Raw genomic sequence first — 57,671 nt, 5'->3', positions numbered from 1 at the left:
GATTTAAAATGGCCATTCTCTGTCCTGAATCAGCGCATATGCAGAACTGCTCGACTTCTGGGGCTATTAAGAAAAACTAAAAAGTGCAATCTCTTTAACATTTTTAAAATAAAGGTTGAAACATGCATAAACTTTTTCATAAAATGGACGGGCCCTAGAAAAATAAATACAAGGAACATTTCATGACTAAGAAATATGCAAAATTTTTACCGTGTACGGAAGAATTTAATTTAGAAAACTTTCCCTATTATTGGGTTACTCAGGTTCATGCTCAATATGTACTTAATGTCGATCACGCACTTAAAAAATATGGTGTCGACAATTCGCGCCGCCGTATCCTTCTTGCCTTAAAATCCAAACCGCGTGCGAGTGTATCCGACTTATCAGAGATGGTCGTATCTAAAATGTCGACCACCACTAAAATTGTTTATCGCTTAAAAGATGAGGGTCTGGTTGAGACTTATTCATGTGAAGATGATGCACGAATTACCCGGGTATTTTTGACCGAAAAAGGCATGAAAATGACACATAAGATCAATGATCTGACCAATATAGTACTAGAGCAGTCATTTGAAGGCTTGACGCCTTTGCAAATTGAAAAAACCATGGAAAGTTTACGTCATATTTTTAAAAACCTGGCTCGTTAAAAGCCCTACTTTTTATTTTTAAATAGACGCTGGCGAATTGGCATACTTTCAATAATAAATAATTCACCGGAGCTTTCTAAGAATCAAAAAAGTTCAGTTGTGGGCTGGCTTTTTTGATTTTTTCTTTGGGGACATGTGAACATTCAAACTCTTCTTCCGGAAAGCCGTGTACAAAACTCCGAATATCCGGATGACTCAGTGTCAGCCATTCTTGTAGTCGCTCATGTGGAATTACGATCACCGAACGTTTGATATTTCCAGGCTCATGAAATTCTTTCATCATCGGATGGTCAATGGCATCCATCGTAATCATGCTGGCAGATCGTACAATTTCCCCTTGTACTCGTGTAATCTCATATACTGCCGCAATAAAAGTCGCCTGACCATCTTGACGTCTTATACCCCAACGCTGTGGTTTATTGTCAAAATATTTGGACTCATAAAACTCGGCAACAGGAATGACCCCAAAATGACATTTGGCAGTGGCTTCAGCAAAGGTTGGCTTTTGCAATAAAGTTTCATTTCTGGCGTTATAGGTCTTGGTAGCTATACTTTTATCTTCTGCCCATTTTGGAATCAGGCCAAAATTTACCGACCGCCATTCCAGTCCTTGAGCTGAATGAAATAACAGCGGTGTAGCATAATTGGGATAGACCTCTTCCGGATATTCAAAGGGAATTTCGGGCAACCCCAGATTATGCAATTGTTCTAAGCTTAAAGGTTTAAAGTTGGCACACATGGCGGATTAATGTAAATCATTCGACCACTCGATTATAACCTGATGTCTGAGCCAAACCTGTAATATTGATATAGATTTGAGTATCATGAATTCGGTATGGTCAACCAGTGTGTCCGGGTAAACTCCTCAAAAATCCAGCGACCATTAAAACGTCCGAGTCCTGAGTTTTTCTCGCCGCCAAAGGGTGCATTAGACTGATCTGCAACACTGATCCCGTTAATATGGGTCATGCCAATATCCAGTTGTGCCGCAAAAGCGCTGCCGCGTTCGATATTTGATGTACAGACTGCACTGGACAAACCGAACTCTGTTGCATTGGCCAGATTTAAAGCATGGGCCTCATCACGTGCTTTTAAGATCGGTAAAATCGGACCGAAGCTTTCTTGTTGTGCTAAATCAGAATCGGCTGCGACGTTAATGAAAATATGCGGATAGACCAGATTTCCTTCAATTCCGCCCTCATATACCAGCTGTGCGCCCTGCTCGCTGCCTGTCTGAATGATCTGTTGATGCTTTTTGACCTGACTCCGATTAATGATCGGCCCGATGATGGTATCTTCCAGATTCGGATCGCCCACTGGAATCATTTTGACCCGATCCAGAAGCTTATCCACATAAGCATCATGAATAGATGCATCGATAACAACCCGATTGGTGCTCATGCAAATTTGTCCCTGATGCATAAAACGCCCCATCAAGGTCAGTTCAACCGCCAGATCAAGGTCGGCATCATCCAGAATCACCAAGGGTGCATTGCCGCCCAGTTCCAGTGCCAAACGTTTGATTCTGGAACTGGCCAGAGCTTTACTGCCGACACTTTTCCCCACTTCAGTCGAGCCGGTAAATGAAATCATTTTTGGTACTGAATGCTCGACAAAATAATCCCCGATTTCACTGCCAGCACCAGCAACAATATTCAATGCACCTGGAGGCAAACCGGCTTCTTCAAATAATTTCCCGATTAATGTACCGCCAGTCACCGGCGTATCACTGGCTGGTTTCAAGACAACCGTATTACCACAGGCAATCGCTGTCGCCACTGAACGCAAGGACAGATGAAATGGAAAGTTCCATGGACTGATGACTGCAATCACGCCTAAAGGTTTACGCAAGACCAAACTTTTCCGTACTGGATCTTTGCTTTCGAGCTGTTCAGTTTTCAGCTGATCTGGAAATGCCAGACTTTCCTGAATAATCCCCAAGGCAGCATCCATTTCAAGGCCGGCTTTAATGCGCGTACTGCCTGATTCAATAATCAGCCAGTCAATGATTTCTGCACGGCGCTGCTGAATAATATTAATTAAATTTTGCAATACTGTTTTACGGACTCCAATGGAATTCAAAACACCCTGTTGAAAAGCCTGTTCTGCTGCCGTATACGCACTGTCTACATCGACAGAGCTGGCAGCTGCAAGACTCATAATTTCGGTTTGGGTAAAAGGATTGATATTTTTTATGATTTTGGTTGAAGTTCCATGTTGCCACTGACCATGAATAAACTGCTGGTCTAAGTCCTGATATACCGTCATCATTTTATTGTTCCTCGCAAGCTTTGCTCCACTTTAAGAGTTCAGCTGAAAAATTTCTAGTCAGAAAGACAGCCGCTTACCATTAGACAATAAAAAAGCCTCCGAAGAGGCTTTTTTAAGTTAGACGGGATTAGTCACCTGTATAACCTTTTAACTTTAAACGTGCTGCATGTAAAAGTGGCTCGGTATAACCTGATGGCTGTTCACCACCTTTAAAGATCAGGTCAGACGCTGCCTGGAATGCAATATTGTTGGCAAAGTCTGCAGACATTGGCGTATACAACGGATCATTGGCATTTTGCTGATCTACAATTTTCGCCATACGCTGCATCACTTCTTCTACTTGCTCATGGCTTACCACACCATGACGCAACCAGTTCGCCACGTGCTGCGAAGAGATACGTAAAGTCGCACGGTCTTCCATTAAACCGACATCGTTGATGTCGAGTACTTTAGAACAACCTACACCTAAGTCTACCCAGCGAACTACATAGCCCAAGATCCCCTGACAGTTATTTTCAAGTTCTTTGGTTTTCTCTTCTTCAGACCAGTTAGTGTCTGTTGCTAATGGTGGCGTTAACAAGTCATCTAGAGATAAAGGCTGAGTCGACAATAGTTCTTGCTGACGGTCTGCAACATTAATTTGATGATAGTGAATCGCGTGAATCACCGCACCTGTAGGTGATGGAACCCATGCACAGCTCGCACCTGCTTCAGGATGTTCAGTTTTGGTTTTGTACATGTCAAGCAGCATGTCTGGCTTTGGCCACATGCCTTTACCGATTTGTGCTTTGCCACGTAAACCTGCTTGCAGACCGATCATCACGTTACGGTTTTCATAAGCCGGGAACCAGATTTGGCCTTTTACTTCGCCTTTACGAACGAATGGACCAGCTTCCATAAAGGTATGGATTTCATCACCGGTACGGTCCATGAAACCTGTATTGATGAAGATGGTACGATCTTTGGCTTGTGCAATACAGTTCTTCAAGTTCACAGAAGTACGGCGTTCTTCATCCATAATCCCGATTTTTAAAGTTTTTGCAGGTAAGCCTAGTGCCTGTTCTGCACGTTCAAACAATTCAACGGCAAATGCCACTTCTTCAGGACCGTGCATTTTCGGCTTAACGATATACATTGAACCTTGACGCGAGTTCTTGATGGTGTTTTCACCTTTGATGTCGGCAAAAGACAACAATGGAGTGATCAATGCATCCATGATGCCTTCATAGATTTCTGCGCCATCTACCAGAATCGCAGGGTTCGTCATTAAATGACCAACATTACGTAGCAACATCAATGAACGGCCGTGAACTTTAGTTTCACCACCTTCTACATTTTTGAAAGTACGGTCTTCATTCAGTTTACGGGTAACAGTTTTACCGTTTTTCTCAATAGACTCCTCTAAAGTACCTTTCATTAGGCCTAACCAGTTACGGTAGCCTTCTACTTTCTCTTCAGCGTCAACAGCTGCAATCGAGTCTTCCAAGTCCTGAATGGTCGTAACCGCAGCTTCAAGAACTACATCTTTTACACCAGCGGCATCAGTTTGGCCAATCGGGCTGCTGGCATCAATTTGCACAATAGCGTGCAGGCCATTATTTTTAAATACGATTTCAGTTGGTGCTGAAGCTTCGCCATTGTAACCAACGAATTTAGCCGCATCTGCCACAGTTGTTTTTGAACCATCTTTTAGGGTAACAACCAGTGCATTAGCTTCAACTGCGTATTGAGTTGCGTCTGCATGCGAACCTTGTGCGAGTGGGAAAGTTTCGTCGAGGAAATTCTTGGCAAATGCGACAACTTTTTCACCACGTTTCGGGTTATAGCCTTTGCCTTTTTCCGCGCCATCTTCTTCAGAGATGACATCGAAACCATAAAGTGCATCATACAAAGAACCCCAACGTGCGTTTGCAGCGTTCAGGCAGTAACGTGCATTACGTACCGGTACCACCAACTGTGGACCTGCCAGTACTGCAATTTCTTCGTCTACATTTTCAGTGCTGATTTGAAAATCTTCTACTTCTGGTAACAAGTAGCCAATTTCAGTCAAGAAAGCTTTGTAAGCTTGTAATTCAAATGTGTTATTGCGGTGCCATTCATCGATTTTCGCTTGAATGTCATCACGCTTAGCCAAAAGTGCTTTATTTTTAGGGCTAAGATCAACAACGACTTGTTCAAAGTTTTTCCAGTATGTTTCGCTGTCTAAACCAGAACCTGGTAGTGCTTCATTTTCGATAAAATCGTAAAGTTCTTTAGCAATCGCTAACTTGCCTTTTTGAATACGTGCAGTCATTGTCTTTCCTGATATTGCTACTTTTTATACAAGAGATTCTAGTATACCGATTAAAATCTAGCTGAATAGTATTATCAAATTGCTAAATACTGAGCATTTTTCATAATATGAGTACCCTCATAAACATATCAGACGTCGCTCAGCCGCATTGAGATATCATTCTGCTAAATACCCTAATGACAGTGTATAAAGTTTTCGAAATGTAGAAATTAGACTTAAGTTCAGATTTTCGAGTAAAAATTATGCATTCTAGTTATACACGATCATATTTAGATCAAGATTAAGCCATGTTTGGCCCTAGTTGTCGATCAATTACCTGCTTATTTTTATAAAAAAGCGCCAGTCAATGACCAGCGCTTTTATTCTGCTTCCTACTCACTCGAGATAGTTTTCTGAATCTGACGATGTTCAGAATTCAGATATTCATCCGACTGCATTTCCAGTAAACGTGAACGCGTCCGTTCAATTTCAAAGACCAGTTTTTCACCTTGGTAAATATCAATAATATTATCTTCCGAGGTCAATAACAGTTTGACACCACGGTCATAGAACTCATCGACCAGATAAATAAAACGGCGCGTCCCATCATTGAGGAAATCGGTCAGGTGCGGCACATTACTGACTAAAACCGTATTATAAATATTGGCAATTTCAATAAAGTCAGCCGGGCTACGTGGTTTTAGACACAGCTCAGAAAACTCGCACCACAATACATCTTCGGTATGTGACACAGTTTCCACAATACGGTTATTGATGATAATCGGCTCTTCAGAGCAGGTTTGCGTCTGAGTCAAAGCGCTGAAACGTTGCGCAATCCAGTTTTTATGATCATGGGTTAATGGGAATTTGAATAACTGCGCCTGTTTTAATACGCGTAAACGGTAATCGACGCCGGCATCGACGTTTAACACCACACAGTTTTTCTTGACCAGTTCAATCGTCGGCAGGAAACGGTCACGATGAATCCCGTTTTTATACAAACCATCTGGGGCAATGTTCGAAGTTGCAACCAAAGTAATCCCGCGTTCAAATAGTTTCTGGAACAGATCACTCAGAATCATGGCATCGGTGACATTGGATACAAAGAACTCATCGAAACAGATAATCACCGCGTCTTTATAAATCTGATCCGCGACCAGATCCAGCGGATTACGCTGCCCAGAGAGCTTATTTAATTCACGATGCACATGCTGCATAAAGTGGTGAAAATGCATCCGGGTTTTACGGCGAAATGGAATCGAATCATAAAACTGATCCATTAACCAGGTTTTGCCACGACCCACACCACCCCACATATACACGCCATTGGGAGAAGTCTGACGGCGAAAACGGCGAAAGGCTTTTTTCGAGGCCTTAAAACGCTGAATCAATTCCAGCCAGACACGATTCAGTTCATGTACTGCCATTGCCTGTGCATCATCAGGCATAAACTGTCCCGAAGATATTGCTTGTGCATAACGTTCTGCAGGAGAAATCGGACTAAAGGCGGTGCTGTGCTGTGAATTAAAATCGGACATAGAGTTTCGTACTATTTGGGATCAATTTAATTATAGCGGAGTTTAATCAACACACTATAACACTTTGGCATAAACAAGCTTAGGCTATTTCACATATTGCCGAGGGCTTTGCCCAAACCAGCGTTTAAAGGCATGGTTAAAAGCAGCCGGCTCGGAATAGCCCAACAACTCTGCAATCATTTCAATTGAATACTGTTTATATTCAATCAATCGCAAAGCCTTATCTTTAATAATGTCTTCGCGAATCTGTTTATAACTGGTATCGCACTGCTGTAACTGATGCCGCAAGGTTCGCTCCGGAATATTTAGCGCCTGCGCAGTTTCGGCCATGCTCGGCATCAAACCACTTTGTATTTCCAGATAATCCTGAACGCGCTGCACCACTGTCGGTGTCTGCTCATCCTGTTGCAAACGTTGCAATTCAGCAAAACACTTGGCTTCATACAGCGCAAAGGTCACCGTATCCGCAGACGGAATTTTAATATCCAGAACTGCTTCATCAAACCAGAATGCCGCACTTGGTGCATCGAACTGAACCTGTGTCCCATAATAATCATGATAGACTTTTAAGGTATTCGGCTCTTGCGGATGGGCAAATGGTAACTCGATCCGTAAATCAGGTTTGGACAGGCCCATCATTTTGTAGATATCACGGATAAACTTGAAAGTTCCCGAAATCTCCGCCTGTGCCAGCAACACACCCAAACCATCTTCCAGATTTTTCGGTCGATAACACAGCGCGCTATGATGCTCGCTTTGTTGCAAACCCAATTGTCCTGTCAAATGCGTCAACTGTTGAAAGCGGATCACCTGATGCAGCGCATCACGTACCGTCGGACTGGTAACCAGTAACATCAACAACGGACCATAACCTGCCAATGCATAATGCTGGCCAATCAATAATCCCTGCTCAGCTTCGATTTCCTGCCCTACCACCTTAAGTACATCATGTTCCAAACTCGGATGAATAATCGAGCCAGGATCAAAGGCATCGACACGCAGTCCAATGTTTTGCAGCTTCTGATCGACGTCTATGCCCGCCTTGCGCATCCCTTGAATCAAATACATTAGACTGAGAACAGAACGTTTCATAACCATACAAATACAATGTGATAGTCTTAGTTGTACTATAAAAATAAGTGTACTGCTATTGCCGTTTAGATCAATTTTAGGTCTAATCTTTTATCAGTGAATGATGATAATAATCTCTTATTAAAATAAGCAAGGAATGCAATGATGCTGGAAAATACAAGCGCCACCCGCTCGCCACCCTTTACCAAAGTCGCCATTATTGGCGCCGGTTTTGGCGGTATTGCCATGGCAATACGTTTACAGCAGCAAGGCATCCATGATTTTATTCTGCTGGAAAAAGGCAATGAATTTGGTGGAACCTGGCGAGACAACCAGTACCCTGGCGCAGCCTGTGATGTGCAGTCACATTTATATTCCCTGTCATTTGCGCCGAAAAGCAACTGGTCAAAACGCTATGCCGAAGCACCCGAGATATTTTCCTATATTCAGGATCTGGTAAACGATTATAAGCTGCGTGCTTTCTGCCGCTTAAATACCGAGGTACTGGCTGCGCATTACCAGGCAGAGCGCTGTCTGTGGCAATTGCAGTTACAAGATCAAAGTATCCTGGAGGCCCAATTTGTCATATTTGCTTCAGGGCCTTTGCACATTCCCCAGATTCCACCTATCCCCGGTATTGAGAAGTTTCAAGGGAAAGTCTTTCATTCTGCACAATGGGATCATACTTATGATTTAAATGGAAAAAATGTCGCATCGATTGGCACAGGTGGCAGCGCCATTCAATATGTTCCGGAAATTGCCCCACAATGCAAACAACTCTATGTCATGCAACGTACTGCAGCCTGGATCATTCCTCGCGATGAACGTGTCTATCACCATCTCGAAAAGACACTATTTGAAAAATATGACTGGTTCCGAAAACTGCACCGTGCCCGCTTATATTGGTCAAATGAATCGCGGGTCATCCCCATCGTTAAACCCGGCATCATGAAATACACCCAGAAACTGGCAGAACTGTTCATCAAATACCAGATTAAAGATCCTGAGTTAGCTCAAAAACTCACTCCGGATTACATCATGGGTTGTAAACGTATTCTGGTTTCCAATAGCTATTTCCCGACTTTTAACCGCAGGAATGTAGAACTGGTGACTGAAAAGATTCAGGAACTTACTGAAAATAGCATCATTACCCAAGATGGTCAGGAGCGGCCAATTGACTGTCTGATTTATGGCACCGGGTTCATTACCGATCCACGCATCTATATGAAGAATTTTCAATGTACTGGGCTGGATAATCTACAGCTCAATGAGGTCTGGAAACAGGGGGGTGAAAGTTATTATGGAATTTGCATGAAAGGTTTCCCAAACCTGTTTCAATTACTGGGCCCAAATACCCTATTGGCACACAACTCTGTGATTTTTATGATTGAGGCACAAGTTGACTATATCTTGCAGCTCATGCAGCGGGTCGATCAATCACATAGCGATGCCATTATGGTCAAAGAGCAGGCGCAAGATACATTTAATCAGCAGGTGCAACATATGTTTGAACAGACCGTATGGCAATCTGGCTGTGTCAGCTGGTATCAGCAGGAAGGTGGCAAGAATTTTGCCTTATGGCCGACTTATACCTGGAAATACTGGCTGAAAACCAAGAAACCCAATACCGCAGATTATCGATTATTCAATAAAGTTAGCTAAAAGCTTTTCACCATCTAGCATCAAGCGATGGCATAATTTAAAGATAATTTTTTCAATCTATTAAACTTATGCAATCGCTTTGGCTCATCTTTCAGCTTCTTCTCTGTTTGGCACTCGGTTTTGCTTTGGCGAAACGGATTCCAGTATCGCTGATTAAAATCTGTTTCAAGCTCTTACCTTATTTCAGCTATGTGTTACTGATTGCGATTGCCTTTGAATTCTCACAGCTTGTGGATGAATTACAGCATCCCCTACAGATTCTGAGTACATCCATCAGCATTGCCTTTCTGACATCACTCGGTGCTTTTGCTATTTGCTATTTGCTGTTCAAGTGGGCTGGTTTTCTTCCCAGTTCAGGCAGAATATCCCTTGATCTGGTAATTAAATCCTTACTGAATATGAGTTATGCTTTTTTGGCACTCGCAGGCGGATACTTTTTACATGCTGGCTTGAGTCTGTTTGATCTGTCCTTACACATTAGCACCTGGCATTTGTTACTGGTATTTATGTTTTTCATTGGTTTAGATCTGGCTTATTCGCCACTGGATCGTTCTTGGTTAAATATCAAAATTCTTCTGGTTCCGATCGGTTGTATCTTCGGTTCATTATTCGCAGTTATGCTGTATTCATTCTGGAACACACAGATTGGCCTGAAAGATTTGATCATGCTGTCACAAGGCTATGGATTTTACTCAATGTCAGGCGTTGTCGTGACCGAGCTTCGAAATGCAGAACTCGGCAGCATTGCACTAATGAATGACCTGTTTAGAGAAATTTTTGCCATCTTACTGATGTATTGTATGGGCTGGAGATACCCGAGATCTGCCATTTCCGCAGCAGGTGCAACTGCAATGGATGTGACTTTACCGATGGTTAAGCAGGCTTGCGGTCACGATTTTATTCCGCATGCTATGGTCAGTGGATTTATTTTGTCACTGTTAGCACCAGTCATGGTGAGTGTACTGGCAGCGATTTAATTGCTTTATTGCTTTCTCAATCTCCCTAAATCTCTCTTTTCTAAAGAGGAACTCTCCTTCCTGACTAAGTTCTAAAGCAGGATTTTAAAACGAAGCACAAGCAAGAAGGGCTGACTAAAAACTTAAATCAATATCACTTAAGGCATCGCCTACTGTTTCAATAACATCCGAAGCAAGGCTGATGGCATCAGATGCCAAACTGACCACATCGATCCCTGCTGTCCAATCTGCTGAGCTTGCCTGCTGTTGTTGCTGTTCTTGTTGCTTAAGCTGTTCCGCCTGTTGAACATTTTGAATCACGTCATTCTGTTCTTTTTCTAATTGTGGTTCAGATGAAGTCATCATTTTTCCTTTTTATTTTATAACCATTTTTTTCAATATATAAAAAAAGCCTTTCGACTGAAAGGCTTTTTGTCATTCAAATCATATTAAAGCGTTGCCAAAATATCTTTTAAAGTCTGACGCATATTCTTAGACTGGGTAATAGGACGGCCAATCACCAGATGAGTCGAGCCATCCAGCATCGCCTGTTTCGGTGTCACAATACGCTTCTGATCATCGGCATTTGAGCCTTCAGGACGAATACCGGGTGTTACCAAAGCAAAGTCTTGGCCTAATGTTTCACGTAACATTTTTGCTTCTTGAGCTGAACACACCACCCCATCCAGACCACTGTCTTTAGTCAGTTGAGCCAGACGCTTTACATGCTCATCCGGATCAATATCCAGACCAATATCCTGCAGGTCTTCACGCCCCATGGAAGTCAGCACTGTCACAGCGATAAGCTGGGTTTTATAGTTACCGGCCTGTAGACGTTCCACACAGGTTTCCATCATTTTCCGGCCACCAGATGCATGAACATTGACCATCCATACACCCAAATCAGCTGCCGCACAGACAGCCTGTGCCGTCGTATTTGGAATATCATGAAATTTCAGATCCAGAAAAACATCAAAACCTTTATCTTGAAGTGCTCTGACAATGATTGGACCTTCATGGGTAAATAACTCTTTACCAACTTTTAGTCGACACAAGGCAGGATCTAGCTGTTCTGCAATGGCTAAGGCATCAAATTGGCTTTTGGCATCTAGTGCAACAATGATACTCAAGAGATTATCCCTTCAAATAGGCAAAAAATAAGCCCATTATAATGGGCTTTGATTTTCATTGGTAATATCTAATACAGTTTTTTCATGCCGGGTATGGGCTGCTGCTTCAGCGGCCATCAACTTGGCGGTATTTAACTGTTCTTTACGCAGATGTTCAATGTCTTTACGTAGTCGTTTAATTTCCCAATTGTTCTGGAAAACACGGAAGATTTGAACGCCCAATAGCAGACCTAAAACCACACCTAGACATAGGGTGAGGAGAAGCAATAATCCCAGACGCATTGCAGGAACTTGAGTAAATAACAAGTCCACGGACAATTCGGTACCATTTTGCAAAACCAAAGCCAATGAATAGCCAAACAGCACCAATAAAAGAACGACCAGAACGTAACGCATGAACACCCCGTAAATATTTACAATTATTTATTTGCAGATTCGTTTACAGCATCACGAAGGGCCTTACCTGGCTTAAAGTGCGGAACTGCTTTTGCAGCCACTTCTACAGATTTACCAGTTTTAGGGTTACGACCCACGCGTGGCTCACGATGATGCAATGCAAAACTACCAAATCCGCGAATCTCGATACGATTGTCAGATGATAAAGCTTCTATCATTTGATCAATCATAATTTTAACCGCTTCTTCCACTAAAGGCTCGGCCAAATGCGGATTTTTTAATGCAATGCGCTCTATTAAGTCAGACTTATTAAGTGCTTCAGTAGTCATCTGCGACCTCTTTAATTATCAAGCTACTTGGGATCTATTTCCCGATAATAACCTGTTTAAATACAAAACGGTAGCGCAATAATTAAATACTACGCTACCGTTTACAGTATTTGTATAAAAAGTATTAGTTAACTTACATTAACAATACAATTCAAACGTCTACTTAGTTGCCCATTTGAGCTTTGATCAGGTCACCAATCGTCTTAGGACCATTGTCTTGACCAGCAGCTGGCGCTGTTTTCAAGTTAGCAACTGCTTCTTTCTCTTCAGCTTCGTCTTTCGCTTTGATAGACAAGTTGATTGCGCGAGATTTACGATCAACGTTGATAATCTTCGCTTCTACTTCTTGACCAACTTCAAGGAACTTAGTTGCATCTTCAACGCGATCGCGGTTGATTTCAGATGCTTTCAGAGTCGCTTCAACTTCATCAGCTAACTTAACAGTCGCGCCTTTCGCATCAACTGCAGTTACAGTACCTTTAACCAACGCACCGCGTTCGTTAGCAGCAAGGAAGTCATTGAACGGATCGTTGTTCATTTGCTTGATGCCAAGGCTGATACGGTTACCTTCAGCGTCTACAGAAAGGATAACAGCTTCAACAGTGTCGCCTTTCTTGTAACGACGAATCGCTTCTTCGCCTTGTTCGTTCCAAGAAATATCAGACAAGTGAACTAGACCGTCGATACCGCCTGGTAAACCGATGAAGATACCAAAGTCAGTGATAGATTTGATCGTACCAGAAACTTTTTCGCCTTTGTCGTGGTCTTTAGCAAACTCTTCCCATGGGTTAGCACGAGTTTGTTTGATACCAAGAGAAATACGACGACGCTCTTCATCAACTTCAAGAACCATAACATCAACTTCATCACCGATCTGAACAACTTTAGATGGGTGGATGTTTTTGTTCGTGTGATCCATTTCTGAAACGTGTACTAAACCTTCAACGCCTTCAGCGATTTCAGCGAAACAACCGTAGTCAGTCAGGTTAGTTACGCGCGCTTTAACGATTGAACCTTTAGGGTAACGGTTCATGATCGCTAACCATGGATCTTCGCCAAGTTGTTTAAGACCTAGAGAAACACGGTTACGCTCGCGGTCGAACTTAAGTACTTTAACAGTAACTTCTTGACCCACTTCAACAACTTCTGAAGGATGCTTGATGCGTTTCCAAGCCATATCAGTGATGTGAAGAAGACCGTCAATACCGCCAAGGTCAACGAATGCGCCGTAGTCAGTAAGGTTTTTGATTGTACCAGTAACAGTTTGACCTTCTTCAAGCTGAGCAAGAAGAGCTTCACGGTCAGCTGAAGATTCAGCTTCCATAACAGCACGACGTGAAACAACAACGTTGTTACGTTTAGCGTCAAGTTTGATTACTTTAAATTCTAACTCTTTGCCTTCTAGGTGAGTCGTATCACGAATAGGACGAGTATCAACTAAAGAACCTGGAAGGAACGCACGTACTGGACCGATGTCAACAGTGAAACCGCCTTTAACTTTACCAGAGATAACACCAGTAACGATTTCGCCGTCTTCAAAGATTTTTTCAAGTTTAGTCCAAGTCTCAGCGCGTTTAGCTTTTTCGCGAGAAAGAACAGTTTGACCCATACCGTTGTCAAGCGCTTCAACAACTACGTCTACAGTGTCGCCAACTTGAACTTCAAGTTCGCGCTGTTCATTTAAGAACTCAGCACGGTCAACAACGCCTTCAGATTTAAGGCCAGTGTCAACAGTTACCCAATCAGAGTCAATGCTTACTACAACGCCCTGGATAACTGCACCCTTTTCAACGTTGAGGTTTAATTCACTTGCTTCAAAGAGGGCTGCAAAAGATTCGGTCATGATATTTCCGATAAAGTCAGCGGTCTTGGATCAGACAAGGCCGGTTTAATTAAGCATCTACATAGTCCATATAAAACTGATCAAGCTATGCGTTTGCTGATAAAATCAGGTTAATTGGCTAACTGCTGGTCCACATAAGTGGTCATCAACTGGAATACCTCATCAATGTTCAAATTTGAACTATCGATAATGTAAGCATCATCGGCAGGCTTGAGTGGAGCGACAGTGCGTTCCATATCTCGTTTATCACGCGCGATGATATTAGCTAAAATATCGTTTATTTTAACATCCAGCCCCATACCCTGCAACTGCTTTACACGTCTTTGCGCGCGCGATTCAGCCGATGCAGTCAAATATATTTTAGCCTGAGCTTGCGGGAAGATACTTGTAGCCATATCGCGGCCATCTGCCACCAAACCAGGTGCCTGTGCAAAAGCATGTTGACGTGAAACCATTGCCCTTCTAAGCTCAGGAATTGCAGCAACTTTTGAAGCAAATTCTCCGACGCGTTCAGTTCGAATAGTCTGGGAAACATCTTCGCCATCCAAGTACACCTGCACTCCGGTTTCGCTACTGACAAACTGGATATCCAGATTTGTTGCGATTTGTACGCATTCTGGCAACTTAATGTCCATTGAATCCAGTAAATCATGGTGATGCAATGACAAACCCAAAAGCCGGTAGAGCGCGCCAGAATCCAATAAGTGAAACTGATAATGTGCAGCCAGTTTTGCTGCCAACGTGCCTTTGCCAGACCCACTTGGACCATCAATGGTAATAATTTGAACTGTCATTGCTTTCCCGTTGTTGTTTAAACAGATTTTGCGAGTTTCGTCAGGCCTAGTTTAATCGCTGCCTGTAACTGTGCAAGAATTAATTTACTCACAAAAGGCGCACGCGCCTGTAATTCAATCGTATAGGTGACCAGGGTTTTATCATCGGCCAGCGCTTCAAATTCGATAATCCCCAGATGATGCTTGATCAATGGATTTTTAATAATCTGATATTCAATACGAGCATTCGGCTCAAACAATGTAATCTGTTCTTTCAGCGGCTTGAGCGGCCCCACCCCCATAGCACGCACCGAACCTAGTCCATCCGGATGTTCAGCATCTGCAGAATCCTTGATTCGTTGCACCTGCATCGGCGCAAAGGCAATATTATAGGTGGCATGCTTAGACATTAAATCAAAGACTTTATCAATCGATGCCGGAAATTCTTTTTTTACTTGAATGCTATGCATTATTTTTCCTGAAATTATAGATTCGAAACTAAGGAATTTTAGCGATAAAGTAGATTTATTTCTGCGTATTTAATAATTTTTCTTGTAACCTGAGTTGCCGCTTCTGCTCACGACGCAACTTGAAAAATGCACTAAGCTGTTCGGAGCATTGCTGCTGCATGCAGCCTGCTTCAAAGGAAAATACATGATTATAATAGCCAGTTTCAAATAATTGACGTGCACTGACCAGTGAACCCGCTTTCGCTTCAAATGCGCCAAATACTACCCGTGAAACCCGTGAATGCACCAAAGCACCAACACACATGGTGCACGGCTCAAGGGTTACATACAGCACTGCATCGTCAGGTAGTCGATAATTCTGGATATTTTGACAGGCATCACGCAGCGCCACAATCTCGGCATGCGCGGTCGGATCATTTAAGGAAATCGGCGCATTAAAGCCCTGACCAATGATCTGATTCTGACTAACAATAATCGCACCCACCGGAATTTCGCCCTGTGCGGCAGCAAGTGCAGCCTGCGCATAGGCAAGCTGCATCCAGTATTCATCGCTCAATTGTGTTTCGGACATGTAAGACTTAAATCACACCATACTGTTTTAACAAGGCATTCCAGCTTTCAATATTGGTCACCGGAGGGTTTGCAGACAAAATACCTTTTAAGCTCATATTTGCACCCTTTTTCCATGCAGGAGAAAGGTCTTTATCCACCAGACGCGCGCGTACCCCCTCAACGAAATCATGATGACGGATTTTCCAGTCAGAAATCTGGGTTTCCAGTTCAAAAATTTCATTCCAGGAATGTACCTGTTTACCCCATTGCCAGAGCAACCAGGTCAATGCAGCTGTAGTTGGTGAACCTTTTTGCAGATTTTCACTGGCTTGACGCAACCAGTCACTGCGCGCATCACTCAGACCGATAATCGATTCATAATCATGCTCGAAGTTGACACCACGACAAACACTATGAATCACATCCAGAGAGTTTTGCAGTGGTCCTGGCCCTACCGGACGATGCATACTATTTAAAGTGTCATCAATGGCACGGAAGTCACCTGCAGGATAATGATCCCAGTCGATATTAATCACTTTATCTAAAACTGAATCACGCTGTGCATCACAAATATGTGTTGCCCAGCCAATCCCATAAGCACCTGCAGCGGTCATGATTGAACCGGTCAAGCCGGTAAATAAACCAATCGCGCCCCGATCGGCCAGGAAGCGAGTTGCACCCACATCGGGATATAAACCGATATTGATTTCAGGCATCGCCAAACGCGAATACGGCGTCACTAAACGGAAAGGTGCCGCCATAAACAGACCAAGGCCCCCACCCATCACATAACCTTCACCCCAGACCAAAACCGGTTTGGCATAATTATGCAATAACAGATCCAGCGCATATTCCTGTTCAAAAAACTTATTGGCAGCCGCCACTTCATCGTTAATGACCAGTTGACGTAATTTACGCACATCGCCGCCGGCACAGAATGCTTTCGGTGTGGTTGAATCTAACCAGATCGCTTTTACGCTGTCATCCGTATGAAAATCCTGAAATACTTCCAAAAGTGCAGAAGCAATCGATTCATCCAGAGCATGCAAAGACTTTGGACGATTTAAACGAACGATACGCCAGCCATTATGCGCTTCTTCAACGATCAAATCCGGATGATAAGTTTTAGTAAGGGGAGAATATGTCATGCGTCCAGCTGCCAATCTATAGGCTCAATGCCATGTTGTTTGAGATAGTTATTCGATTTTGAAAATACTTTACAACCAAAAAAACCACCACGGTTTGCGGCCAAAGGCGATGGATGTGCGGCCTTTAACACAAGATGCTTGTCCTGATTGATGCGCTGTCCTTTACGCTGTGCGTATGCGCCCCAAAGAATAAAGACAATATGTTCACGCTGCTCATTTAAAACATCAATGACGTGATCGGTGAATTCTTCCCAACCGCGCTTTTGATGCGAAGTCGGCTGACCTGCCTCTACGGTCAGTACTGCATTTAACAGAAGCACACCCTGCTCCGCCCAATGCGTCAAGTCACCATGCTTTGGTCGTTCAACCCCGACATCCGCATGTAACTCGTGGAAAATATTACGCAAAGATGGCGGCAATGCAACCCCTTTTTGCACCGAAAAGCTTAATCCATGCGCCTGATTCGGGCCATGATAAGGATCTTGCCCTAAAATGACTACTTTAACCCGATCGAGCGGCGTGGTATTCAAGGCATTGAAAATCAGATGATTGGGAGGATAAATTGTTTTATCTGCTTTTTTTTCTTCAACCAGAAAAGCTTTTAATTCGTCCATTTTCGGACTGAGTAAAAACTCACTCAATCCATATTTCCAGCTTTCATCCAACTGAACCTTATTCAGTTTGGCCAGTTGCTGTTCATTTAAAGACATTCTTCAATCCTAAATCTATGTCAATGGATTTCAAGTCACGCAGACTTTAAATCTGTACCTGTAAATCTACAGTCGGGTTATGAAATGCTGTGCCCTGTTTCAGCTTGTTCAACATGTCCGGATCGGTCCATTCAGCTTGCACCTGTTCAGAAAACTCAATTTGATCCAGACTCAGAATGCCCATCTGTTCATTTTGAATATCTTCTAAAAAGCTTTGTGCATAACCGGTATCGGTTTCATGCATAATCACAGAATAGACTTCGACATCACCTTCGCCATTTTGAGTCACGGTCGATGCCAGCACTTGTTGCGCCAGAAAGAAAAAGATACGTGAAAACTGCTCTGCCGATGGTGATACCGGTAACGACACCCACCGCGCACTGAAAGTTTTGCAAGCCTGAATATATTCCGGGTCGTCATTTTGCCAGAAACAGATCGCATGATCGAAAGAATCAAAGAAATCCTTAATCACACCTTTAAGCAGACCAAAGTCATAGACCATCTGCCCATGATCTAACTTCGAGGCTTTTAACAGTAGCTCGACTTTATAACTATGGCCATGGATTGAACGCTTACAGCGATCTGACGTGCAGTTACGCACAATATGAGCATTCTCAAACTTAAATAACTTACGAATTAACATATGCCGTAATGTCGTCAAAAAATAGGTGAATTGATTTTGATTATAAAGCAAAACTACAGCTTTGAGGATTAATTTTGCTGTTCAGCCTGATAGGGAAAAGGGATCAAGCTGCTGTTCAGATTTAGACTGACGGTATAACTGAATAAGCCCTGACTAAAAGGGTTCCATACTGCGATAAGCCACATATACCTGTTTGTCCTGACGAACCAGATCACTACTGAACTGGCGCTTGCGTTCACTCAAGACCACTTCGATCTGAGCTTTAAAATAATTGGATTGCACTCCGAGCAGGCTATTAAACAGATTACGCTTGGCAGCATCGACTTGCGCAAACGGTTCGAGTGACCATAACTCAGACACATTAGAAAAGTGTTCCAAATTGGCCTGTCGCTGATCCAGCAATTGCTGTACCGCATTCACATCCAGTTTTTCATCCATACTGGCTAAAAGAAAAGCAGATGCTGTATTAATATTGACCGGACTTTCCTGCATCGGTGCAGCACTCAGATAAGGTGCTATCAGTTTGTACTTATTTTCTTCAAAACCACGTACCAGCTTTAATTCCTCTACGCTATGAAATTTTGCATTCGGTGGTAAAGCGGCATTCGGTAAGCCTTGATAATAATTAGATTCGGCACCCATACCTCCACTCACCAGCTCGTTTTCATCCTGCCAGTCAATTACGGCTTCACTGAGCTGCGCTGGCAAACCTGCACGTTTTAAAATCAGCTCGAACCATGCTTTGGCATTTTCATTGACGCTATCTTCAGCAGTGATCAGGCTATTTAAATTAAACTTGCCCGATTCATCCTGGATGATTCCGGAAACATAGCCGTCATCGACCGGAAAAGCCGGCATCGGCTGCGCCCAGGTTTCCTGTAGATGATCAACCTCTGCGGCATTTTCAGCATCATCCACCAGTAATTCAGAAAAAAAGGCTTCGGCACTTTTGGCATACATCAGCGACTGATTTTGCCGCATCAGATAGGCGGTACTTTCAGCAGTTGCAGCCTGACGCTGGGCAATCGTGGCTGCCAGAATAGTCGCCAATGCCACCATCACCAGAATGGTAATCAGTGCAATGCCCTGCTGCTGCTTCAGCCTCTGTTTATTCATTTTCATTTTTTATGATTCTTAGCCGGGTTGACCTGTATTCTGATTATCAAGCAAAAAGTCCGTATTTAATAAACTAAACAGCCACTCATAGCTGACGCCATTCACGGTTAAATTGATTTTAATGCCTTTGGGCAAGCGCTGTTTCTGCTCTAGCTGATTTAAATCCATAGAAGAATCAGGCCACTGTGTGAGTTCATTTGGATTCAGCACCACAACCTGAAATTGCTCAACGTCCGATAATAAAATACTGGATTCAGGTTGATCACGACCGGTCTGATTCAGGTTGCGATATTTCAGTCGATACAGTTTTTGTTCATCGGCCCGATACTGATATTCAATGCGTTCATCTGGCGAAATACCCTCCTCCAGAGGATCAGTCACGCCAGTTTTACTAAAATTAAAACGGCCATTTTGCAAAACCAGAGCCGGTTGAATATCACTATTGATATTGGCCGTTAAAGGGACTGCCTGTACCGTATCCCGTAAAATTTGCTGATAGGTTTCCTGTAGCTGACCTAGACGCTGTTCATGTACTGCATTTTGATCTTTGGTTTTGACAATATAATCAAAAACTTTCCAGCCCAAAGCAGACAGTACCGCAAAGATTGCAATGGCAACCAATAATTCGACCAGGGTAAATCCTTTAGGCTTCATGGCGTATTGTTCATGCGATGATTAAAGAACATCAAGCTGCTGATCCCGGATGCAACTTGACCAGTCTCCTGATTGACCAGACTGACCTGTAGTTCAATACGCTGCACATTGGGACTGATCGTCGGTTCACTGCGCTTGTCAATTTGCCAGGTTTCGCCTTGCTGGGTCAGCTGTTTGGAGGCCGTACCATCCATCCATTGCTGATTGATTTCCATTTGAGCCACTTCGTTCAGGGCAACAAACTGTGCTTTGGTGCGCAGAATGGCATTCGAGGTTGACTGGGTATATTGCATCGCGACTTTGGTCAGCGTCATGGCTGCGGTGGCGAAAATTGCCAGTGCAACCATAACTTCCAGCAAGGTAAAGCCTGAGCTGCGATGAGTGAAATGCTGTTTCACCGCTGCGCAAGACGAAGAGCTCTGCTCGAAGTGCCCACAATGCAATCGATCAGCACTCGATTTAAATGGTTTGATCAGCCTGGAGCACACACTTTGCTTGAAAGATCTAGATTTCATTGATTTTACCCAGATGATCCACCTCAATCGCAGAGCCGACTTCGCGATCTTCTAAAAAGAACTGAATCCGTACCGGCTTGACCTCACCATTCCCCAGCCAGATCAATTGAGGAGAATTCACCTGCGTCAGATCACGATTTTGCGCACGGGCATAACGCTGTTGTTCTAGCCCCTGAATCCGAAAAGACACATGATCCGGCAGCTTACGTAATTTAAATTCTGTATAACTCTGCCATTTTTCATTTTGCAGGTTCTGTTCAGTCTGCGCTGCTGAACGATATTCTACAATCCCATAACGAAATGGCGAGACATCGGTCGCGGGTTGCATATCAAGCGCCAGTATTCTGGACTGGTCATTCGCCTCACGCATGACCCGCTGCAAGTCTAATAACAAAATCTCGCGTGCCTGCATGGCCTTACGCTGATCGACACCACTGGTATTCAGCAATACCAGTGAGGCCATGATTCCCATAATCACAATCACCACCATCAATTCGATGAGGGTAAAGCCACGAACTGCGCTGTGAGATGATCTGATCATACTAAGCTCTAACCTTAGGCAAACTGCTCGGCAGAATGCACCTGCTTTGGCAAAGCCAGTGCTTGATCGATATAGGCCACGCGCAAGGTATCGCGTGAACCCAGATAACGCTGATAAAAACTGGAATTGAGAATTGCAGCGGCGCCATGGGTCAGTGACCAGATCGACGCCAGATAGTCACGCACCGACATGCGGCTATGAATTGAAACCAGATAAGTTTCTGTCATGCGGATGATCAGGCGTAAACGCTGTTTGCGTACCTGATACAGTTCACTGAATAGATGCTGAATTCCCACGCCAGTCGTTGACAGACGTTCTTCAATCTGATGGAACAGCACCGTACGTTCTGGATGATGTAAATGGTGCAACATAAAGAAGGCCAGATGTTCAGGAAAAGCTTTATCACTATCTTGAATCATTTCCAGCAACATGCGCTCATTACGGATAATCAGCAACATATACAGTTCATCTTTACTCTGAAAATGTTTATAGAGTGTCCCTTTGGCCAGATCAAGTTCAGCAGCAAGCGCATCTAGCGTCATTCCTGCTTCACCATTTTCCAGCAGGAGCTGCTCTGCGACTTGAAAAATCAAGGTTTCTCTTGCTCGAAACTGAGCCTGACGATCCATCTTCACCCTATAAACTCTCTTGTACTTTATATAACTTTATTTACTTTAAATTTAGAAGATTTTCAAAGTTCTGCTTTGTGATAGAAGCCATTTCTTCTAGCGACTTATCATATACATCACAAAGCGCTTTGGCTACATAAGGAACGTATTTAGGTTCGTTAGATTTACCACGATATGGCATCGGCGCAAGATAAGGACTATCGGTTTCAATCAGTACACGATCCAGCGGAACCTGTTTGGCCACATCACGCAGATCCTGGGCATTTTTAAACGAGATAATCCCGGAAAATGAGACATAATAACCGCAGTCTAAAACCGCTTTGGCAGTTTCCCAATCTTCAGTAAAGCAATGCAAGATGCCATGCGTGGATTTTTCCGCACGGATAATATCCACGGTATCATGCTTGGCAGCACGGGTATGTACCACCACCGGTTTCTTGGTCATTTGCGAAGCATGGATATGACGGGCAAAGCAGGCTTTTTGTTCTTCGACAAAATCTGTACTGTGATAATAATCCAGACCGGTTTCACCGAGTGCCCAGACTTTTTCAGGCTGTGCCAGCTCGACCAGATATTCGGTCGTGGCACGCGCCATGGTCGCAGCATCTTCGCAAGGATGTACCCCAACGGTATAACCGACATCCGGGTGACGCGCGGCAATTTTCGCCAGCGCGATATGATCATCCAGATCGACCGAGATACTCATGAACCTGGATACACCCGCTTCACGGGCCTGTGCGAGTGCCTGATCCAGATCACCGTTATACGGCGTTAAATCCAGCATCGTTAAATGACAATGGGTATCTACAAACACAATGCGTTCCTACCACAGCTAAATGAACTACATAGTGTAACTTTTACGCCCTTCAGATTTAAGACCTGCAACCAGACGATCTGCTTCATTTTTGAAATAAACACCCTTTTCACCGCTTAACTGGATGCCAAAGCCTTGTGGCTTGATGCCATTCTGCTTTTGCGAGACCCAGATCACTTTACCGGTTAAAGGAATTTTCTGGGTCTGTTCAGGCAAAGTGGTCAATACAAAAACTTCTTCACCCAGCTTGACCGGCTGCTTGGACGGAATAAACAGTCCACCACCCCATACATAAGGCATATAGCTGGCAAACAGTGTTTCAATATCAGGAATATTGGCCTGAATAATACCGCCCATACGTGGTTGCATGTGATTTCCCCTTAATTAAAGATTCATCAGCTTGATAAACAGCTCATCGATCACCAGATTGCTTTGAACATTCTGCTCGAGATATTGCTTGGAACGCTGAAAATCTTCATAAATTTTAAAAAGTGCTGCTAATGAATATTGTTCGGCAAGCACATTAAACTCAAGATCAATGTTTTTCACCGTTTGATTGAGCTTGACACAAATTAAATCGGACAACAAGTATTCAAACATGGGAGCAAATTCACCAAAGCTCAGGCTTTTGTTCCATTTGGTCGCAATTGCAAGCGGCATATTTTTTTGCATCACCAGTTTTTGCCAGTCTTGCAGGAATTCCTGACGCAGTGGCAGCCATGAACTTTGTGCAACCTCGAGTGCTTGTAAGGGCATCTGATTGGACAGGTTCATCAATAACTGTTGCTGGCTAGAACCTGCATCCGGCAACTGTGCCTGAACATAATCACTAAATTGTTCTGCGGAAATCCGGTCTAAGGCAAAATGCTGCAAGCGACTCCGTATCGTTGCAGGCAATTTTAAATAATGATCTGCCAGCAAAATAATGACCGTATTGTCACCGGGTTCTTCCAGCGTTTTCAATAAAGCATTGGCAGAGGAGATATTTAAGGCTTCCGCAGGCTCAATTACAATCACTCGCCAGCCATCGACGGTCTGCTGCACAAAAGGCAACAGATCACGAATCTTTTCAATCTTGATTTTGGCATTCTGTTTTTTATTGTCTTCGTCGGTGCTGATATGCACATAATTGGGATGCGTGTCGGCCTTGAGCCATTGGCAACTGCCACATTCACCACATGCACCAGAAGACTGCCGATTCAGACACAAGACCCAAGCCAGAAACTGCTGGCTAAATGCTTCCTTACCACAGCCTTTTTTGCCATAAAACAATAAACCATGCCCAAGCTTGGGAAAACGTCCGGTCAGCGTTTCCCAAACCTGCTGCTGCCATGGATAAATCTGTGCATTGACATCAAAAGGCATGTGTTCAACTCTTCTTAAGCAAAATGAGAAAGATCCATTTGATTCAATCGATCCAGATCTTCTTGAGTATCCACACCCGGTGGCAAATTGGCTTCAGCCACGGCAATCGCAATACGGTGACCATTTTCCAGTACCCGCAATTGCTCTAGGGATTCCAGTTTTTCCAGAACCCCCATCTCCCAGGTGACATATTCTTGAAGCAGTTTCACCCGGTAAGCATATAAACCTAAATGACGATAGGCCTGATTATGCAGTTTTGCTTCAGCCAGCTTGGCGCCATCACGGTCATAAGGAATGGTGGCACGGCTAAAATACAAAGCTTGATTATGTTTGGACATCACCACTTTGACAATGCTGTCACGCTTAAATTCGTCTAGTTGATGAATCGGCTCACATAGCGTCGACATCGAAGAATCCGGTTGATCTTCTAGAAGTTGTGCCACCTGCTTCACCAGTTGTGCCGGCAATAAAGGCTCATCACCCTGCACATTGACAATAATATCGTGACTGTCCCAGCCTTTGATTCGCGCTACTTCACTGAGGCGGTCTGTCCCGGAAGGATGATCCGCCGAAGTCATCACCACATCAACACCTTCGGCACGGCAAACCTCAGCAATACGCTGATCATCGGTCGCCACACACAAATCATCAAAACCTTGTACTTTTTTGGCTTGATCCACCACACGTAAAATCATGGAACGACCATGAATGTCCAGCAAGGGTTTACCCGGCAAACGTGAACTGGCAAAACGTGCAGGAATAACAATGTGTTTCATACTGAATAAGCCTTAAGAAATTTGAATACCGTATTGTTGTAACTGTTGCTGCAAGACCGTATAGCAGACTGGCGATAATACTGCATCGACTGGCACCACCCAGATATCCTGCTTAAAGTCGGGATATTGTTTCAGTAATGCCATAATCTTGACTGCGTCTTTTTCCGTGGTAATGATCGGATTGGCATCATCAAACTGTAGATCTTCAATGTCATAATCATGATGATCGGGAAATTCATGACACTGGAATTGTTCTATGCCCAGATTTTTCAGGGTCTGATAAAAGCGCTGCGGAAAACCGATTCCCACCACGGCATAAAAAGCCGATTGAGGATCGAAGATTTTATTGTTGTCTTGATTGAGTAGATAAGGCTGTGATGCAGCCAGATGCATATATAGCTCAGAACTTGGACTTGCCGAATGCTCAATTACCGTTCCTGTTTCCAAGCGTGTCACCGGTTCACGCAGATAGCCTTCCGGAAGCAGTTTTTGGTTGCCCAGACCGCGATTATTGTCCAGTACAATCCATTCAATCTGACGATTTAAAGCCCAGTGCTGCAAACCATCATCACAAATAATCAGATCCAACTGATGTTTTTGCAGTAACAGTTCAATACTTTTTTGCCGGTTTGGCCCTACGGCCATCGGCACGCCCGTCGCCTGTACAATCAAGGCAGGCTCATCACCGACGACCTCAGGCAAGGTATTAAAATCCACATAAGCCGGAAATGGACCTTTGCCGCCATAACCACGACTAATCACCCCAACTTTTACACCTTGTTGAGTTAAATAATCAACCAGATGAATCAGTAAAGGGGTTTTACCACTACCACCGACAGTGATATTGCCAATCACCATGACCGGAATCGGAGCACTATAGCTTGTCTTGATCCCTTTCTGGTACAGCCAGCGATTGCTGACAAAACCTAAACGATACAAGCATGACAAAGGACGCAGCACCACCAGCCACTTTGCCTGTGCATTCCAAGCATCCTGAATGATTTGCGCCAATGCCATAACTTATTGTTCCTCAAAATTACGTTGATGCAGCTGATAATAAGCCCCATGCAATGCAATCAGTTCTGCATGAGTCCCTTGCTCGACAATACACCCCTGATCCATGACCACAATACGATCCGCATTTTCAATCGTCGATAAACGGTGTGCAATCACAATGGTTGTACGATCTTGCATGGCCTGATCAAAGGCACGCTGAATAAAGTATTCGGATTCATTATCCAGGGCACTGGTTGCTTCATCCAGAATCAGAATAGAGGCATTTTTCAAAATCGCACGTGCAATCGCGATGCGCTGACGCTGACCACCAGACAGATTTAAACCTTGAGCACCCAGTTGGGTATCATAACCTTTTGGCAGAGCCATAATAAAATCATGTGCATAAGCGGCTTTTGCTGCTGCAATAATATCTTCATCAGTCGCACCTTCGAGCTGACCATAGGCAATATTTTCCCGCACAGTCCGATTAAACAGCACCACTTGCTGATTCACCATCGCAATCTGGGTACGCAAGGCAGTCAGCTCAAAGTCTTCAATCGGTTTCTGATCCAGTAGAAGCTGACCTGACGTTGTATCCTGATAACGCACCAGCAGATTCACCAGCGAGCTTTTACCGGCCCCAGAACGACCGACCAGCGCCACTGTTTCACCGGCCTTCACCTTTAAATTAAAATCATGAATGGCATGATGACCATCATCATAAATCAGGTTGACATCTTTAAATTCAATGTCGCCTTTTAAGCTATCAGTCAACGTCCCGGTATTTTTTTCTTCAGGCATATCCAGCAATTCAAATACTGAATGTGCTGCGGCCATACCCCGTTGAATCTTTTCATTGATATCCGTCAAGGCTTTGATTGGTCTTGCCAGCATCCCCGCCGCAGTAATATAAGCGACAAATTCACCTGCAGAGGTATCACCCAGAATTTGCGGACGCAAGGCAATAAACATCACGATACTCAGTGAAATCGACATGATCAACTGAACCACAGGACTATTCAACTGTTGTACAGCGACCATTTTCAAGCCACGACGCAAGTTTTCCAGCGAGTTCTGTTTAAAGCGTTCCTGCTCGTAGTTTTGTCCACCAAAGCCCTTGACGATCAGGTTGGCATTCACCGTTTCCTGCACCACATGGTTCACATCACCCATGGTGTCTTGTACTTGCTGCGATAATTTACGCATCCGTCTAGCCGCCTTACTGATCACAAAGCCAATAACGGGTGCAAAAATCAGGATACACATGGTCAGACGCCAGTTGCTATATAGCAGATAGCCTAATAGCGCAATCGTAATCAAACCTTGTTGCAACAGGGTTCTTAACGCTTCTGTTGAGGCAGCGGTCAGTTGTTCCACGTTATACATGATCTTGGCAGTAATATGCCCGCTGGTATTGTCCAGATAATACTGAGACGGTAAACGCAGCAGTTTTGCAAAAACTTCCTGACGGATATTGAACACCAGATTACGGGAAATCACCGCAGTAAAATACCCCCCCATGAATAATCCCAGCCCACGAAAGAACATCAGGACAACCACTAAAAACGGGAAAAGCGAAGTGAAACTCTGGTCTTTGTCTTGAATGGCCTCAATAATATATTCCAGTAATTTAGCCACAGAAACTTCTGTAGCCGCATTAATAGAAAAACCGAGCAGGACAAGCAATCCGATGCCCCAAAAGGGTTTTAAATAACTTAAAAGGCGAAGATAGACCTTAAAATCGTGCTTCACTAATAACCTCGGGTAGGTACTTTGGTACTGATATTAATATTGACAAAGCCGAGCTGCCCGGCCACATCCATAACGCGAATCACGTCCTGATGGCTGGCTTTCGCGTCAGCGGCAATGACGAACATTAAATCACGGCGTTCATTAGAAATCTGTTTAATTGCAGTATTTAAATCTGCGACTTCTTTACTGGCCAAGGATTGACCATTGACTGCATAATGACCATTGGCATCCACAATCACTTCAACTTTCTGATCATAACTTTTAGGCGGAACACCCTGCGCATCTGGTAAGGTCAAGTTCATACGGCTCATTTGGCTAAATGTTGTCGATAACAGTAAAAAGACCAGAATAAACAGCAGACAATCAATCATAGGGGTCAGATTAATATGCACATCTTCAACCTGGTTGCGTTTGAATTTCATCATCCGCCTCCTAGCTGGCTTTTTGCATATCTTGGTCTATATCTGCAATATTGCGATAAAAAAGATCCGCATGAAACAAGGTCGCCTGCTGTTCAAGCTCCGCCACATATTCCTGAACCAGTCGCTGGAAGTAACGATGGGCAAAAAGTGCCGGAATCGCAATCAGCATCCCGGCTGCTGTGGTAATCAAGGCTTTGGAAATACCTGGCATCATCAATACCGGATCACTCCCAGTCCCCACATCGATCATCAGAAAAGATTCGATAATCCCAAGCACAGTCCCCAACAAACCCAGCAATGGCGCCACAGCACTTAAGGTTCCCAGAAAGTTAATATTCTTTTCCAGATAACCAATTTCCTGCGATGCCATCACTTCCATTTGTGCACGGGCATACTGTTCGCCCTGCGGCTTGCTGGCATAGCCTGCTGCAAATACCCGGCCTAAAGTACTGTGCTTCAATTCTGTACTTTGTTGAATTTTTTGCATGACTTGTGATGCATTTTGCACTGGACTCATCAGAAGTGTAGACGGAAGTACCGCCTTCCTCTTCAGGCGAATCAGGCGCTCGATCGAAATCGCCAACATAAAGATAGAACACAAGACCAGTGGCAGCATGAGCCAGCCACCCGCTTTAACCAATTCCCACATCTAATTTATTCCCCAATAAAAAAAATATATAAATTATTCATCTTCTAAAATAGAAAGAATGCCATCCAGCTCTTCTAAAGAATGATAACTAATGACTAATTTTCCTTTACCTTGTTTGTTATAGTCAATTTTCACATCAGCACTGAAACGCTCTGAAAGGCGCTGGGTCAATTGCTGAATATCCGGTGCAAGCGCTTGTTTTACTTTTTCTTGTTTAGGTGCATTAAAATCACGGACTAACTGCTCGGTTTGACGAACAGACAAGCTTTTTTCAATCACGATATCAGCGACTTTGAGCTGGTCTTTTGCCTTCAGCGTTAGAATCGCACGCGCATGCCCCATATCCAGCAGGCCTTGCTGCATAAAGTCTTTCACTTCTTCAGCCAGACTGAGCAGGCGAAGTAAATTACTGACCGTAGTACGTGCCTTGCCGACTGTGTCTGCAATTTCCTGATGGCTTAGACCAAATTCCTCATGGAAACGTTGCAGAGCCATGGCCTGATCAATCGGATTCAGATCCTGACGTTGGATGTTTTCAATCAGAGCCAATGCAATCGCGACCTGATCCTGAAGTTCGCGCACAATCGCAGGAATTTCAGTCAGACCTGCCAACTGCGCTGCACGCCAACGACGTTCACCGGCAATAATTTCATAAGGATAGCGTTCGTCATCGACCGGACGAATCACAATCGGCTGCATAATGCCGTGTTTTTCAATCGATGCCGCCAGCTCTTGCAAGTCTTGCTCGTTGATATAACGGCGCGGCTGGTATTCACCACGCTTGAGCAGGTTCACATCAATCTGTTTGAGCTGACCATGATCAAGACCTTGGGCTTCCATCTGTAATTTTTCTTTTTGAATTGAGCCTAGCAAGGCATCCAAGCCACGACCTTTAGCGAGTCCACGTTTCTTGACGGTCATGCTTTACTTCCTTTTTTCACTTTGCTTTTCTTTAATACTTCAGCTGCCAGATTTAAGTAAGCAACTGCACCCTTTGAGCTTTTTTCAAAATAAATCACCGGCAAACCGTGTGCTGGTGCTTCAGCCAGACGAATATTGCGTGGAATCACGGTGTCATACAGTTTTTTACCGAAATATTGTTCTAATTCTTCAGAGACATCACGGGTCAAGGCATTACGCGCATCATACATGGTACGTAATACACCGACTATTTGCAGGTCTGGATTCAATGCTTGCTGAATCCGATCGATGGTCTGGGTCAAATCAGCCAGACCTTCCAGTGCATAATATTCACACTGCATCGGAATCAGCACACCATCAACCGCTGCCAAAGCATTCACTGTAATCAGGCTCAGACTTGGCGCACAATCAACAATAATATAATCAAATGACTTTTCGACTTCTTGCAATGCATCACGCAGGATGAATTCACGTCCTTCTTGATCTGCAATTGCCAGCTCAACCCCAGCCAGATCACGGTTGGCACCCAGAACCTTATAACCGACCTCTGCCTTGGCGATCGCCGTTTCAATCGGCACTTCACCCAGCAATACATCGGTGACCGAATAGAGCAAGTCATTCTTTTGAATGCCCGACCCCATGGTTGCATTGCCTTGCGAATCCATATCGACCAGCAAAACGCGCTTTTTTAACACAGCTAAAGATGCCGCCAAATTTACTGCGGTTGTGGTTTTACCAACACCACCTTTTTGGTTTGCAATCGCAATAATTTGTGCCATGTTGCCCCCAATCCCTTTAAAATTCTTAAATACGTTTTAATAGCAGTAAATGACGCTGTTCGTCTAAGCGCGGAACTTTAAGTTCAATAATCTCACAACTAAATTCATTTTTTAAAGCAGTGACTTCATCTTCAGGAATTAAGCCTTTCATTGAGGCAATAATGGTCTGTTCATGCATATACGGTTTAGAGGCATCCACAAAGTCAGTCAGAGATGCAAACGCACGACTGGTAATCACATCAAATTGACCCAGCTCGTTAATGCTGTCTTCATTTTCTACACGCGTTTGCACCGCAATGACATTTTTAAGTTTCAGATCGGCAATAAACTGCTTCAGGAAACGAATTTTTTTACCGTTTGAATCGAGTAATACACATTCACGCTCGGGCTGACATAAAGCAATGATCATGCCCGGCATACCGCCACCCGTACCGATATCGAGCAGACGGCCCGCTGGCAGATCTTTTAGAATGCTGAGACTGTCCAGCAGATGCTTGACCAGCATTTCTTTCGGATCACGGATCGCAGTTAAATTATATGCTTTGTTCCACAGCACCAAAGCGTCCTGATACTTGAGTAATAAATTCAAAGCTTCTTCAGATAGCTCTAAACCCAAAGCCTGGCTACCCTGCTTTAGTTCTTGAAAAAACATGTGCATAAACAATCTACGCTCGAAAAAGTTAGGTGGAAGTATACCGTTTTCTATATCTTGTCATAGTAGGCAGTGCTTAGTGAATATTCACTTAAACAGACTTAGCTTCACGGATTGCCAAATCCAGTGCCGTTAAACGTTCAGGCGTACCGACATCTACCCAAATACCTGCCAGTTTAGAGGCAACCACTTGATGATTCAGCATCGCTGCCTTTAATAAAGGTGCCAAAGGACGCTTTCCAGCCTCTAAGCCTTCAAACATTTTTGGACTGATGACGGATACACCGCTAAAAGTCAGGTTTTCACCCTCGACCTGTTGATCGAAGGTATAAGCCTTCCCTTCTGCAAGGGTGAAATCACCCTCTGGATGTTGCTCCGGATTTTCGACCAACACCAGATGTGCCAAATTATCGTTCAGATCAACATCTAATAAAGGTGCAAAATCCATTGTGGTCCAGACATCACCATTTAATAGGATAAAAGGCTGATTACCCAAAAGCGGCAAAGCATGAATGATCCCGCCTGCCGTTTCCAGACCTTCACCTTCATGTGACCACAGAATTTTTACGCCAAACTGTGAGCCATCGCCCAGGGCTTGTGCCAGTTTTTCACCGAGCCATGCAGTATTGATCACGATTTCAGTGACGCCAATCGCAGCCAGTTTCTCGATATGCCAGACAATCAGCGGCTTGCCACCGACTTCAAGCAAAGGCTTTGGGGTATGCAGCGTTAAAGGCCGCATACGATTACCGAGGCCTGCGGCTAAAATCATCGCTTTCATTTAGGCAGCCACCTCATATGAACCATATTTTGCTTCAAAAGCCGGCATCACTTTTTCATGCATAAACTGCATAAAAGGTTGTAATTCTGGATAAGGTTTAGATTCTTCTAATAAATACCACATCACCCGTGGTAAATCTTTTAAATAACCAGACTTACCATCACGTTCAAACAGACGCACAAAAATACCCAGAATTTTGATATGACGTTGAATCGCCATCATATCGGCATCTTTCTTGAATTGCTCAAAATCACGGTCTTCTTTGGCTGAGGCTGGCAATAAATTATAAAAGGCTTCAAACCAGTGATACACGCGATCTGCATTCCACTGTACATAAGCATCACGGGTAATCGAGATCAGATCGTAGGTATCCGCACCAATCACCGCATCCTGAAAATCAATCACCCCGAGTTCGGTTTCATTGTCAATTTTCATCAGATTACGGCTATGAAAATCACGATGCACAATCACTTGTGGCTGCGCCAGCGCTGCATTGGCCAGAATCGCAAAGCTACGCTTGATCAAGGCACTTTCTGATTCAGTCGGCTGGATCTTTAAGGCTGGCAACATCCAGTCAGTCAGCAACTGCATTTCCGAGATCAGTTTTTCATAAGAGTATTCCGGAAAATGTCCTTCTCCAGCAATTGATTGCAGTTGAATCAGCTGCTTAAAGCTTTGCTCATAATAAGCATCCACTGTCTCTTCATTCAGCAGATTGGAAAGCAGGACATCGCCAAAATCTTCGAGCAGCAAAAAACCATTTTCCAGATCTTTGGCGACAATATGCGGAACACGCACGCCATGCGCATCAAAAAATTCATCAATCGTCACAAAAGGCACACAATCTTCTTTTTCTGGTGGTGCATCCATCAGCATAAATGTTTTATTATTCAGTTTGATTCGTGCATAACGACGGAAGCTGGCATCACCTGCTAAAAAATGAGTTTCAAATTGATCTGAACCGAGTACAGAGGCAATCCAAGATTGTATCAATTGTTCGCGTTGTGTATTCATTTGCAATTAATTCTAATACAGGCTGAGTTTTTAAAGTGCTAAGTGTAGCTACTTATCAACTTTTTCTCTATGATGCGACAATAATTAATTGCGATAAAAGCATGATTGGTTAATGAGACAAATGAAGCATCACTTTAAAATCAACCCTCTAGCGACTGCGATCTTAACCCTTTTATGTGGCAGCTCAGCCTCAAGCTATGCTGCATCAACTGTCTCATCCGATGTAAATGCAGAACAACTCAAACAGCGCATTAATGAGACCTATTCAGGTGAAGCCTTCTTTTCACAATACTATGTCGATAAATCCTCGGCTGAAGCGCAGCAACGCCAGGGACAGTATTTAAGTTCGGCTTATTGTGAAGGTGCCTGGGTTACCCCGATCGCCCCAGATGCAGCGACTATTGCGCCAGACCAAGCCACCTCAACCATTACCGCCGATTATGGACATTACAATCCGGCGGGTGACTCCTATCTGGAAGGCAATGTGGTTATTGATCAGCAAGGTCGTCAAATCCGTGCCGAACGAGTGACCATTGATCAGACCCAGACCTATGCCAAAGCAGCAGGTCAGGTACAGTTAGCACAAGGCGGTCTGATCTCACAAAGTGATGATATTAACTATAATTTAAAAACCCAACAGGGCGATTTAAACAACAGTTTCTATATTGCAGAGCAGCAACATGCCCACGGTCGTGCAGAAAAGATTGCCAAAACATCGACTGATACCATAGAACTGGAAAATGCCACTTACTCTACCTGCCCGCCTGAGCAAAAGCCGACCTGGAAAATACAGGCAGAAAAGATCAAGCTGAATCAGGAAACCGGACGCGGTGAAACCCGCAATACCAAACTGTATGTCAAAGACGTTCCGGTATTGGCAATCCCTTATTTCAACTTCCCGATTGATGACCGCCGTACTACTGGCATTCTAACGCCAACTTTTGGTTTTACCAATGATGGCGGACTTGAACTCGGTGTTCCTGTTTATCTGAATTTGGCTCCACAGTACGATGCTACCCTCACTCCGCGCTATATTGGTGATCGTGGTGCCATGCTAGATGGCGAGTTCCGTTATCTGACAGAAAATTATGGTGAAGGTCGTATCTGGGGTGGCTATCTACCTTCGGATGAAAGTTATGATAATGAGGATCGTAAAAGCTTACATTACTTGCATAATTGGCAGATCAACGATCAGTTCTCGACCAATCTGGAATATAACTACGCCTCAGACAAAGATTACTTTGCCGACCTGGACAATAACCCGAACTCAAAAACTGACTTGAACCTGCGCCGCGCCTGGGAAGTCAATTATAAAAATGGTATTCCCGGCTTAAAGGCACAATTCAAAGTCGAAGATTTCCAGACACTCGATCCCACTGTACTGGATGAAGATCGTCCTTATGCACGTTTGCCGCAGCTTTTAGTCAATTATAAAACTGGCAATCCACTCGGATTACAGCTTGAGTTTAATAACGATACTGCTTATTTCCAGAAAGACCTGAGAAATTTTGCTGATATCCCTCAAAATGATGACAAGATTTATCAACCAAGTGGCACCCGCATCTATAACGACTTTTCGGTGCGTTATAATCACTATAACCCGTGGTCGTTTTTTATTCCGGAAGCATCTGTACGCAACATCAATACCTTCTATGATGAGAAAACCCGAGACCGTGGTGGTTCTAGTGAAAGCCAGTCCATAGTGGTGCCACAATTCACGCTGGACACCGGCTTAATTTTCGAAAAAGAAGGCACCTATTTACAGACCTTAACGCCTCGTCTGTTCTATGCCTATTCACCTTATGAAAACCAGCAGAATCAACCTAACTTTGATTCAGTCGTTGCTTCGATTAATTATGATCAGCTTTTCAGTGCGCGTCGCTTCTATGGTAACGACCGCTTGGAAGACAATAACTTTGCCTCTTTAGGCCTGAGTTATAGCCTGTTTAATGAAGAAGGTCTGGAACGCCTACGCGCGAGTGTCGGTCAAAGTTTCTTCTTTGAAGATCGCCGTGTCACACTGGAACAGGATGCAGACAAATTTGACCGTGAAAGCCATACAGGGCCTGTCATTCAGCTCACCAGCCAGCTATCGAATAATGTCCATGTCAATTTAAACTCCAGCTGGATGTCGAATGGTCAGAATGCGCAGCGTGATGTGCAGGTTTATTATACTGGCGATCAGGGCAATCTATACAACGTCGGCTATTTCTATCGTAAAGACATTCCGAACCGTCAAGACCGTTATGATCATATCGTCGGCTCCTTTATTCAGCCGCTTGCCAACAACTGGCGTCTGGTAGGACATGCGCAGTTTGACCTCGACAATAGTGTCGCACGAGAATATTTACTTGGGGTCAACTATGAGTCATGCTGTTGGGGAGTTTCTGTATATGGTCGTTCATATTACAATGACTTAGACGACGTTAATGATTCAAACGTCAAAGCCAAACGCGCTATTATGGCCGAGGTCAGCCTGAAAGGCTTAGGTGGGTTAAGCAGCAAACTCACCTCATTACTAGAAAATCGCATTCTAGGTTTTAACAATATCAATCAAACTTGGACAGAACGTTAATGAAGACAAAACAGTTAAAACAAATTTTTAAAGCGACTGCACTTGCGCTATGCCTTTCTTCAGCGATGACGACGTTTGCTGTTGCCCAACCTAAAGATGAAGTTGTAGCTGTGGTCGACAATAGTATCATTCTGCGTAGTGATCTGGCTCAAGGTGTGGCCGAGATTTCTCATCAGCTGCAAAAGCAAAATCAGACAGTTCCACCCCAACAATTTCTTGAGCAACAAGCCTTAGAGCAGCTCATTATTCGTCAAGCACAACTTGAACAAGTTAAACGCTACAATATTCGTCCCGATGAAAAATCCCTGAATGATGCAGTACTGAAAGTTGCACGCGATTCGGGCTCAACCAGTCTGGAAGCTTTCCAGCAAAAACTGGATGCCATGGCGCCAAATACCTATGCTTCTTTACGCAACCGTATTGCGGAAGATTTAGCGCTGAATCGTTTACGTCAACAAGTCGTGACTTCACGGATTCAAATCACAGACCAGGATGTTAAAAACTTCCTAAATACCCCGCAAGGTCAGGCTTTACTCGGCAGTCAGGTACATGTGCTGCATTTACGTGTAAGCGGCGAAAATGCTGAACAGATTGCTACACAGGTAAAGCAAGAGCTGAATAACAGCAATGATATTCAGGCAATCAGCAAAAAATACAGCACTGGCGGCATTAAAGTCGAAGCTGCTGACATGGGCGTGAGAAGCCTGTCAGAAATTCCGGCAGAACTGACTGCACGTGTCACGACCCTACAGCCAGGTCAAACCTCTGAACTCATTCCGGTTGCTGATGGGGTACATGTACTCAAGCTACTAGAACGTAAAGGTGGCGAACAAAAAGCCCTGGTTCCTCAATACTTGACCCGTCACATCCTGATTCAACCCTCTGAAGTAGTCAGTCCGGAAAATGCCAAACAGATGATTGACAGTTTATATAGCCGCCTGCAACAAGGCGAAGATTTTACTGTTTTAGCTTCAACTTTCTCCAATGATACCGGTTCAGCACGTGATGGTGGCAGTCTTGGCTGGGTAAGCCCTGGGGTAATGGTGCCTGAATTTGAACAACAGATGAAAAGCACCCCAGTGGGTCAGTTCAGTAAACCGTTTCAATCCCAGTTTGGCTGGCATATCCTGCAAGTCAGCGAAACACGTCAACAGGATATGACAGAGGAATATCAAGAACGTATGGCCCGTCAATTACTTGGTGAACGACAGTTTGATGCCGAGCTGGACAGCTGGTTACGTGAAACACGCAGCAATGCCTATGTAGAAATTAAAGATCCACAACTGGATCCTAAACGTAATCGTTAAGCCCAGATCCATTTTAAAAAGCCAGCGCTAGATTGCTGGCTTTTTAATTTTTATCCATGCAAAACTTACAGGCATAAAAAAACCTCTCGATGAGAGGTTTTTTTAATTTTCAGACTCGATTAACGATTATTTTCGTCGTCTTGAGTATCTTCAAATTTAGTATCGTTGTCAAAACCAGCACCTTGACCACCAAAGCCACCTTGACCACCGAAGCCAGCGCCTTGACCGCCACCGAAGCCGCCTTGACCACCAAAGCCACCACCTTGACCACCAAAGCCAGCGCCTTGACCGCCACCGAAGCCACCTTGACCACCAAAGCCAGTGCCTTGACCGCCACCGAAACCACCAGCAGCACCTTGACCGCCAAAGCCAGCACCTTGTGGACCAGCAGGCGCACCAGCAGGACGAGGATTACGTGCAGGCACTACAGTTGAAATTGCATGCTTATAAACCATTTGGCTTACTGTATTTTTTAATAAAACCACGTATTGGTCGAAAGACTCGATATGACCTTGTAATTTAATACCGTTTACCAGGAAGATAGATACTGGGATACGTTCCTTACGGAGAGAATTCAAGAATGGATCTTGTAAAGTTTGACCTTTAGACATGTTATAACTCCAAAAAAAAATTAAAAATCAGCGCAAAAACTATCTCTATTTTTCAATTAAAAATTATAAAAAAGATAGTCCCTAAATTTTGCTTTATCCGTGACAGTTTCGCAAGTCTTGTTGAGCCTGCTGTAGCGTAAAATATGTTGTAAATTTATGCTTTTCTTGCAAAGACCTCAGCCACGTATATTGACGTTTTGCAAGTTGTCGTGTCGCAAATAAAGCTTTATCCTCCATTTCCTGTTGCTTTTCCTTGGTTTTATCAGCATTTTTTAAGAATTCTATAGCTTGACGGTAACCTACCGAACGCATAGAAGGTAGATTTTCATTAAAATCGTATTTTTCAATTAAACTAACAACTTCATTTAAAAAACCGTTTTTCCACATCATTTGCAGACGTTGTTCAATACGCCCGTGTAATTCTAACCGATCTGGCATAAGTGCATAGTTATAAAAACTGTAACGATATGGTAAATTTTTAGGTTGCTCTGCCTGTAGTTTTGTAATCGGCTCACCGGTCAGTTTAAACACTTCTAAGGCACGAATAATACGCTGCTTGTCACTAACCTTGAATTTCTCCGCAGCAACGGGATCTACGGCACTTAATTCTGCATAAACAGTCTCCCAACCTTCTCGCTCGCCTTTGGCTTCAATTTCAGCACGAATCGTATAGTCGGCACTGGGCAGATTATCTGACAACCCCTCAAGTAAGGCTTTAAAATACAGCATGGTTCCGCCCACCAATATCGGTGTTTTACCACGTGCATGAATATCATCAATTAACCGGCAAGCATCTTCAACAAAGTTTGCCGCAGAATAGACTTCAAGCGGACTGATAATATCGATCAGATGGTGCGGATAGCGCGCCAGTTCCTCTTTAGAAGGCTTGGCTGTTCCAATATCCATTTCCCGATAAACCAGCGCAGAATCGACTGAAATCAGCTCGAATTTTCCCTGCTCATACAGTTCACATGCCAAAGCGGTTTTGCCACTTGCAGTTGGCCCCATTAAATTGATGACCGGCAATTGATTGGACATGTAAAACTACTCTCCTCGAGCAAAAAGTTTGTCTAGTTTATTCAATGGAAAAGCGCGCCAAGTCGGACGGCCATGATTACATTGACTGGCAAATTCAGTGTGTTCCATCTGACGCAGTAAAGCATTCATTTCAGACAGGCTTAAAATGCGATGCGCACGTACTGCACCATGACAGGCCATACCTGCCAGAATCTGGTCACGTTTCTGCAATAGACCCTGTACCTGATCATTCGGATCCAGATCATTTAACAGCTCGGGAATCAGTGCATCAAAATCTGCTTTGTGCAAAATGGCAGGTACGCCACGCACAATCACCTGTTCATCACCATACTGGTCAATTTCAAGCCCCAAACGCATTAACTGCTCTTTGAGTTCTTCGACCCGCATCGCCTGCATTCGAGTGATGTTGACCACTTTGGGAATCAGCAATTGCTGTGATGTCCAGAATTCAGGTTTATCCCAAGCCGATTTCATTTGCTGCAAGACAATCCGCTCATGTGCTGCATGCATATCCACAATGATCAGCCCTTCGGTATTTTGTGCCAGAATATAAATCCCATGTAACTGGGCAATCGCAATCCCGAGTGGATGTTCATCGACTTTGGCCTGTATATGACTTTGCAAGGCTTGCTCTGCAACTTGTGGCTCATAGGCAGACGCTTGATCACGCAGCGGTGCCAGATAGCTTTGCAGGGCATTATTCAGCTGCTGCGAGCCTGCATAAGACGCATTATAGTCTCGCGCATAATGTACCGTTTGCGGCCGCGAAGATTCAAAGTCGGTCAGGACATCCGATGCCTCATTTTCATCTTTAGCAGCTACAGGTAGGTTAGAGGATAATTGCTGCTGCGCATGCGCAGTCTGGTGCAGGCTAAACTGTTCCTGATAACGCGGTTGCGGTACAAGTGCAACAGGTTCATCATCAACTTTCATCGCAGTTGCTAAATCAGCAGTTGCCGTCTGGAATTGTGCCAGAGTTTCTTTGGCATAATGCCGTACAAACTCATGTACTTCACGCTGATTCAGAAAGCGAATTTCATGCTTAGTGGGATGGACATTGACATCAACATTTTCAGGATCAACTTCTAAAAACAGCAAATAAGCCGCATGTTGATGGCCATGCAAAATGCCATCATAAGCCATCCGCAAGGCATGAGAAATGGTTTTGTCTTTGACAATCCGGCCATTGACATAGACATATTGCAAGTCGGCCTGTGCACGCGCATCTGAGGGATGACCAAGCCAGCCTGATAAACGCATGTTTATACTGTCAGCATCGATCCAATAAGCATTTTCAGTGAACTGACGACCCAATAACTGCTGTACCCGCTGGAAACGTAAAGCACCGCTGTCCGCCACGGGTAAATTCAGCTTGATGCTTTCATTATGTTCCAGCACAAACCGGATATCAAAATGCGTCAGTGCCATACGGCGTACAATTTCTTCAATGTGGCCAAATTCAGTGCCCGGTTTCTTTAAGAATTTACGCCGCGCAGGCACATTAAAAAATAAATCCTGAACCCGGATATGCGTCCCTTTCGAAGCCGCGACCGCTTGAATCTGCTGATGATCAAAAGCCGTACCGTTTACTTCTACCTGATAACCAATGCCATCCTCATTTTGACTGCTGATCATGGTCAGGCGTGAGACTGCTGCAATCGATGCCAGCGCTTCTCCACGAAAGCCTAAACTGCTGATCGCATACAGCTCATCGGCACTCTGGATTTTGCTGGTGGCATGACGCATGACGGCCAATGCCAGATCTTCAGCATGAATACCACGGCCGTTATCCATAATTTCAATTAAGGTACTGCCACCCTGTTCCACCCGGATGATCAGCTCGGTCGCACCCGCATCAATCGAGTTTTCCAGTAATTCCTTGACCACGGATGCCGGACGCTCAATCACCTCACCTGCAGCAATCTGGTTGGCCAGCGCAGGATCAAGGGCACGGATACGGCGTAGGCTTAAATCATTCGACATGTGAAAATTGACGCTCCAAAGCCTCTCGCAAAGCAAGATTAGAGGAAATCAGGCTTGCAGTACGGGTCAGTTCATCTTCAGATTTTAAAATTTCAATAATCAGGTCAGCTTGCGGAATTTCATCGCCACCTTTGGAGGGCCATTCAAATAAAAATAGCGCATTCGGAGTTTCCAGATAATCCCGGATTCCCATCAATTCGAGTTCATAGGGGTCATTCAGACGGTACAGGTCAAAGTGAAAAATATCCTGCCCATTGATCTGATACGGTTCGACCAGCGTATAAGTCGGACTTTTCACCGAACCTTGATGACCCAGCTGTTGCAAATAATAGCGCGTTAAGGTCGTTTTTCCTGCCCCCAAATCACCGATCAGATATACGACTCCCGCAGGGAAATTTTCGGCCAGAACCTTGGCCAGTTTCTGGGTATCGTCTTCATGATTTAAAGTGACATTAAATGAATAAGGCATATTACTCACGACATGATGCAAAAGAATAAATATGATAGCATCGCCACGCTTTAAAAGCCTATTCACCTGTGTGAGAAACTGTATTTTTTCACCATTTCTGTTTCTGAGAGGTTGATCTGCCTGCCATGCATCCGACTGTTGAGTTTAATCCGCCCATGTTAAATGGGGTCAGTGCCAGTAAAGTGTTCTTGCAGGATAGTCTAGATGCACCCCCGACAGTTTTTGCTTATTTATGCACGCAATTTGCGCATATCGCAGCAGATGAATGGCAAGCCCGTTTCGCCAAAGGTCTGGTCTATGATGCGCAGGGCCATCAATTAAGCACAGAAAGTCCATTTCAGGCCAATAGTCATTGTTTTTATTATCGATTTTTGGCACATGAAGTGCATGTTCCTTTTCAACATCAGATTTTATTTGAAAATGAGCATTTCATGGTGATCGATAAACCGCACTTTTTGACCATGAGTCCGACCGGTCAGTATGTACAGGAAACCTTGCTGGTTCGTCTCAAAAAACAAACAGGCAATGAACATTTAACACCGATTCACCGGTTAGACCGTGAAACGGCCGGCGTGGTTCTCATTTCAAAACATGTAGAATCTCGTGGCCTGTATCAACAGATGTTTGCCACACGGCAAGTGCAGAAGACCTACCATGCGATTGCAGCATACAAGGCTGATTTAGAATTTCCATTGATCACACGATTAAGAATGGAAAAAGGTCAGCCCTTCTATACCATGCAGGTGGTCAACGGCGAAGCCAATAGCGAAACGGCAATCCAGCTGTTAGAACATAATAAAGAATGGGCCAAATATGAACTGAAACCACACACTGGCAAACAGCACCAATTACGCGTGCACTTGAATCATCTCGGTATTCCAATTCAGAATGATCCGTTTTATCCACGGATAGCGCACAAAGCCGAAGATGATTTTTCTGCCCCTTTAAGCTTATTGGCCCAACATATTCAATTCATCGATCCGATCACGCAGAAAAGCATGAATTTCAGCTCCAGACTTGAATTGACACTGTAAATCGCTTGTCATTACAGATTATTTTCTAAAATCGGTCGCTTTAAGATTGAATTTCAAACGTAATTGATTAGAATAAAGGCGAAAAGTTAAGTAATTTAAAGCTTTAAAAATATTATGAGAAAAACTGAAGTTTATCAAATTCGCTTGGACTCGCAAGAGAAGAAACAAGCCTTTGCGGTATTTAAGCAATTGGGGATTACGCCAGCTCAGGCCGTGCGTCTTTTTTTCAAACAGGTGGTGATTACCAAATCGATCCCCTTCTCGATTGAAAACCAGAATATTAATCTGGAACAACTGATCCGACTGCGCAAACTGAAGCAAAATGAGATCCAGAATGGGCAAAGCAGCTTGCCAAATTCAACACTCAATTCTCTGGATGATCAGGAAATCCAGCTCGATGATGATCATCTGGATTTATTTGAAGAACTGAATGCCATTTTAGGTGAAAGCGACAAAATTTAACATTGTTGCATTTCCGAACAATTTCTAAAGCCGGCCACTGACAAACTTCGCTATGCTTGATGCTGATAATGAATAAAAAATTAGCATGGAGGATGCAATGCTCGTACGACGCGCTCAATCAGCAGACCTGAATCAGCTTGCGATATTATTCGATGAATATCGACAATTTTATGGCACCTCCTCTAACCCCGAACTCTCCTACCAATTTTTAAAACAACGTTTTGAAGATGGACAGACCGTCATTTTCATTAATACCAAAGATGATACTTTTACCGGCTTTATTATCCTGTATCTGGGTTTTTCTTCGGTGGCCTGCTCGACCTATTATATTCTGGATGATGTCTATATCACCCCGATATTTCGGCGTCAGGGTGCAGCCAGACAACTGATTGATACCGCAATTTTATTTGCCAAACATGAACAGGCCTTAAGAATTAGCCTGGAAACCCAAAAGAACAATTACCAATCGCATGAATTGTATGAATCTATGGGATTTATTAAGGATAATGAGTTTCAGACCTATCATTGTTTCCTGAGATAAAATCTGATCGTTCAAATAAACTTGAGAAGAATAACTCAATTATTCTTCTGAACGGAATTTTGCCAAAGCCACCTGTTCTGCATTTAAATAGATCCATTCTCCTTCAGCCAGCTCAGGCAGAGCCAAAGCACCAATTTGAGCACGATGCAATTGCTCGACTTTATTTCCGACGGCTGCCAGCATGCGTTTCACCTGATGATATACCCCTTGATGAATGCTCATTTGCAGACGGCTTTCAGACAGACGTATCACTTCAGTGGCTGCAAAAATACCTTTTTCATTGCGTAGCTCAACGCCTTGTTCCAGTTGCTGTAGCTGAGCATCAGTGACTGGATCTGCCGTTTGCATTTGATAAACTTTGGCCACATGTTTTTTCGGATGTGTTAACGCTTGCAGAAACTGGCCATCATCAGTCAACAATAACAGTCCGGTGGTGTCCTGATCCAGACGACCCACGCATTGAATGCCACGATTCAGCAGCATCTCATCAAACAGATCAAACACACTAAAATGATGCGTGGCCTGATGCGAACACTCATAGTCCTGCGGTTTGTTTAAAGCGATATAGACTTTCTCTCGATAGCGATGGGCCTTGCCATAGACCTCGAAGTCTAAATCATTCAAATCCAGTTTATGTTTAGGATGATCAATCACTTCATTCTGGATAGAAACAGCACCATTTTTAATCAATTGCTGACAATGCTTGCGGGAACCGAAACCTTGTGACTGCAACATTTTTTCCAATAGCATCTGCTTAAACCTGTATCGCGTGAAGAGTTGTGCATTCTATCCTGAAACACACCTAAATTGATTGCTTCGCTTATTTTCTTCGTATCACCAGCTGAAACGCTCTACAATGGTGGCATTTTCCATGTTTCCTCTCCCGCCCATGTCACAACTCGATTTAAATTTGATGGTTCTTTTGGTATTACTGGCCTGTGGTATATTCAGTCACAATAGTGCTGTCACCATCGCTGCAGCGGTACTGATTGTTCTTAAAATTACCCCGCTACACGACCTGTTGCCTTATGTACAACAACATGGTTTGAATATTGGAATTATTATTTTAACCATCGGGGTATTGGCACCGATTGCGAGTGGCAAAATTGCCGGAGAAAGTATTCTCAAGTCATTTCTCAGCTGGAAATCTTTACTGGCCATTGCCATTGGTGTTTTTGTGGCTTGGCTCGGTGGCCGCGGTGTGAAACTGATGTCGAATCAACCGGATATTGTCGCGGGCTTATTGATTGGTACTGTAGCAGGTGTGGCGGTGTTACGCGGCGTACCTGTTGGGCCGCTGATTGCAGCCGGGATTTTATCCTTATTGATTGGTACGCAATAGATTCAAATCATCAGCACGCATCACCAGTATGCAAAGATTTCTCAAAAATACATCACATGACCTATAATATGCAGGTCATCTATTGATTACCTTGCACCAAGCTTTAAAGCAGTGTTTCAAGCTTGCTCAGGATATATCATCAGATCAACGGAAGATTCATCTTGGTTATAAGCTTTCCAAGCTAAAATAAAAGCGATACAAAAAAATAGAATGATCTTTAACAAGCTGTGACCTGATAAAAATTTAAAATTCACTGCATGACAAATACCGGTCTAATCTTTTAAGGCATAAACCAAACTTTCTATCATCTCGCCGTTTTCCAAATATACTTTAACCGGAATCCGTTGATATTCATCACCTTCAAACGCATCCAGCTCTTCCCAATATTGGGGAAGATGCTCAGATATAAATACATAACCCTGAACAGTCTCGCCCGAATCACTGAGCTGAATGCCCGGGCTACCAAATTCAGCACCCCAGCCACGCTGTTGCAAATGCCCACGGATATAAGCGGCTGTCCAGCTTCCCCCAATCCGCTCCATGACATGGGCATTGGGTTGCTGGGGACGAAGCGTGCCGTATACGAATAAACTATGCATCTTAAAAGCTCTGAAGGATCATTTCGGTGATTACTCTACAAATAATAGTGCCAGACGGACTTGGTCATAGGCCATTTTAGGCGTGGTAAGTTCTACAATCGGGCGCAACTTAATCGAGCCATCATCATTAAAATGCTCAGCACTTTGACGTTTGGTTAAGCGTTTATAAATTTTACGCACCTGCTCCACCACTTCCTCACCCGGATGAGCCACCGAAATATCCAGTCCCTGCTCTTTGTGTAAACGGCCTAGATGATTAATGATTGTCGCTGGCGTCAGACCACGTTCAGTCGCGATATCCGCAACTTCATAGCCTTCTTCAAACAGTGCTCGGGTTTCATCCAGTGTGGCAGTGGCATAACTCTGCTTCGTGCCACTCTTGGAAATTTTCTTTTCATTGCGCTGGATTTCTGCTTCATTCAATGTGCCACCGCAGTGACGGATAAAGGCTTTATGCTGCGCAGTCAAATCGACATTTTCAAAATTCGCTTCGGCTTCATCAGAAAGTTCCTGAAAACGGCGATCAGCTTTAATCGCTAAACTGTCAAGTTCCAAAGCCTGTTCATTAAAGCCTTTTAAACGTAAGCCATTTAAGCTTTTCAACCGTGACAACGCCACATAACCTTGACCTTTCTCGAAAGTATGACTCAGATCAATTTCTGCTGCTTCCAAGGTCATCCCTTGAGATTTATGAATGGTAATCGCCCAGGCCAAGCGTAAAGGAATTTGCTGGAAACTGGCAATAGTCTTACCGGCTTCATTGTCTACCGACCAGGTTTCAGGCTCTACCACCAAGGTCGTGCCATCGGTCAGTTTTACTTTGGGCAGCACACCATATTCATCGTCTTCTTCAAAACTGATCACTTCACCCAGACTGCCGTTGATATAGCCCATATCAAAGTTATTTTTTACAAACATGACTTTGGCATGCTTTTTCAAGGTTAAGGCTTCTGGTGCACGTACGGAAGATTTTAAAGTTTCAATCAGCTTTTCATTGCCATCACACTGGGCATCAAACTGGCGTGGATCATTGTCAATTTCATTCAGATGTTTAAAGTTAAGACTATCCACATCCATATTATGGGTATACAGACGCGTATAGGTATCGCCAATCTCTTGATGACGTGTTCCCTGTAATGCGGTGCGGTGTTCAGTGCTAATTGCCTGCGCACGGATCGCATTCAGAATATCATTCAGATAATCATTGCCCTGACGATGCTGCTCGGTCAGATAACACACTCGAAACTTGGCTTCGACCCAGGCTTCCGACATAAAGCAGAATTTATCGCGGTTACGCTCGTCATTCTTACCGACTGGCGGCAACTGGAAAAAATCCCCGGCCACAATCACCTGAATACCGCCAAAGGCTTCATCACTGTCCTTAAAATATTTCAGCACCTGATTGACCAGATTCAGCTGCTTGGCATGCAGCATGGAAATTTCATCAATAATCAGAACTTGGGCATTTTCCAGATGTTCTTTTAAGTATTTACGCTCTTTCATGCGCTTTAAGTCATCTTCGGACAAAAAGTCTTTAATGCCGATGCCGGCCCAGGTGTGAATGGTCATACCATTCATATGCGTGGCTGCAATACCGGTCGATGCCGTAATCGCGACGGCGACTTTACGCGCTTTTAAATAATTAATATATTGATTCAGCGTATAGGTTTTTCCTGCACCCGCAGAACCGGTTAAAAAGACATTTTCTCCTGCTTTGAGTAACTTAAGGGCAGTTTCCTGTTTCATAAGAGCAATACCGTGAAAGAACGGCTATAGCCTAACGATTTTTGGCAGAAAAGTTAAGCGTCATGGCGGAAAACCACTTAATCTTGCACTTAAGCCTGCAAGTTGAGCCAGTTGATAAAATGCATCGCGATATTGCTATATTCAGCTTCTGCCTTTTGATTGTTCGGATATTCCAGCTGATCGAAGATCACTTGCCCATTGACGATCCGACAGCCCAGAATTAAAGGTAAACGCACATCCGGATGCGACATGCGAAAGGCCACATATTGCCCTTCAATAATCTGCTGGGCATAACTGGCCGCCAGACAGTTCCTGAAAACCTTGGATTCTTCCAGAATACGATCCAGATTTTTAAGCTCCTCAAAACGCCAGTTGAAATATAATAAAAATGAGGCCTGCGTCAAAGGTGACCAAGTTACGAGCGCAAACTCTTTTTTCAGCTTGGCCATCATTTCCTGCTTCTGAATCTGATCATGCCAGATCACGGCCTGAGCGAATAATCCACTCCAGCTGAGGTTTTTCGGAGTCTCGTTATGACTGGAAAAATATTCCACCAGATAGTCACGCACATAACTGTCAAATACAGACTCACGCACATGTCCACTGTGTAAATAAAACAGCTGTCTAAATTCGACAAAAGGAATCCGATAGCGCTGCAACACATGATAGAAATCCCGATTCTGCTGGCTTTGAGGCTGAATATAAGCCAAGACTTCTTCTGGAAGATGCGCGGTAATTTTATATAGATGCTGCATATATGCCTGCATCACCCGGCTTAGTTGCAAATAGACTTTCTTGGTGATCTGATCATCCATTTTGACCACGTTACGCAGCAATTCTATCCATTCGTCCAGATACAGAATCGAGGGAGTGATGGCAATCCGCTGATCATCCATCGATTGACGTGTGCCTTTTAAGACCACCGCCTGATTATGCTGATGTTGAAACCAGTCATGCTGGATTGCATATTCATGCATGCTATGAATAAACAGTCGCGCCGAAACATATTGAAAATATTGCAAGGTCGCCAGAATAATCTGCGGATGAATATGATGGCTGTCTACAAAACTTAAGGCCGTCACTGCCACCCGCACGCTGCTGTGCTGAATATTGCCACTGATCCAGTCCACTACTTCGACTGGTTGCCTGAAAATCCAGTTCACTGCACGATGACAGTCAAATAGTGGTAATCGGGCCACCTTTTTTTGCCATAAATAGGGATGATTTTCCAGAAAATTTCGTTTGGCTAATAAGTCATCGCGATGCCAGACCTCACGATTCATCAAACGGACAAAACCGAGCAGGTGGCTTTGCTCCTCGGCATGTCGATACAACAGCTGAATATCATCGCTGTGATCATTCAGTTCATGTAAATTAAAACGCTCTTCAAAAGACAAGGACATAATCCGAAACGTCGCCGGATGCAAAAACTGTGCGGCACTAAAACAGAATTCATCCAGAGTGTCCATTAAGGACTGGATGGACAGGAACTCATCCTGTTGTAGAAATGCCAAAGAAAAAGCCTGTTGCAAGCTTTCAAGAATTTTCGGGGGAATATCCTGTTCGTCCAGAACAACGTTTTGCATGACTGGTGTTGTATACAACCCGGCCTCTATTAAATGATGATCAATAATCTCAGCCTGAACCACCGACATCTGTTGCAGGAATGCCAATACCCGTGCTGGGCCATTTACCGCCTCATAGACCTGGTTCAGAATCAGTTTGCGTAATTGCTTGGCTTTGTCACGTAAATACAGCGAATGCTGCGGTTTCAAGTCCCCAGTCAGGAAATAAATATCCTGTAAAAAAAATTCCTCTAGCGCTTCTGCTTTGTATTGCTGAAAATAAAAATGACTCTCGACCAAAACGGGTACAGTTCCGGAGTCCAGTGCATATGCAGTATAAAACTGGATATAGAACAACCCATCCAGCAATTCAATCCGGTACTGACCCTGCTGAATTTTTAATAGATTTTGTGCAGTCAGATGACCAATCATCGCCATCTGATCCAGATAAAGCTGGTTCAACTCCGGAGAAATCCGCAAACATTGTTGTGCCAGCAATTTTAACGGCGCTACCCAACCACCCTGTTCCATATACGCACCTATTTATTTTATTTTTATATTGAATCATGTTGAGCCCTCGATCATCGATCAGTGACTATTTGACCATACATTATGGCAGTACTCGCACAATAAAACAGCACTGCAGGATGACTTCTAAATATAGCGCATCTCAATATGTCACAACTTGGATTTACAACGAGGATTCGGTTGCCTGCTGGTCTTGCTGACGCTGCACAGTGAGCGCTGCCAACCCCGTATAAATATGCTGTTGCAAGCTATGCCGAAACTCAACCAGCTCTTCTTGCGTCTGCACCTGAGCAATCGATAGTCGTGGCATAAACTGAAAATAAAAGGGCAAGCGTTTTGGCAACAGGTGTTTGGGCAGAGAAGGAATCACATCGCCCTGACGTAGTAATTTATTGAGTTGTGGTATTTTAAGTAGTGTTTGAAAATACTTATGCTGGATAATCTTATTGGCATTAAAGCCAATCTCATAGACCTCATCCGCACCGAGAGCGGCAAAAGGGACAAGATCATAGTTGAATTCTTGCGCCAGCTTTAAAAAGCCGTAACGCTGCTTCCAGATCAGCTGATACTGCTCACCCTGACGTTTGAGCACTTCACGACCGCCACCCGGAAAGACCAGAATGGAATAGCCTTGCTGCATTGCAGCACGCACATAGGCTTGTGTTCCATCAATGGCACCAAACTTTTTCACGGCTTCACGCCACAGCGGCACATAAAAATGGCTATGATCTGCAATACTGACCACAGCCACCTTATGTTCGTTGTAGAGGTAATCAATCAGCATCGGCGCATCAAAGATGCCATACATGGAATGATTACCGACATACATTGCAGGTCGACTGGCATCCATATACTCAGCCCCTAAAAATGTCGGGGTAAAATATAACTTGGAGAAGGCACTTAAACGCCTGATCCACTGCCCGTCATGCTTGGCCTGCAATCTGTCTACTCTCTATTTATTGCGGATCATGCCACACGTTTTTGAACCAGAATCGAACCCACTGAATAACCAGCACCGAATGAACAAAGTACGCCGTATTCACCATCTTCCACTTCATGGGCAGTGCGGTGTAATGCAATGATCACGCCTGCAGAAGAAGTATTGGCAAACTCGTTCAGAATCATCGGCACCAGACCAGGTTTGGCATTTTCTTTGCCAACCACCAGTTTCAGGATCAGTTCATTCATACTGGCATTGGCTTGATGGAGCCAGAAGCGTTTCACGCCAGTCGGTGCAATCTGATTCTTCTCCAGTTGCGCTGTAATCATTTTCGCAACCAGTGGGCAGACTTCTTTAAAGACCTTACGGCCATCCTGACGGAAACGCTTGTCATCAATGTCGGCATTTTCAGAGGTATTCAAGAAACCAAAGTTATTGCGGATGTTATTCGAAAACTGGGTGAACAACTCGGAATCCAGAATTTCAAAACCGGTTTTGCTTTCAGTGTTTTCAATAATTGAAGCGGTTGCCACATCACCAAAAATAAAGTGACAGTCACGTGAACGAAAATCGGTATGTGCAGAGGTAATTTCCACATTAACCAATAACACACGACGCGCACCAGCCTTAATCGCATCATAGGCCTGTTTCAGACCAAATGTTGCTGCCGAGCAGGCCACATTCATGTCATAGGCATAGCCTTTAATTCCTAAAGCGGTTTGAATCTCGATGGCAACGGCAGGATAAGCACGTTGCAAATTCGAGCATGACAAAATCACGATATCAATATCTTCAGCAGTTACGCCTGCATTTTCCATCGCCTGCTTGGCTGCGATTACACCCCATTCTGCTTGCAGTGAAATTTCATCATCTGCACGTTCAGGTAAATTCGGACGTAAACGTTTCGGATCTAGAATACCGCTTTTTTCCGCAACATAACGGCGTTGGACACCAGATGCCTTTTCAATAAATTCTGCACTAGAACCACGACGCGCTTCAATTTCGCCTGCAGCGATTTTGTCCGCATTTTCGTGATTAAACAGTTCCACATAAGCATTTAAACTTTCAACTAATTCTTCATTGGTGATGACATTTTCCGGATGGAACAAGCCAGTACCCGTAATGCGGATGCCCATGTAAAACTCCTTCTCTGAATTACCTATATCTTAACTGATTCCAAGACGATCCCATACTTTTTGCAAGCGAGTTGGAGACACGGGTGCTTTTGTTTTCATCGGTTGTGAAAACAATGAGATTCTTAACTCCTCGACCATGAAGTACAATTCTTTCAGACGAGGGTCATCTTTAAACTTGAACAATTTTTCCATCCATTGATCAATTTGGTCAATGGCGGAATTGTCCCTTTGTAGATTATTGGGCAAGCGGTCTAAACGCAAGATCAAGGCTTTCAAATAACGTGGAAATTCGATCCATACATCGGATGGTTTACGATATACAAAGTCAGAAAGACTCATTAAATCAAGTTGATCTTCAATATCATTGATATTTTTCTCAAACACAGAATGGTCTAAAACCAATAATTTTCGGCGGATTTCCTGCCACTGGATATAAATATCTGTGATCTCTTTCAGGGTAACTTGCCCATGACTTAAGAAAGATTTTTTTACATCTTCAACCAGTTTTTGGAACTCTTGCGCATTGACAGGTAGCTCATTCATAGACACTTGCAGTGTGGCATAAACTAACATTTGTTCTAGTTGGGCCTTATCACCGAGTGGCGAATAAGCCAGTGCCAAAGGTTTGGAGATTTGTTTTTTTAACTGGCGAATCAGGTCTCCCAGTTGCATATGCACCAGTCGGATCACCCCTTCACGATGTTTTTTGATCGCTTCCACCTGATCGTTAAAGGTCTGAATCACCACGCCCGACTCATCTTTTTGCTCCAGTGCAGCAAAGGCTTTGGTCGGCACCAGCGCCTGATACTGCTTGACCACGACACCCGTGACTTTTTGTGAGGCTTCAAACACAAAACTTTCCGGGAAGGTTTTAAATTCACCTTTCAGCTGCTTGACCGGACTATGGGTTTCAGCCCGGCAACGTGCTTTCAGCTCTGACAAATCACGACCCTGTTCAATGACACGACCTTTTTCATCAGTGACTTTAATAAACGGCAACAGATACTGTTCGACCCGGTCAAAGCTGAAATCTTTCTCAGTGATTTGATCGCCACGTAACTGGAACGCCAGGAAACCAAAGATATGTTTCTGCAGATCCTGTACATCGACTTTTGCCATGAGTTTTCGTGCAGTATCTGGAATTGGCACCAGATTACGGCGCTTGTCCTTCGGCAAGCCTTTTAGCAATGCTTCAATCAGGTCCAGACGCCAGCCTGGAATTCCCCAGGACCAGATTGATTCATCTACCTGAGCCAAGGCTTGCAGTGGAATTTTAACTGTCGCGCCATCTTCATCATGACTCGGGTCAAAGCGATAGGTCGCTGCCAGACGAAGTTCACCATTACGTAAATAGTCAGGAAATTGCTGTGTGGTTGGACGGTCATTCAGCCATAATGCATCATCATCAACAAATAAATAACGTGGCTGCTGAGGCTCAACCGTAGCTCGCCAATCTTCAAAAGTACGGCGGCTGGCCACTTCAGCTGGCACTTTAGATGCATAGAACTGGTAAATGGTTTCTTCGTCTACCACCAGATCACGACGACGCAATTTATCCTCAACCCGTTCGACTTCTTCCAGTTTAAGCAAGTTATGCTTTAAAAATGGCGGACTAATACCGAGATGACCCGTAGTTAAAGCATCGCGTAAGAAAATTTCATGCGCAGCCGCCTGATCGACTTTTTCATAATTGATTGCTCTTTTTGGCTCAATGATCAGACCAAATAATGAAATCTGGTCATAAGCGTTCACTACCCCGGCTTTTTTCGACCAGTGCGGTTCAAAATAATGATGCTTGAGCAGATCGCGGGCGGCTAGCAGTATCCATTCCGGTTCAATCTTGGCCAGAGTGCGTAAATACACTTGCGAGGTTTCCACCATCTCAAAAGCCATGACCCACGGCGTATTGCTCTTATGCAAAGTCGATGCCGGGAAAATCCGTGCTTTTTGCTGACGCACTGCCATAAAGACATTACGCTCATCGGTCTTGTTGGCAATAAACGACAATAAGCCGGTGAGTAATGCACGATGCAGATTTTCATAACTGGCAGCTTTGTCATTAAATGACAGTTTTAGACCTTGAGCCAAGTCCACCAGTTGTTCATGGGTTTTTTTCCATTCACGTAAACGCAGCCAGCTCAAGAAATGATTCCGCGCAAATGTACGGCGTTTATTCTCACTCATACTTTCGCGATTGCCGTGCAATGTTTCCCAGAGTTTTATATAGAACAAAAAGTCAGAATCAGCTTCACGGAACAAGGCATGTTTCTGGTCGGCCTGCATTTGTTTGTCTGCAGGACGTTCACGCGGATCTTGCACCGCGAGCGCCGCAACAATAATCAAGACTTCGTTTAAAACACCAAAATGTGCGCCACCCAAAATCATACGGGCCAGACGTGGGTCAATCGGCATTTTTGCCATTTGCTGACCGATTTTGGTTAATCCACTGCTTTGAAGTCTCCCTTTCTCAAAGGGAGATTTAGAGGGATTTGCTTGATCATCTTCAGTTTTAGGAGAATTTTTCTCGGCCATTGCCCCCAACTCAATCAGCAACTTACGGCCATCATTCACCAGACGGTGATCCGGTGGTTCGATAAAATCAAAGTCCTCCAGCGAGCCTAAACCCAGACTCTGCATCTGCAAAATCACCGATGCCAGATTGGTACGCTTGATTTCAGGTTCAGTAAATTCCGGACGGCTCAGAAAGTCGTCTTCTGAATACAGGCGGATACAAACACCGGGCGCAATACGACCACAACGACCTTTACGCTGATTGGCTGCAGCCTGAGAAACGGCTTCAATCGGCAGGCGCTGCACCCGTGAACGATAGTTATAACGTGAAATACGCGCAAAACCACTATCAATTACATAACGAATATTCGGTACAGTCAACGCTGTTTCCGCGACGTTGGTGGCAATAATAATACGTCGCCCACCACCGGAAGGATTAAAGATTTTTTGCTGCTCTGCCAAGGCTAAACGGGCAAATAAGGTTAAGACTTCAGTATGCCGTGGTCCATGCTTGATCAGGGTTTCCTGTAGCTCGCGAATTTCCTGTTCTGTACTGGCAAAAATCAGGATATCGGCATGTTCGGGATGGCCTTTTTCTTGTGCATCCTGAAAACATTCTTCTACCGCTTTAACCACAGCACGCGGCAAGTTTTCTTCGAAGTCATCAAATTCATCATCATCGCTGCCGCCAATGCTCATTTCCGAGATCGGGCGATAACGCAGTTCAACCGGGAAACTACGGCCTTCTACTTCAAAAATGGGTGCACCATTAAAGTAATTACTAAAACGGTTTACATCCAGTGTGGCAGACGTAATGATGACTTTCAGGTCTGGACGACGCGGCAGTAACTGCTTCAGATAGCCCATAATGAAGTCGATATTCAGCGAACGTTCATGTGCTTCATCAATAATAATGGTGTCATATTTGCTTAGGTAGCGGTCATGCGTCAGTTCGGCAAGCAGAATACCGTCAGTCATCAAGCGTACAATTGAATCTTGGGAACCCTGTTCAGTAAAACGCACTTTAAAGGAAATTGATTCCCCGAGTTTTTCGCCAACTTCTTCAGCAATACGCTGTGATACGCTTCGAGCCGCCAGTCGGCGTGGCTGGGTATGTCCAATCAGACCAGTCAGGCCGCGTCCAGCCAGCATGGCAATTTGCGGTAATTGTGTGGTTTTACCAGAACCGGTTTCGCCAGCCACAATAATGACCTGATGCTTTTGAATCGCGGCTATCAGCTTGTCAGCGTATTGGGTAACGGGCAAATCTTGATTCAGCTTGATGTCTGGAAGACGTTCCAGCCGCTGCCGCACTTTCAGATTGGATTTTTCAAATAGTTCCTGATACTGCTTGGCATTGGCATCTTTCCCCTTCTTCAGTCGATTTAAACGGTGACGGTCACGCGCCATTATCCATTGATCTACATTTAAATGACTCTGCACAGAGAAAACACCCACATCAAAAAACCGGAAAAGTTTATTTTACTTGGTTCATTAGCTTTCAGATAGTCGTAGTTCTGTTAAGTGCCGGACAAATTGGCTTTACTCGTCTCATTTCCCTTAATTCGGCGTAGTAAATCGAGCAAATTACCCCGCTACTCTCACCTGTCCACATGATTAAGTTTAAGCATAAACCTAATTTTTAAATTGATATCGAGAGTATTTTGAGGAAAACAGGATTTTTTCCTGATTTGCCCTTGAATTTTTCAGTTTCAGCATCATGTTTGTTAGCACGAGGAAAAAGAGATAATTTTGTCATGAAGCCATCATCTTGATGCTGCTCAATGAACAAAGCTATTTTGTGAAAATGGAGAATTTTTACATGATTCGGTTTTTCCGATTTTTGTAATGTAAAAATACCATTTCACCAATAAAGTAAATTTCTATAAGCTAATTGAAATTCAAAACAAACCTCAATCATGGAGACAATGATGAGCTTAATTAATACTGAAGTTAAACCATTTAAAGCAACTGCATTCCAAAATGGCCAATTTATTGAAGTAACTGAAGCTGACCTTAAAGGCAAATGGTCTGTAGTATTCTTCTACCCAGCTGACTTCACTTTCGTTTGCCCAACTGAACTGGGTGACCTTGCTGACAACTACGCTGAATTCCAAAAATTAGGCGTTGAAATCTACTCAGTTTCTACTGACACACATTTCACACACAAAGCTTGGCACGATTCTTCAGAAGAAATCAAAAAAATCCAGTATGTAATGGTTGGTGATGCAAACTGGACGCTTGCTAAAAACTTTGACGTATTAATCGAAGCTGACGGCCTTGCTGATCGTGGTACTTTCGTCATCGATCCAGAAGGTAAAATCCAAATCGTTGAAATCAACGCCGGTGGTATCGGTCGTGATGCTCAAGAACTTCTTCGTAAAGTTAAAGCAGCTCAGTATGTACATGCTCACCCAGGCGAAGTTTGCCCAGCTAAATGGAAAGAAGGCGATGCAACTCTTGCTCCTTCAATCGACCTAGTGGGTAAAATCTAATTTTAATTAGATTAAACTGACTCAAAAAAACCACGCTCTTTAGCGTGGTTTTTTATAACTTTTGATTTGATTTATTTATTTTAGAAGTAATGTTTACACGCAGATTGAGTGTGTGTATTTATCCCGAAATTGCTTGAATCGTCTATTTCTTTGCGATCTATCAAACTGCGCTGAATAAGTTTTAATTTCTCGCTGCAGCTATTTTCTTACAATCCTCTGCCCATTCTTACAATATAGCTATACATCTACAGCACGGCATGGCATAAGTTCAAATGATAAGAAAATAAATATTCAGTGGAGGAACGCATATGCAAAAACTGCTTACAGTGATTTCATGGAAATATAATCCCTCAAGCCGCCACCTGAAAATCGTTTATAGTAATGGCCATACGGAACTCTATCATCCTGTACCCGAATTTATTTATGACAACCTGCTCAGACGTGAAGATAAAGCTGCTTTCGTACATAAATATCTTGAATATAATTTACATTTCAATAAAGTCTGTATGGATTAAAACTAATGCGATTCACGATATCCGACCATCAGCAGACCCGCACCGATCGGTACAGTGCTGATGATAAAACGCTGATCTTGCTGAATCAGATGAATAAACTCTTCCACTTCTGCTGCATGTGAAATGACATTATCCACCACAAGCATCCCACATTTTGGCTTGAGTAATCGAGCCAAATGCTTCCAATAGCCTAGATAGGCATCGCGCTCTGCATCCAGTAAAATAAAATCAAACTGTTGCTGTGAAGCTTCTAGATATTGCTGCGCATCCATCACTTTAAAATCAATAAGATGCTCAAAACCCAACGTATTTGCATAGTGTTTCGCTTGAGTGACACGTGCTTTATCTATTTCCAGTGTGGTTATCACTGCTTGGGTATGCTGAGCAGCTTCAGCTAGCCATAAAGTCGAATAGCCTGTGGATGTACCAATTTCCAAAATATCTTTGGCTTGCTGGGCACAAATCAACATGGATAAAAATCGACCTGATTCTGGTTCTATATTGCGATATCGTTGCAGTCGATCTGTCTGCTTGAGATCATGCATATGAAATTTTTCATATAATTCATGCATGAATTTTTCAAATTCATCTGGATTTAGCATAGCCCCTCCCTGAGCCTTTTAGCTTAAAGCGCCTGAATTAATTTAAAGCGTTCCACTTCACGATCATCGTTGGTGGTAATGGTTTCAGTGAACATTGTTAAAGGGCGCACCCAAATCGAATAATCCCCATAGAGACATTGATAAACCACCAGCTTTTCTTCAGTTTCACTGTGCGTGGCGACATGTAATACCTGATAAAGCTGCCCTTTATAATGCTGATAAATTCCGCGCTGTAATTCCATGATTCAGCCCTCCTGTTATAGATGCCTAATACTAACTGAATTAAGCAAATATCAAGTTAAATTACTTGAAAATTCTTATTCTAACGCCATATAAAAATCTGAAATTAATGATGCATTTTTCAATAAATCAGTAATTCCGATCGATACTATAAAAACAAACTGTTTTACCTATTTTGATTTATGCACTAATATCGCTTTATCAAATAAATATTTATTCCTTTGGAGACGTTAGCCATGTTAGACCAAAATACTTCAGCTCAATTAAAAACACTACTCGAACGTCTAGAAAGCCCGATTGAACTGGTTGCGACTTTAAATGATTCCGACAAATCTGCAAAAATCAAAGAACTGGTTGAGGAAGTGGCTGCATTATCTGATTTAGTCACTGCACGTTTTGATGGCCAGAACCAACGTGCACCAAGTTTCGGTATTGCCAAAGCAGGTGAAGAGCCACGGGTCTACTTCGCAGGTCTGCCAATGGGGCATGAATTCACCTCACTGATTCTGGCTTTACTGCAAAGCTCTGGTTATGCACCGAAAGTATCTGCTGAAGTTTTAGAGTCGATTAAAGGCTTAGGAATCAAATCTGATTTTGATGTATTTGTATCACTCAGCTGCCATAACTGTCCGGATGTGGTTCAAG

General features: G+C 43.7%; 58 protein-coding genes and 1 pseudogene. 12 read left to right on the top strand and 47 right to left on the bottom strand.

Going from position 1 to position 57,671, the window contains the following annotated elements; genetic code table 11:
- The first annotated feature begins 182 nt into the window (after positions 1-182).
- The gene (locus FTV48_RS03195; RefSeq protein ID WP_179999377.1) at positions 183-647 is read left to right on the top strand and encodes a MarR family winged helix-turn-helix transcriptional regulator; all 465 of its coding nucleotides are present in this window, start codon (positions 183-185) and stop codon (positions 645-647) included.
- Positions 648-723: 76 nt separating this feature from the next.
- On the opposite strand, the gene FTV48_RS03190 is transcribed toward FTV48_RS03195, so the two are convergent.
- The 5 genes from FTV48_RS03190 to FTV48_RS03170 form a co-directional block, all read right to left on the bottom strand.
- Complete coding sequence (locus FTV48_RS03190; RefSeq protein ID WP_005097295.1) at positions 724-1,386, bottom strand: SOS response-associated peptidase family protein; 663 nt, start codon at positions 1,384-1,386, stop codon at positions 724-726.
- An 83-nt stretch (positions 1,387-1,469) separates the two neighbouring features.
- Positions 1,470-2,918 carry an aldehyde dehydrogenase family protein gene (locus tag FTV48_RS03185; RefSeq protein WP_005097297.1) on the bottom strand — a complete coding sequence of 483 codons (1,449 nt, stop codon included), beginning with the start codon at positions 2,916-2,918 and terminating at the stop codon, positions 1,470-1,472.
- 127 nt (positions 2,919-3,045) lie between these two features.
- Positions 3,046-5,211, bottom strand: a complete 2,166-nt coding sequence (locus tag FTV48_RS03180; protein WP_179999374.1) for a malate synthase G — start codon at positions 5,209-5,211, stop codon at positions 3,046-3,048.
- A 371-nt stretch (positions 5,212-5,582) separates the two neighbouring features.
- Positions 5,583-6,728, bottom strand: a complete 1,146-nt coding sequence (gene zapE, locus FTV48_RS03175; protein ID WP_005097301.1) for a cell division protein ZapE — start codon at positions 6,726-6,728, stop codon at positions 5,583-5,585.
- A gap of 84 nt (positions 6,729-6,812) precedes the next feature.
- Positions 6,813-7,820 carry an AraC family transcriptional regulator gene (locus FTV48_RS03170; RefSeq protein ID WP_005097302.1) on the bottom strand — a complete coding sequence of 336 codons (1,008 nt, stop codon included), beginning with the start codon at positions 7,818-7,820 and terminating at the stop codon, positions 6,813-6,815.
- Between the two features lie 141 nt (positions 7,821-7,961).
- Here FTV48_RS03170 and FTV48_RS03165 point away from each other — a divergent pair, with 141 nt between their 5' ends.
- Both FTV48_RS03165 and FTV48_RS03160 read left to right on the top strand, forming a co-directional pair.
- Positions 7,962-9,461, top strand: coding sequence for a flavin-containing monooxygenase (locus tag FTV48_RS03165; protein WP_373683524.1), 1,500 nt, complete (start codon positions 7,962-7,964; stop codon positions 9,459-9,461).
- Positions 9,462-9,529: 68 nt separating this feature from the next.
- The gene (locus FTV48_RS03160; protein ID WP_179999371.1) at positions 9,530-10,438 is read left to right on the top strand and encodes a lysine exporter LysO family protein; all 909 of its coding nucleotides are present in this window, start codon (positions 9,530-9,532) and stop codon (positions 10,436-10,438) included.
- 114 nt (positions 10,439-10,552) lie between these two features.
- Here FTV48_RS03160 and FTV48_RS03155 read toward each other — a convergent pair whose 3' ends face one another.
- From FTV48_RS03155 to FTV48_RS03015, 29 genes are all read right to left on the bottom strand, one after another.
- Positions 10,553-10,780, bottom strand: coding sequence for a hypothetical protein (locus tag FTV48_RS03155; protein WP_100329616.1), 228 nt, complete (start codon positions 10,778-10,780; stop codon positions 10,553-10,555).
- An 86-nt stretch (positions 10,781-10,866) separates the two neighbouring features.
- The gene (gene pyrF / locus FTV48_RS03150; protein ID WP_179999369.1) at positions 10,867-11,547 is read right to left on the bottom strand and encodes an orotidine-5'-phosphate decarboxylase; all 681 of its coding nucleotides are present in this window, start codon (positions 11,545-11,547) and stop codon (positions 10,867-10,869) included.
- A gap of 36 nt (positions 11,548-11,583) precedes the next feature.
- On the bottom strand, positions 11,584-11,943 hold the full coding sequence (locus tag FTV48_RS03145; RefSeq protein ID WP_179999367.1) for a lipopolysaccharide assembly protein LapA domain-containing protein: 360 nt from the start codon (positions 11,941-11,943) through the stop codon (positions 11,584-11,586).
- A 23-nt stretch (positions 11,944-11,966) separates the two neighbouring features.
- Positions 11,967-12,272 (bottom strand): integration host factor subunit beta, encoded by a 306-nt coding sequence (locus FTV48_RS03140; RefSeq protein WP_005097312.1) that lies wholly within the window; start codon positions 12,270-12,272, stop codon positions 11,967-11,969.
- 163 nt (positions 12,273-12,435) lie between these two features.
- On the bottom strand, positions 12,436-14,115 hold the full coding sequence (gene rpsA / locus FTV48_RS03135; protein WP_005097313.1) for a 30S ribosomal protein S1: 1,680 nt from the start codon (positions 14,113-14,115) through the stop codon (positions 12,436-12,438).
- Positions 14,116-14,225: 110 nt separating this feature from the next.
- Positions 14,226-14,909: a (d)CMP kinase gene (gene cmk, locus FTV48_RS03130; RefSeq protein WP_100535282.1), complete on the bottom strand. Its 684-nt coding sequence runs from the start codon at positions 14,907-14,909 to the stop codon at positions 14,226-14,228.
- A gap of 17 nt (positions 14,910-14,926) precedes the next feature.
- Positions 14,927-15,358 carry an SRPBCC family protein gene (locus FTV48_RS03125; RefSeq protein WP_179999365.1) on the bottom strand — a complete coding sequence of 144 codons (432 nt, stop codon included), beginning with the start codon at positions 15,356-15,358 and terminating at the stop codon, positions 14,927-14,929.
- A 55-nt stretch (positions 15,359-15,413) separates the two neighbouring features.
- Entirely contained in the window at positions 15,414-15,929 is a 516-nt protein-coding gene (gene tadA, locus FTV48_RS03120) for a tRNA adenosine(34) deaminase TadA (RefSeq protein WP_005097317.1), read from the bottom strand.
- A 7-nt stretch (positions 15,930-15,936) separates the two neighbouring features.
- The gene (locus FTV48_RS03115) at positions 15,937-17,058 is read right to left on the bottom strand and encodes an enoyl-CoA hydratase/isomerase family protein (protein WP_100535281.1); all 1,122 of its coding nucleotides are present in this window, start codon (positions 17,056-17,058) and stop codon (positions 15,937-15,939) included.
- Positions 17,055-17,768 carry a uracil-DNA glycosylase gene (ung, locus tag FTV48_RS03110; protein WP_005097319.1) on the bottom strand — a complete coding sequence of 238 codons (714 nt, stop codon included), beginning with the start codon at positions 17,766-17,768 and terminating at the stop codon, positions 17,055-17,057. The genes FTV48_RS03115 and ung overlap by 4 nt, the downstream gene beginning before the upstream one ends.
- A gap of 46 nt (positions 17,769-17,814) precedes the next feature.
- The gene (locus FTV48_RS03105) at positions 17,815-18,411 is read right to left on the bottom strand and encodes a 6-carboxytetrahydropterin synthase (RefSeq protein ID WP_005097321.1); all 597 of its coding nucleotides are present in this window, start codon (positions 18,409-18,411) and stop codon (positions 17,815-17,817) included.
- Positions 18,412-18,564: 153 nt separating this feature from the next.
- Complete coding sequence (gene gspK / locus FTV48_RS03100; protein ID WP_005097322.1) at positions 18,565-19,533, bottom strand: type II secretion system minor pseudopilin GspK; 969 nt, start codon at positions 19,531-19,533, stop codon at positions 18,565-18,567.
- A 12-nt stretch (positions 19,534-19,545) separates the two neighbouring features.
- Positions 19,546-20,181 (bottom strand): type II secretion system minor pseudopilin GspJ, encoded by a 636-nt coding sequence (gspJ, locus tag FTV48_RS03095; protein ID WP_005170411.1) that lies wholly within the window; start codon positions 20,179-20,181, stop codon positions 19,546-19,548.
- Positions 20,178-20,579: a type II secretion system minor pseudopilin GspI gene (gene gspI, locus FTV48_RS03090; RefSeq protein ID WP_252721253.1), complete on the bottom strand. Its 402-nt coding sequence runs from the start codon at positions 20,577-20,579 to the stop codon at positions 20,178-20,180. Before gspI ends, gspJ begins: the two co-directional genes overlap by 4 nt.
- Positions 20,580-20,685: 106 nt before the next feature.
- Positions 20,686-21,237, bottom strand: a complete 552-nt coding sequence (locus FTV48_RS03085; protein WP_100329620.1) for a type II secretion system protein — start codon at positions 21,235-21,237, stop codon at positions 20,686-20,688.
- A 14-nt stretch (positions 21,238-21,251) separates the two neighbouring features.
- Entirely contained in the window at positions 21,252-21,866 is a 615-nt protein-coding gene (locus FTV48_RS03080) for a TetR/AcrR family transcriptional regulator (protein WP_100355372.1), read from the bottom strand.
- 40 nt (positions 21,867-21,906) lie between these two features.
- Positions 21,907-22,680 (bottom strand): TatD family hydrolase, encoded by a 774-nt coding sequence (locus tag FTV48_RS03075; RefSeq protein ID WP_074383252.1) that lies wholly within the window; start codon positions 22,678-22,680, stop codon positions 21,907-21,909.
- Positions 22,681-22,707: 27 nt separating this feature from the next.
- A complete protein-coding gene (locus tag FTV48_RS03070) occupies positions 22,708-23,049 on the bottom strand; it encodes a PilZ domain-containing protein (protein WP_005170399.1) in 342 nt (113 codons plus the stop codon).
- A gap of 15 nt (positions 23,050-23,064) precedes the next feature.
- Positions 23,065-24,045 carry a DNA polymerase III subunit delta' C-terminal domain-containing protein gene (locus tag FTV48_RS03065; RefSeq protein ID WP_179999363.1) on the bottom strand — a complete coding sequence of 327 codons (981 nt, stop codon included), beginning with the start codon at positions 24,043-24,045 and terminating at the stop codon, positions 23,065-23,067.
- Positions 24,046-24,059: 14 nt separating this feature from the next.
- Entirely contained in the window at positions 24,060-24,821 is a 762-nt protein-coding gene (kdsB, locus tag FTV48_RS03060; protein ID WP_179999361.1) for a 3-deoxy-manno-octulosonate cytidylyltransferase, read from the bottom strand.
- 12 nt (positions 24,822-24,833) lie between these two features.
- Positions 24,834-25,838 (bottom strand): tetraacyldisaccharide 4'-kinase, encoded by a 1,005-nt coding sequence (gene lpxK / locus FTV48_RS03055; RefSeq protein WP_179999359.1) that lies wholly within the window; start codon positions 25,836-25,838, stop codon positions 24,834-24,836.
- A 3-nt stretch (positions 25,839-25,841) separates the two neighbouring features.
- Complete coding sequence (msbA, locus tag FTV48_RS03050; RefSeq protein ID WP_179999357.1) at positions 25,842-27,569, bottom strand: lipid A export permease/ATP-binding protein MsbA; 1,728 nt, start codon at positions 27,567-27,569, stop codon at positions 25,842-25,844.
- Positions 27,569-27,991 (bottom strand): biopolymer transporter ExbD, encoded by a 423-nt coding sequence (locus tag FTV48_RS03045; RefSeq protein WP_004278885.1) that lies wholly within the window; start codon positions 27,989-27,991, stop codon positions 27,569-27,571. The genes msbA and FTV48_RS03045 overlap by 1 nt, the downstream gene beginning before the upstream one ends.
- Before the next feature lie 10 nt (positions 27,992-28,001).
- On the bottom strand, positions 28,002-28,640 hold the full coding sequence (locus tag FTV48_RS03040; protein WP_005097334.1) for a MotA/TolQ/ExbB proton channel family protein: 639 nt from the start codon (positions 28,638-28,640) through the stop codon (positions 28,002-28,004).
- Between the two features lie 33 nt (positions 28,641-28,673).
- Positions 28,674-29,561 carry a ParB/RepB/Spo0J family partition protein gene (locus tag FTV48_RS03035; RefSeq protein WP_005097335.1) on the bottom strand — a complete coding sequence of 296 codons (888 nt, stop codon included), beginning with the start codon at positions 29,559-29,561 and terminating at the stop codon, positions 28,674-28,676.
- Positions 29,558-30,340 (bottom strand): ParA family protein, encoded by a 783-nt coding sequence (locus tag FTV48_RS03030; protein WP_005170377.1) that lies wholly within the window; start codon positions 30,338-30,340, stop codon positions 29,558-29,560. The genes FTV48_RS03035 and FTV48_RS03030 overlap by 4 nt, the downstream gene beginning before the upstream one ends.
- 25 nt (positions 30,341-30,365) lie before the next feature.
- Positions 30,366-30,998, bottom strand: a complete 633-nt coding sequence (gene rsmG, locus FTV48_RS03025; RefSeq protein ID WP_005097338.1) for a 16S rRNA (guanine(527)-N(7))-methyltransferase RsmG — start codon at positions 30,996-30,998, stop codon at positions 30,366-30,368.
- An 85-nt stretch (positions 30,999-31,083) separates the two neighbouring features.
- The gene (gene murU / locus FTV48_RS03020) at positions 31,084-31,773 is read right to left on the bottom strand and encodes an N-acetylmuramate alpha-1-phosphate uridylyltransferase MurU (RefSeq protein WP_005170373.1); all 690 of its coding nucleotides are present in this window, start codon (positions 31,771-31,773) and stop codon (positions 31,084-31,086) included.
- Complete coding sequence (locus FTV48_RS03015; RefSeq protein ID WP_179999355.1) at positions 31,774-32,787, bottom strand: aminoglycoside phosphotransferase family protein; 1,014 nt, start codon at positions 32,785-32,787, stop codon at positions 31,774-31,776.
- Between the two features lie 121 nt (positions 32,788-32,908).
- Here FTV48_RS03015 and FTV48_RS03010 point away from each other — a divergent pair, with 121 nt between their 5' ends.
- The gene (locus tag FTV48_RS03010; protein ID WP_179999414.1) at positions 32,909-35,362 is read left to right on the top strand and encodes an LPS-assembly protein LptD; all 2,454 of its coding nucleotides are present in this window, start codon (positions 32,909-32,911) and stop codon (positions 35,360-35,362) included.
- A complete protein-coding gene (locus FTV48_RS03005) occupies positions 35,362-36,669 on the top strand; it encodes a peptidylprolyl isomerase (protein ID WP_179999353.1) in 1,308 nt (435 codons plus the stop codon). Before FTV48_RS03010 ends, FTV48_RS03005 begins: the two co-directional genes overlap by 1 nt.
- A gap of 119 nt (positions 36,670-36,788) precedes the next feature.
- Here the strand turns inward: FTV48_RS03005 and hfq are convergent, their stop codons facing one another.
- The 4 genes from hfq to tsaE all read right to left on the bottom strand — a co-directional run bounded on the left by hfq (position 36,789) and on the right by tsaE (position 40,770).
- A complete protein-coding gene (gene hfq / locus FTV48_RS03000; protein WP_179999351.1) occupies positions 36,789-37,280 on the bottom strand; it encodes an RNA chaperone Hfq in 492 nt (163 codons plus the stop codon).
- A 93-nt stretch (positions 37,281-37,373) separates the two neighbouring features.
- Positions 37,374-38,318: a tRNA (adenosine(37)-N6)-dimethylallyltransferase MiaA gene (gene miaA / locus FTV48_RS02995; RefSeq protein WP_005097348.1), complete on the bottom strand. Its 945-nt coding sequence runs from the start codon at positions 38,316-38,318 to the stop codon at positions 37,374-37,376.
- Positions 38,319-38,324: 6 nt separating this feature from the next.
- A complete protein-coding gene (mutL, locus tag FTV48_RS02990; protein ID WP_005170358.1) occupies positions 38,325-40,301 on the bottom strand; it encodes a DNA mismatch repair endonuclease MutL in 1,977 nt (658 codons plus the stop codon).
- Positions 40,291-40,770, bottom strand: coding sequence for a tRNA (adenosine(37)-N6)-threonylcarbamoyltransferase complex ATPase subunit type 1 TsaE (gene tsaE, locus FTV48_RS02985; protein WP_005097351.1), 480 nt, complete (start codon positions 40,768-40,770; stop codon positions 40,291-40,293). The genes mutL and tsaE overlap by 11 nt, the downstream gene beginning before the upstream one ends.
- Positions 40,771-40,895: 125 nt before the next feature.
- Here tsaE and FTV48_RS02980 point away from each other — a divergent pair, with 125 nt between their 5' ends.
- From FTV48_RS02980 to FTV48_RS02970, 3 genes are all read left to right on the top strand, one after another.
- The gene (locus tag FTV48_RS02980; protein ID WP_179999349.1) at positions 40,896-41,804 is read left to right on the top strand and encodes a pseudouridine synthase; all 909 of its coding nucleotides are present in this window, start codon (positions 40,896-40,898) and stop codon (positions 41,802-41,804) included.
- Positions 41,805-41,918: 114 nt separating this feature from the next.
- Complete coding sequence (locus FTV48_RS02975) at positions 41,919-42,266, top strand: type II toxin-antitoxin system RelB/DinJ family antitoxin (protein WP_005097354.1); 348 nt, start codon at positions 41,919-41,921, stop codon at positions 42,264-42,266.
- 97 nt (positions 42,267-42,363) lie between these two features.
- Positions 42,364-42,807 carry an N-acetyltransferase gene (locus FTV48_RS02970; protein WP_159516028.1) on the top strand — a complete coding sequence of 148 codons (444 nt, stop codon included), beginning with the start codon at positions 42,364-42,366 and terminating at the stop codon, positions 42,805-42,807.
- A 39-nt stretch (positions 42,808-42,846) separates the two neighbouring features.
- On the opposite strand, the gene FTV48_RS02965 is transcribed toward FTV48_RS02970, so the two are convergent.
- A complete protein-coding gene (locus tag FTV48_RS02965) occupies positions 42,847-43,557 on the bottom strand; it encodes a pseudouridine synthase (protein ID WP_005097357.1) in 711 nt (236 codons plus the stop codon).
- A 139-nt stretch (positions 43,558-43,696) separates the two neighbouring features.
- Between FTV48_RS02965 and FTV48_RS02960 the strand changes: the two genes are divergently transcribed.
- Entirely contained in the window at positions 43,697-44,149 is a 453-nt protein-coding gene (locus FTV48_RS02960) for a DUF441 domain-containing protein (RefSeq protein ID WP_005097358.1), read from the top strand.
- Between the two features lie 272 nt (positions 44,150-44,421).
- On the opposite strand, the gene FTV48_RS02955 is transcribed toward FTV48_RS02960, so the two are convergent.
- From FTV48_RS02955 to hrpA, 6 genes are all read right to left on the bottom strand, one after another.
- Entirely contained in the window at positions 44,422-44,748 is a 327-nt protein-coding gene (locus FTV48_RS02955) for a gamma-glutamylcyclotransferase family protein (RefSeq protein ID WP_074383262.1), read from the bottom strand.
- A gap of 30 nt (positions 44,749-44,778) precedes the next feature.
- Positions 44,779-46,494 (bottom strand): AAA family ATPase, encoded by a 1,716-nt coding sequence (locus tag FTV48_RS02950; protein ID WP_179999347.1) that lies wholly within the window; start codon positions 46,492-46,494, stop codon positions 44,779-44,781.
- Positions 46,495-46,583: 89 nt separating this feature from the next.
- Entirely contained in the window at positions 46,584-48,590 is a 2,007-nt protein-coding gene (locus tag FTV48_RS02945; RefSeq protein WP_179999345.1) for a hypothetical protein, read from the bottom strand.
- Positions 48,591-48,750: 160 nt separating this feature from the next.
- Complete coding sequence (locus FTV48_RS02940; RefSeq protein WP_100355380.1) at positions 48,751-49,527, bottom strand: 1-acyl-sn-glycerol-3-phosphate acyltransferase; 777 nt, start codon at positions 49,525-49,527, stop codon at positions 48,751-48,753.
- A 26-nt stretch (positions 49,528-49,553) separates the two neighbouring features.
- Positions 49,554-50,663, bottom strand: a complete 1,110-nt coding sequence (locus FTV48_RS02935) for a beta-ketoacyl-ACP synthase III (RefSeq protein WP_005170328.1) — start codon at positions 50,661-50,663, stop codon at positions 49,554-49,556.
- Between the two features lie 30 nt (positions 50,664-50,693).
- Entirely contained in the window at positions 50,694-54,617 is a 3,924-nt protein-coding gene (gene hrpA, locus FTV48_RS02930; protein ID WP_179999343.1) for an ATP-dependent RNA helicase HrpA, read from the bottom strand.
- A 488-nt stretch (positions 54,618-55,105) separates the two neighbouring features.
- Here hrpA and ahpC point away from each other — a divergent pair, with 488 nt between their 5' ends.
- A complete protein-coding gene (ahpC, locus tag FTV48_RS02925) occupies positions 55,106-55,669 on the top strand; it encodes an alkyl hydroperoxide reductase subunit C (protein ID WP_005097370.1) in 564 nt (187 codons plus the stop codon).
- Positions 55,670-55,977: 308 nt separating this feature from the next.
- Positions 55,978-56,184: a KTSC domain-containing protein gene (locus FTV48_RS02920; RefSeq protein WP_100329913.1), complete on the top strand. Its 207-nt coding sequence runs from the start codon at positions 55,978-55,980 to the stop codon at positions 56,182-56,184.
- A 2-nt stretch (positions 56,185-56,186) separates the two neighbouring features.
- On the opposite strand, the gene FTV48_RS02915 is transcribed toward FTV48_RS02920, so the two are convergent.
- Complete coding sequence (locus tag FTV48_RS02915; protein ID WP_005097372.1) at positions 56,187-56,786, bottom strand: O-methyltransferase; 600 nt, start codon at positions 56,784-56,786, stop codon at positions 56,187-56,189.
- 23 nt (positions 56,787-56,809) lie between these two features.
- The gene (locus FTV48_RS02910; protein WP_005097373.1) at positions 56,810-57,028 is read right to left on the bottom strand and encodes a DUF1653 domain-containing protein; all 219 of its coding nucleotides are present in this window, start codon (positions 57,026-57,028) and stop codon (positions 56,810-56,812) included.
- 234 nt (positions 57,029-57,262) lie between these two features.
- Between FTV48_RS02910 and FTV48_RS02905 the strand changes: the two are divergent.
- Positions 57,263-57,671 (top strand): annotated as a pseudogene (locus FTV48_RS02905) (alkyl hydroperoxide reductase subunit F); the annotation flags it as partial.

Origin of the sequence: Acinetobacter sp. YH18001 (genome assembly GCF_013416975.1) — a bacterium.
GTDB lineage: Bacteria > Pseudomonadota > Gammaproteobacteria > Pseudomonadales > Moraxellaceae > Acinetobacter > Acinetobacter pseudolwoffii.
The sequence above is the reverse complement of the archived record's forward strand: the minus strand, read 5'-3'. Positions and strand labels throughout refer to the sequence as shown.

Coding starts and splice junctions, on each gene's coding strand:
- FTV48_RS03195 (WP_179999377.1), top strand. CDS start 183: ATGACTAAGAAATATGCAAAATTTTTACCGTGTACGGAAGAATTTAAT.
- FTV48_RS03190 (WP_005097295.1), bottom strand. CDS start 1,386: ATGTGTGCCAACTTTAAACCTTTAAGCTTAGAACAATTGCATAATCTG.
- FTV48_RS03185 (WP_005097297.1), bottom strand. CDS start 2,918: ATGATGACGGTATATCAGGACTTAGACCAGCAGTTTATTCATGGTCAG.
- FTV48_RS03180 (WP_179999374.1), bottom strand. CDS start 5,211: ATGACTGCACGTATTCAAAAAGGCAAGTTAGCGATTGCTAAAGAACTT.
- zapE (WP_005097301.1), bottom strand. CDS start 6,728: ATGTCCGATTTTAATTCACAGCACAGCACCGCCTTTAGTCCGATTTCT.
- FTV48_RS03170 (WP_005097302.1), bottom strand. CDS start 7,820: ATGAAACGTTCTGTTCTCAGTCTAATGTATTTGATTCAAGGGATGCGC.
- FTV48_RS03165 (WP_373683524.1), top strand. CDS start 7,962: ATGATGCTGGAAAATACAAGCGCCACCCGCTCGCCACCCTTTACCAAA.
- FTV48_RS03160 (WP_179999371.1), top strand. CDS start 9,530: ATGCAATCGCTTTGGCTCATCTTTCAGCTTCTTCTCTGTTTGGCACTC.
- FTV48_RS03155 (WP_100329616.1), bottom strand. CDS start 10,780: ATGACTTCATCTGAACCACAATTAGAAAAAGAACAGAATGACGTGATT.
- FTV48_RS03145 (WP_179999367.1), bottom strand. CDS start 11,943: ATGCGTTACGTTCTGGTCGTTCTTTTATTGGTGCTGTTTGGCTATTCA.
- FTV48_RS03140 (WP_005097312.1), bottom strand. CDS start 12,272: ATGACTACTGAAGCACTTAATAAGTCTGACTTAATAGAGCGCATTGCA.
- rpsA (WP_005097313.1), bottom strand. CDS start 14,115: ATGACCGAATCTTTTGCAGCCCTCTTTGAAGCAAGTGAATTAAACCTC.
- cmk (WP_100535282.1), bottom strand. CDS start 14,909: ATGACAGTTCAAATTATTACCATTGATGGTCCAAGTGGGTCTGGCAAA.
- FTV48_RS03125 (WP_179999365.1), bottom strand. CDS start 15,358: ATGCATAGCATTCAAGTAAAAAAAGAATTTCCGGCATCGATTGATAAA.
- tadA (WP_005097317.1), bottom strand. CDS start 15,929: ATGTCCGAAACACAATTGAGCGATGAATACTGGATGCAGCTTGCCTAT.
- FTV48_RS03115 (WP_100535281.1), bottom strand. CDS start 17,058: ATGACATATTCTCCCCTTACTAAAACTTATCATCCGGATTTGATCGTT.
- ung (WP_005097319.1), bottom strand. CDS start 17,768: ATGTCTTTAAATGAACAGCAACTGGCCAAACTGAATAAGGTTCAGTTG.
- FTV48_RS03105 (WP_005097321.1), bottom strand. CDS start 18,411: ATGTTAATTCGTAAGTTATTTAAGTTTGAGAATGCTCATATTGTGCGT.
- gspK (WP_005097322.1), bottom strand. CDS start 19,533: ATGAAAATGAATAAACAGAGGCTGAAGCAGCAGCAGGGCATTGCACTG.
- gspJ (WP_005170411.1), bottom strand. CDS start 20,181: ATGAAGCCTAAAGGATTTACCCTGGTCGAATTATTGGTTGCCATTGCA.
- FTV48_RS03085 (WP_100329620.1), bottom strand. CDS start 21,237: ATGATCAGATCATCTCACAGCGCAGTTCGTGGCTTTACCCTCATCGAA.
- FTV48_RS03080 (WP_100355372.1), bottom strand. CDS start 21,866: ATGGATCGTCAGGCTCAGTTTCGAGCAAGAGAAACCTTGATTTTTCAA.
- FTV48_RS03070 (WP_005170399.1), bottom strand. CDS start 23,049: ATGCAACCACGTATGGGCGGTATTATTCAGGCCAATATTCCTGATATT.
- FTV48_RS03065 (WP_179999363.1), bottom strand. CDS start 24,045: ATGCCTTTTGATGTCAATGCACAGATTTATCCATGGCAGCAGCAGGTT.
- kdsB (WP_179999361.1), bottom strand. CDS start 24,821: ATGAAACACATTGTTATTCCTGCACGTTTTGCCAGTTCACGTTTGCCG.
- lpxK (WP_179999359.1), bottom strand. CDS start 25,838: ATGGCATTGGCGCAAATCATTCAGGATGCTTGGAATGCACAGGCAAAG.
- FTV48_RS03045 (WP_004278885.1), bottom strand. CDS start 27,991: ATGAAATTCAAACGCAACCAGGTTGAAGATGTGCATATTAATCTGACC.
- FTV48_RS03040 (WP_005097334.1), bottom strand. CDS start 28,640: ATGTGGGAATTGGTTAAAGCGGGTGGCTGGCTCATGCTGCCACTGGTC.
- FTV48_RS03035 (WP_005097335.1), bottom strand. CDS start 29,561: ATGACCGTCAAGAAACGTGGACTCGCTAAAGGTCGTGGCTTGGATGCC.
- FTV48_RS03030 (WP_005170377.1), bottom strand. CDS start 30,340: ATGGCACAAATTATTGCGATTGCAAACCAAAAAGGTGGTGTTGGTAAA.
- rsmG (WP_005097338.1), bottom strand. CDS start 30,998: ATGCACATGTTTTTTCAAGAACTAAAGCAGGGTAGCCAGGCTTTGGGT.
- murU (WP_005170373.1), bottom strand. CDS start 31,773: ATGAAAGCGATGATTTTAGCCGCAGGCCTCGGTAATCGTATGCGGCCT.
- FTV48_RS03015 (WP_179999355.1), bottom strand. CDS start 32,787: ATGAATACACAACGCGAACAATTGATACAATCTTGGATTGCCTCTGTA.
- FTV48_RS03010 (WP_179999414.1), top strand. CDS start 32,909: ATGAAGCATCACTTTAAAATCAACCCTCTAGCGACTGCGATCTTAACC.
- FTV48_RS03005 (WP_179999353.1), top strand. CDS start 35,362: ATGAAGACAAAACAGTTAAAACAAATTTTTAAAGCGACTGCACTTGCG.
- hfq (WP_179999351.1), bottom strand. CDS start 37,280: ATGTCTAAAGGTCAAACTTTACAAGATCCATTCTTGAATTCTCTCCGT.
- miaA (WP_005097348.1), bottom strand. CDS start 38,318: ATGTCCAATCAATTGCCGGTCATCAATTTAATGGGGCCAACTGCAAGT.
- mutL (WP_005170358.1), bottom strand. CDS start 40,301: ATGTCGAATGATTTAAGCCTACGCCGTATCCGTGCCCTTGATCCTGCG.
- tsaE (WP_005097351.1), bottom strand. CDS start 40,770: ATGCCTTATTCATTTAATGTCACTTTAAATCATGAAGACGATACCCAG.
- FTV48_RS02980 (WP_179999349.1), top strand. CDS start 40,896: ATGCATCCGACTGTTGAGTTTAATCCGCCCATGTTAAATGGGGTCAGT.
- FTV48_RS02975 (WP_005097354.1), top strand. CDS start 41,919: ATGAGAAAAACTGAAGTTTATCAAATTCGCTTGGACTCGCAAGAGAAG.
- FTV48_RS02970 (WP_159516028.1), top strand. CDS start 42,364: ATGCTCGTACGACGCGCTCAATCAGCAGACCTGAATCAGCTTGCGATA.
- FTV48_RS02965 (WP_005097357.1), bottom strand. CDS start 43,557: ATGCTATTGGAAAAAATGTTGCAGTCACAAGGTTTCGGTTCCCGCAAG.
- FTV48_RS02960 (WP_005097358.1), top strand. CDS start 43,697: ATGTCACAACTCGATTTAAATTTGATGGTTCTTTTGGTATTACTGGCC.
- FTV48_RS02955 (WP_074383262.1), bottom strand. CDS start 44,748: ATGCATAGTTTATTCGTATACGGCACGCTTCGTCCCCAGCAACCCAAT.
- FTV48_RS02950 (WP_179999347.1), bottom strand. CDS start 46,494: ATGAAACAGGAAACTGCCCTTAAGTTACTCAAAGCAGGAGAAAATGTC.
- FTV48_RS02945 (WP_179999345.1), bottom strand. CDS start 48,590: ATGGAACAGGGTGGTTGGGTAGCGCCGTTAAAATTGCTGGCACAACAA.
- FTV48_RS02935 (WP_005170328.1), bottom strand. CDS start 50,663: ATGGGCATCCGCATTACGGGTACTGGCTTGTTCCATCCGGAAAATGTC.
- ahpC (WP_005097370.1), top strand. CDS start 55,106: ATGAGCTTAATTAATACTGAAGTTAAACCATTTAAAGCAACTGCATTC.
- FTV48_RS02920 (WP_100329913.1), top strand. CDS start 55,978: ATGCAAAAACTGCTTACAGTGATTTCATGGAAATATAATCCCTCAAGC.
- FTV48_RS02915 (WP_005097372.1), bottom strand. CDS start 56,786: ATGCTAAATCCAGATGAATTTGAAAAATTCATGCATGAATTATATGAA.
- FTV48_RS02910 (WP_005097373.1), bottom strand. CDS start 57,028: ATGGAATTACAGCGCGGAATTTATCAGCATTATAAAGGGCAGCTTTAT.